Source organism: Azospirillum sp. (genome assembly GCF_050789165.1).
In genome coordinates this window covers 51,409-105,288 of sequence record NZ_JBOZRT010000047.1, presented here as the reverse complement: position 1 = coordinate 105,288, position 53,880 = coordinate 51,409, and the positions used below count along the sequence as shown (strand labels likewise).

Annotated in this window: 58 protein-coding genes (1 of these 58 only partly in view); 26 read left to right on the top strand and 32 right to left on the bottom strand. The window is 71.4% G+C overall.

Translation table 11 applies throughout. The features are described from left to right. Positions 1-1,287: the 3' portion of a methyl-accepting chemotaxis protein gene (locus tag ACRWK7_RS10905; protein WP_431856232.1), read on the top strand. 405 nt of this gene lie to the left of the window's left edge; the window shows 1,287 of its 1,692 coding nt (coding positions 406-1,692); its start codon lies off the left edge, out of view; it ends in the stop codon at positions 1,285-1,287. Positions 1,288-1,304: 17 nt separating this feature from the next. Here the strand turns inward: ACRWK7_RS10905 and kynA are convergent, their stop codons facing one another. The 4 genes from kynA to ACRWK7_RS10885 all read right to left on the bottom strand — a co-directional run bounded on the left by kynA (position 1,305) and on the right by ACRWK7_RS10885 (position 4,599). Next, positions 1,305-2,138, bottom strand: a complete 834-nt coding sequence (kynA, locus tag ACRWK7_RS10900; RefSeq protein WP_431856231.1) for a tryptophan 2,3-dioxygenase — start codon at positions 2,136-2,138, stop codon at positions 1,305-1,307. Positions 2,139-2,149: 11 nt separating this feature from the next. Next, entirely contained in the window at positions 2,150-3,376 is a 1,227-nt protein-coding gene (gene kynU, locus ACRWK7_RS10895; RefSeq protein ID WP_431856230.1) for a kynureninase, read from the bottom strand. After that, positions 3,373-4,026 carry an arylformamidase gene (kynB, locus tag ACRWK7_RS10890; RefSeq protein ID WP_431856229.1) on the bottom strand — a complete coding sequence of 218 codons (654 nt, stop codon included), beginning with the start codon at positions 4,024-4,026 and terminating at the stop codon, positions 3,373-3,375. Before kynB ends, kynU begins: the two co-directional genes overlap by 4 nt. A 132-nt stretch (positions 4,027-4,158) precedes the next feature. After that, complete coding sequence (locus ACRWK7_RS10885; protein ID WP_431856228.1) at positions 4,159-4,599, bottom strand: hypothetical protein; 441 nt, start codon at positions 4,597-4,599, stop codon at positions 4,159-4,161. A gap of 153 nt (positions 4,600-4,752) precedes the next feature. Between ACRWK7_RS10885 and ACRWK7_RS10880 the strand changes: the two genes are divergently transcribed. The 3 genes from ACRWK7_RS10880 to ACRWK7_RS10870 all read left to right on the top strand — a co-directional run bounded on the left by ACRWK7_RS10880 (position 4,753) and on the right by ACRWK7_RS10870 (position 6,854). Then, the gene (locus ACRWK7_RS10880; RefSeq protein WP_431856227.1) at positions 4,753-5,217 is read left to right on the top strand and encodes a bacteriohemerythrin; all 465 of its coding nucleotides are present in this window, start codon (positions 4,753-4,755) and stop codon (positions 5,215-5,217) included. 89 nt (positions 5,218-5,306) lie between these two features. Then, complete coding sequence (locus tag ACRWK7_RS10875) at positions 5,307-6,545, top strand: MFS transporter (RefSeq protein ID WP_431856226.1); 1,239 nt, start codon at positions 5,307-5,309, stop codon at positions 6,543-6,545. A 90-nt stretch (positions 6,546-6,635) separates the two neighbouring features. After that, entirely contained in the window at positions 6,636-6,854 is a 219-nt protein-coding gene (locus ACRWK7_RS10870; protein ID WP_431856225.1) for a hypothetical protein, read from the top strand. Here ACRWK7_RS10870 and ACRWK7_RS10865 read toward each other — a convergent pair. Then, positions 6,851-7,111: a hypothetical protein gene (locus ACRWK7_RS10865; RefSeq protein WP_431856224.1), complete on the bottom strand. Its 261-nt coding sequence runs from the start codon at positions 7,109-7,111 to the stop codon at positions 6,851-6,853. The two genes, ACRWK7_RS10870 and ACRWK7_RS10865, sit on opposite strands and share 4 nt — an antisense overlap. A gap of 68 nt (positions 7,112-7,179) precedes the next feature. On the opposite strand from ACRWK7_RS10865, the gene ACRWK7_RS10860 reads away from it, so the two are divergent. The 5 genes from ACRWK7_RS10860 to ACRWK7_RS10840 all read left to right on the top strand — a co-directional run bounded on the left by ACRWK7_RS10860 (position 7,180) and on the right by ACRWK7_RS10840 (position 12,084). Then, on the top strand, positions 7,180-8,205 hold the full coding sequence (locus ACRWK7_RS10860) for an NUDIX hydrolase (protein WP_431856223.1): 1,026 nt from the start codon (positions 7,180-7,182) through the stop codon (positions 8,203-8,205). A gap of 108 nt (positions 8,206-8,313) precedes the next feature. Then, positions 8,314-9,345 (top strand): quinolinate synthase NadA, encoded by a 1,032-nt coding sequence (gene nadA / locus ACRWK7_RS10855; protein ID WP_431856222.1) that lies wholly within the window; start codon positions 8,314-8,316, stop codon positions 9,343-9,345. 10 nt (positions 9,346-9,355) lie between these two features. Beyond that, positions 9,356-10,966: an L-aspartate oxidase gene (locus ACRWK7_RS10850; protein WP_431856220.1), complete on the top strand. Its 1,611-nt coding sequence runs from the start codon at positions 9,356-9,358 to the stop codon at positions 10,964-10,966. Then, entirely contained in the window at positions 10,951-11,784 is an 834-nt protein-coding gene (gene nadC / locus ACRWK7_RS10845; protein ID WP_431856219.1) for a carboxylating nicotinate-nucleotide diphosphorylase, read from the top strand. The genes ACRWK7_RS10850 and nadC overlap by 16 nt, the downstream gene beginning before the upstream one ends. Positions 11,785-11,796: 12 nt before the next feature. Then, positions 11,797-12,084, top strand: coding sequence for a DUF1488 family protein (locus ACRWK7_RS10840; protein ID WP_431856218.1), 288 nt, complete (start codon positions 11,797-11,799; stop codon positions 12,082-12,084). Between the two features lie 128 nt (positions 12,085-12,212). Here ACRWK7_RS10840 and ACRWK7_RS10835 read toward each other — a convergent pair whose 3' ends face one another. The 4 genes from ACRWK7_RS10835 to ACRWK7_RS10820 are packed head-to-tail and all read right to left on the bottom strand — an operon-like array spanning position 12,213 to position 17,178. Further along, a complete protein-coding gene (locus ACRWK7_RS10835) occupies positions 12,213-12,707 on the bottom strand; it encodes a sarcosine oxidase subunit gamma (RefSeq protein ID WP_431856217.1) in 495 nt (164 codons plus the stop codon). Beyond that, entirely contained in the window at positions 12,700-15,639 is a 2,940-nt protein-coding gene (locus tag ACRWK7_RS10830) for a sarcosine oxidase subunit alpha family protein (RefSeq protein ID WP_431856216.1), read from the bottom strand. Before ACRWK7_RS10830 ends, ACRWK7_RS10835 begins: the two co-directional genes overlap by 8 nt. Beyond that, complete coding sequence (locus ACRWK7_RS10825; RefSeq protein ID WP_431856215.1) at positions 15,636-15,911, bottom strand: sarcosine oxidase subunit delta; 276 nt, start codon at positions 15,909-15,911, stop codon at positions 15,636-15,638. The genes ACRWK7_RS10830 and ACRWK7_RS10825 overlap by 4 nt, the downstream gene beginning before the upstream one ends. Before the next feature lie 13 nt (positions 15,912-15,924). Next, positions 15,925-17,178 carry a sarcosine oxidase subunit beta family protein gene (locus ACRWK7_RS10820; RefSeq protein ID WP_431856273.1) on the bottom strand — a complete coding sequence of 418 codons (1,254 nt, stop codon included), beginning with the start codon at positions 17,176-17,178 and terminating at the stop codon, positions 15,925-15,927. 174 nt (positions 17,179-17,352) lie between these two features. Here ACRWK7_RS10820 and ACRWK7_RS10815 point away from each other — a divergent pair, with 174 nt between their 5' ends. Further along, positions 17,353-18,531, top strand: a complete 1,179-nt coding sequence (locus ACRWK7_RS10815; RefSeq protein WP_431856214.1) for a pyridoxal phosphate-dependent aminotransferase — start codon at positions 17,353-17,355, stop codon at positions 18,529-18,531. 155 nt (positions 18,532-18,686) lie between these two features. Here ACRWK7_RS10815 and ACRWK7_RS10810 read toward each other — a convergent pair whose 3' ends face one another. Then, positions 18,687-20,198 (bottom strand): DegQ family serine endoprotease, encoded by a 1,512-nt coding sequence (locus ACRWK7_RS10810; protein WP_431856213.1) that lies wholly within the window; start codon positions 20,196-20,198, stop codon positions 18,687-18,689. Positions 20,199-20,585: 387 nt separating this feature from the next. On the opposite strand from ACRWK7_RS10810, the gene ACRWK7_RS10805 reads away from it, so the two are divergent. The 3 genes from ACRWK7_RS10805 (at position 20,586) to ACRWK7_RS10795 (ending at position 22,217) form a co-directional block, all read left to right on the top strand. Continuing rightward, the gene (locus ACRWK7_RS10805; RefSeq protein WP_431856212.1) at positions 20,586-21,452 is read left to right on the top strand and encodes a hypothetical protein; all 867 of its coding nucleotides are present in this window, start codon (positions 20,586-20,588) and stop codon (positions 21,450-21,452) included. A gap of 88 nt (positions 21,453-21,540) precedes the next feature. Then, positions 21,541-21,954, top strand: a complete 414-nt coding sequence (locus tag ACRWK7_RS10800; protein ID WP_431856211.1) for a DUF2267 domain-containing protein — start codon at positions 21,541-21,543, stop codon at positions 21,952-21,954. Between the two features lie 38 nt (positions 21,955-21,992). Then, a complete protein-coding gene (locus tag ACRWK7_RS10795; protein WP_431856210.1) occupies positions 21,993-22,217 on the top strand; it encodes a ChaB family protein in 225 nt (74 codons plus the stop codon). A 62-nt stretch (positions 22,218-22,279) separates the two neighbouring features. Here the strand turns inward: ACRWK7_RS10795 and ACRWK7_RS10790 are convergent, their stop codons facing one another. Next, positions 22,280-22,525, bottom strand: a complete 246-nt coding sequence (locus ACRWK7_RS10790; RefSeq protein WP_431856209.1) for a hypothetical protein — start codon at positions 22,523-22,525, stop codon at positions 22,280-22,282. An 86-nt stretch (positions 22,526-22,611) separates the two neighbouring features. Further along, complete coding sequence (locus tag ACRWK7_RS10785) at positions 22,612-23,049, bottom strand: hemerythrin domain-containing protein (RefSeq protein ID WP_431856208.1); 438 nt, start codon at positions 23,047-23,049, stop codon at positions 22,612-22,614. A 226-nt stretch (positions 23,050-23,275) separates the two neighbouring features. Here ACRWK7_RS10785 and ACRWK7_RS10780 point away from each other — a divergent pair, with 226 nt between their 5' ends. Together ACRWK7_RS10780 and ACRWK7_RS10775 are read left to right on the top strand one after the other, a co-directional pair. Beyond that, positions 23,276-24,589 (top strand): pentapeptide repeat-containing protein, encoded by a 1,314-nt coding sequence (locus tag ACRWK7_RS10780; protein WP_431856207.1) that lies wholly within the window; start codon positions 23,276-23,278, stop codon positions 24,587-24,589. A gap of 340 nt (positions 24,590-24,929) precedes the next feature. Beyond that, positions 24,930-25,616 (top strand): DedA family protein, encoded by a 687-nt coding sequence (locus ACRWK7_RS10775; protein ID WP_431856206.1) that lies wholly within the window; start codon positions 24,930-24,932, stop codon positions 25,614-25,616. A 72-nt stretch (positions 25,617-25,688) separates the two neighbouring features. Here ACRWK7_RS10775 and ACRWK7_RS10770 read toward each other — a convergent pair whose 3' ends face one another. Beyond that, on the bottom strand, positions 25,689-26,168 hold the full coding sequence (locus tag ACRWK7_RS10770; protein ID WP_431856205.1) for a MarR family winged helix-turn-helix transcriptional regulator: 480 nt from the start codon (positions 26,166-26,168) through the stop codon (positions 25,689-25,691). Between the two features lie 400 nt (positions 26,169-26,568). Here ACRWK7_RS10770 and aguB point away from each other — a divergent pair, with 400 nt between their 5' ends. Next, the gene (gene aguB / locus ACRWK7_RS10765) at positions 26,569-27,444 is read left to right on the top strand and encodes an N-carbamoylputrescine amidase (protein ID WP_431856204.1); all 876 of its coding nucleotides are present in this window, start codon (positions 26,569-26,571) and stop codon (positions 27,442-27,444) included. 6 nt (positions 27,445-27,450) lie between these two features. Here the strand turns inward: aguB and ACRWK7_RS10760 are convergent, their stop codons facing one another. Then, a complete protein-coding gene (locus tag ACRWK7_RS10760) occupies positions 27,451-28,212 on the bottom strand; it encodes a putative metalloprotease CJM1_0395 family protein (RefSeq protein ID WP_431856203.1) in 762 nt (253 codons plus the stop codon). Positions 28,213-28,417: 205 nt separating this feature from the next. Here ACRWK7_RS10760 and ACRWK7_RS10755 point away from each other — a divergent pair, with 205 nt between their 5' ends. The 3 genes from ACRWK7_RS10755 to ACRWK7_RS10745 all read left to right on the top strand — a co-directional run bounded on the left by ACRWK7_RS10755 (position 28,418) and on the right by ACRWK7_RS10745 (position 32,711). After that, positions 28,418-31,336: an SLBB domain-containing protein gene (locus ACRWK7_RS10755; protein ID WP_431856202.1), complete on the top strand. Its 2,919-nt coding sequence runs from the start codon at positions 28,418-28,420 to the stop codon at positions 31,334-31,336. Next, complete coding sequence (locus ACRWK7_RS10750) at positions 31,333-32,103, top strand: glycosyltransferase family 2 protein (protein WP_431856201.1); 771 nt, start codon at positions 31,333-31,335, stop codon at positions 32,101-32,103. Before ACRWK7_RS10755 ends, ACRWK7_RS10750 begins: the two co-directional genes overlap by 4 nt. Positions 32,104-32,243: 140 nt before the next feature. Beyond that, positions 32,244-32,711 (top strand): helix-turn-helix domain-containing protein, encoded by a 468-nt coding sequence (locus tag ACRWK7_RS10745; RefSeq protein ID WP_431856200.1) that lies wholly within the window; start codon positions 32,244-32,246, stop codon positions 32,709-32,711. Here ACRWK7_RS10745 and ACRWK7_RS10740 read toward each other — a convergent pair. Genes ACRWK7_RS10740 through ACRWK7_RS10720 form a run of 5 tightly spaced genes read right to left on the bottom strand, consistent with a single transcriptional unit; the run spans position 32,618 to position 37,341 of the window. Further along, complete coding sequence (locus tag ACRWK7_RS10740; protein WP_431856272.1) at positions 32,618-33,493, bottom strand: glycosyltransferase family 2 protein; 876 nt, start codon at positions 33,491-33,493, stop codon at positions 32,618-32,620. The two genes, ACRWK7_RS10745 and ACRWK7_RS10740, sit on opposite strands and share 94 nt — an antisense overlap. A 20-nt stretch (positions 33,494-33,513) precedes the next feature. Next, positions 33,514-34,434, bottom strand: coding sequence for a hypothetical protein (locus ACRWK7_RS10735; protein ID WP_431856199.1), 921 nt, complete (start codon positions 34,432-34,434; stop codon positions 33,514-33,516). Next, positions 34,427-35,620: a glycosyltransferase gene (locus tag ACRWK7_RS10730; protein ID WP_431856198.1), complete on the bottom strand. Its 1,194-nt coding sequence runs from the start codon at positions 35,618-35,620 to the stop codon at positions 34,427-34,429. The genes ACRWK7_RS10735 and ACRWK7_RS10730 overlap by 8 nt, the downstream gene beginning before the upstream one ends. Before the next feature lie 47 nt (positions 35,621-35,667). After that, positions 35,668-36,897 carry a hypothetical protein gene (locus ACRWK7_RS10725; RefSeq protein ID WP_431856197.1) on the bottom strand — a complete coding sequence of 410 codons (1,230 nt, stop codon included), beginning with the start codon at positions 36,895-36,897 and terminating at the stop codon, positions 35,668-35,670. A 42-nt stretch (positions 36,898-36,939) separates the two neighbouring features. Next, positions 36,940-37,341, bottom strand: a complete 402-nt coding sequence (locus ACRWK7_RS10720; RefSeq protein WP_431856196.1) for a PAS domain-containing protein — start codon at positions 37,339-37,341, stop codon at positions 36,940-36,942. A gap of 159 nt (positions 37,342-37,500) precedes the next feature. On the opposite strand from ACRWK7_RS10720, the gene ACRWK7_RS10715 reads away from it, so the two are divergent. After that, positions 37,501-38,619, top strand: coding sequence for a succinylglutamate desuccinylase/aspartoacylase family protein (locus tag ACRWK7_RS10715; protein ID WP_431856195.1), 1,119 nt, complete (start codon positions 37,501-37,503; stop codon positions 38,617-38,619). Here the strand turns inward: ACRWK7_RS10715 and ACRWK7_RS10710 are convergent. After that, complete coding sequence (locus ACRWK7_RS10710) at positions 38,616-39,086, bottom strand: hypothetical protein (RefSeq protein ID WP_431856194.1); 471 nt, start codon at positions 39,084-39,086, stop codon at positions 38,616-38,618. The two genes, ACRWK7_RS10715 and ACRWK7_RS10710, sit on opposite strands and share 4 nt — an antisense overlap. 210 nt (positions 39,087-39,296) lie before the next feature. On the opposite strand from ACRWK7_RS10710, the gene ACRWK7_RS10705 reads away from it, so the two are divergent. Then, entirely contained in the window at positions 39,297-39,650 is a 354-nt protein-coding gene (locus ACRWK7_RS10705; RefSeq protein WP_431856193.1) for an ArsR/SmtB family transcription factor, read from the top strand. A gap of 122 nt (positions 39,651-39,772) precedes the next feature. Then, entirely contained in the window at positions 39,773-40,591 is an 819-nt protein-coding gene (hutG, locus tag ACRWK7_RS10700; protein ID WP_431856192.1) for an N-formylglutamate deformylase, read from the top strand. On the opposite strand, the gene ACRWK7_RS10695 is transcribed toward hutG, so the two are convergent. From ACRWK7_RS10695 to ACRWK7_RS10670, 6 genes are all read right to left on the bottom strand, one after another. Then, positions 40,592-41,002, bottom strand: a complete 411-nt coding sequence (locus tag ACRWK7_RS10695; protein WP_431856191.1) for a bacteriohemerythrin — start codon at positions 41,000-41,002, stop codon at positions 40,592-40,594. It lies immediately after the preceding gene. 179 nt (positions 41,003-41,181) lie between these two features. Then, entirely contained in the window at positions 41,182-41,967 is a 786-nt protein-coding gene (fabI, locus tag ACRWK7_RS10690) for an enoyl-ACP reductase FabI (protein ID WP_431856190.1), read from the bottom strand. A gap of 244 nt (positions 41,968-42,211) precedes the next feature. Next, positions 42,212-42,592, bottom strand: coding sequence for a YgaP family membrane protein (locus tag ACRWK7_RS10685; protein WP_431856189.1), 381 nt, complete (start codon positions 42,590-42,592; stop codon positions 42,212-42,214). 75 nt (positions 42,593-42,667) lie between these two features. Beyond that, entirely contained in the window at positions 42,668-43,519 is an 852-nt protein-coding gene (murI, locus tag ACRWK7_RS10680; RefSeq protein ID WP_431856188.1) for a glutamate racemase, read from the bottom strand. A gap of 113 nt (positions 43,520-43,632) precedes the next feature. Further along, a complete protein-coding gene (locus tag ACRWK7_RS10675) occupies positions 43,633-44,889 on the bottom strand; it encodes a glycosyltransferase (protein ID WP_431856187.1) in 1,257 nt (418 codons plus the stop codon). A gap of 71 nt (positions 44,890-44,960) precedes the next feature. Next, the gene (locus ACRWK7_RS10670; RefSeq protein ID WP_431856186.1) at positions 44,961-45,395 is read right to left on the bottom strand and encodes a CBS domain-containing protein; all 435 of its coding nucleotides are present in this window, start codon (positions 45,393-45,395) and stop codon (positions 44,961-44,963) included. A gap of 160 nt (positions 45,396-45,555) precedes the next feature. Between ACRWK7_RS10670 and ACRWK7_RS10665 the strand changes: the two genes are divergently transcribed. Then, positions 45,556-46,032, top strand: a complete 477-nt coding sequence (locus ACRWK7_RS10665) for a hypothetical protein (protein WP_431856185.1) — start codon at positions 45,556-45,558, stop codon at positions 46,030-46,032. Between the two features lie 3 nt (positions 46,033-46,035). Here ACRWK7_RS10665 and ACRWK7_RS10660 read toward each other — a convergent pair whose 3' ends face one another. Further along, positions 46,036-46,725: a LuxR C-terminal-related transcriptional regulator gene (locus tag ACRWK7_RS10660; protein ID WP_431856184.1), complete on the bottom strand. Its 690-nt coding sequence runs from the start codon at positions 46,723-46,725 to the stop codon at positions 46,036-46,038. A 366-nt stretch (positions 46,726-47,091) separates the two neighbouring features. Here ACRWK7_RS10660 and ACRWK7_RS10655 point away from each other — a divergent pair, with 366 nt between their 5' ends. Continuing rightward, on the top strand, positions 47,092-47,751 hold the full coding sequence (locus ACRWK7_RS10655) for a LuxR C-terminal-related transcriptional regulator (protein ID WP_431856183.1): 660 nt from the start codon (positions 47,092-47,094) through the stop codon (positions 47,749-47,751). Between the two features lie 54 nt (positions 47,752-47,805). On the opposite strand, the gene ACRWK7_RS10650 is transcribed toward ACRWK7_RS10655, so the two are convergent. Further along, positions 47,806-48,375: a type 1 glutamine amidotransferase domain-containing protein gene (locus tag ACRWK7_RS10650; RefSeq protein ID WP_431856182.1), complete on the bottom strand. Its 570-nt coding sequence runs from the start codon at positions 48,373-48,375 to the stop codon at positions 47,806-47,808. A gap of 118 nt (positions 48,376-48,493) precedes the next feature. On the opposite strand from ACRWK7_RS10650, the gene ACRWK7_RS10645 reads away from it, so the two are divergent. Beyond that, on the top strand, positions 48,494-49,120 hold the full coding sequence (locus tag ACRWK7_RS10645) for a TIGR00725 family protein (RefSeq protein WP_431856181.1): 627 nt from the start codon (positions 48,494-48,496) through the stop codon (positions 49,118-49,120). Here ACRWK7_RS10645 and nfi read toward each other — a convergent pair. The 4 genes from nfi to dcd form a co-directional block, all read right to left on the bottom strand. Continuing rightward, positions 49,103-49,765 (bottom strand): deoxyribonuclease V, encoded by a 663-nt coding sequence (gene nfi, locus ACRWK7_RS10640; protein WP_431856180.1) that lies wholly within the window; start codon positions 49,763-49,765, stop codon positions 49,103-49,105. The two genes, ACRWK7_RS10645 and nfi, sit on opposite strands and share 18 nt — an antisense overlap. 316 nt (positions 49,766-50,081) lie before the next feature. Continuing rightward, on the bottom strand, positions 50,082-50,546 hold the full coding sequence (locus tag ACRWK7_RS10635) for a DUF2948 family protein (protein WP_431856179.1): 465 nt from the start codon (positions 50,544-50,546) through the stop codon (positions 50,082-50,084). A gap of 17 nt (positions 50,547-50,563) precedes the next feature. Then, on the bottom strand, positions 50,564-51,856 hold the full coding sequence (murA, locus tag ACRWK7_RS10630; RefSeq protein WP_431856178.1) for a UDP-N-acetylglucosamine 1-carboxyvinyltransferase: 1,293 nt from the start codon (positions 51,854-51,856) through the stop codon (positions 50,564-50,566). A gap of 70 nt (positions 51,857-51,926) precedes the next feature. Continuing rightward, on the bottom strand, positions 51,927-52,481 hold the full coding sequence (dcd, locus tag ACRWK7_RS10625; RefSeq protein ID WP_431856177.1) for a dCTP deaminase: 555 nt from the start codon (positions 52,479-52,481) through the stop codon (positions 51,927-51,929). A gap of 186 nt (positions 52,482-52,667) precedes the next feature. Between dcd and ACRWK7_RS10620 the strand changes: the two genes are divergently transcribed. After that, positions 52,668-53,840, top strand: coding sequence for an aminotransferase class V-fold PLP-dependent enzyme (locus ACRWK7_RS10620; protein WP_431856176.1), 1,173 nt, complete (start codon positions 52,668-52,670; stop codon positions 53,838-53,840). Positions 53,841-53,880: the final 40 nt, after the last annotated feature.

The window sequence follows — 53,880 nt, the reverse complement described above, 5'->3', positions numbered from 1 at the left end:
AAGGAGAAGGGCGACCACGCGGAGGCCGCCGCTCTCTACCGGAAGGAGGGCCGTCCGCTGCTGGTCGACACCTTCACCATGGCCGCCAAGCTGTCGGATGAGGTAAACGCCGACGCGCAGAAGATTTCCGACCGGCTGTCCGCCGAGACCGAGAGCGCGGCGGTTCAGTCGCTGGTGATCGCCGCGGCGATGCTGGTGCTGGGCGCCGCCGCATCGGTCGTCATCGCCGTCTTCGGCATTCGCCGCCCCATCGCCACGCTGAACGCCGCCATGGAGCGGCTGGCCCGAGGCGAGGCGACGGTGGAGATCGAAGGCCGCACCCGCGGTGACGAGGTCGGCTCGATGGCGCGGACCGTCGAGGTGTTCAAGGAGAACCTGATCCGCACCCGCCGCATGGAGCAGGAGGCCAAGGAGGCCGAGACCCGCGCCGCGGCGGAGAAGCGCCGCTCCATGCTCGACCTCGCGCAGCGCTTCGAGGACCGCGTCGGCGGCGTGGTGAACTCGGTCGGCAGCGCCGCCACCGAGCTTCAGGCCACCGCCTCGCAGCTCGCCGCCGCGGTGGAGGAGGTCAGCGCCCAGTGCGTGGCCGTCGCCGCGGCCTCCGAACAGGCCAGCGCCAACGTGCAGACCGTGGCCTCCGCGTCGGAGGAGATGTCCACCGCCATCCACCAGCTGTCCGAGCGCGTGACCCGCGCCGCCGGCCGCTCCAAGGCCGCCGCCAGCGGCGCCGAGCAGGCGCAGCGGGAGCTGGACGCGCTGTCCTCCGCCATCGAGCAGGTGGACCAGATCGTCGCCGCGATCAACGCGGTGGCGGCGCAGACCAACCTGCTGGCCTTGAACGCCACCATCGAGGCGGCGCGCGCCGGCGACGCCGGCAAGGGCTTCGCGGTGGTCGCGTCGGAGGTGAAGAACCTCGCCAACCAGACGCACGCGATGACCGAGCAGATCGGCTCGAACCTCGCCGCGGTGAAGGGCGCCTCGGGCAAGACGGTCGAGGCGATGCGCAGCATCATCGGCCAGGTCGGCGACATCGACCACTCGACGGCCGAGATGGCGGTGTCGGTGGAGCAGCAGAGCGCCGCCACCGGCGAGATCAGCCGCAACGCGCAGCAGGCGGCGGTGGGGACCTCCGAGGTGTCGCGCAACGTCGGCGGCATCCAGCAGGCGGAGGGCGAGACCAGCGCCGCCACCAACAACGTCAAGCGCGCTGCCGACAGCCTCGCCGGGCAGTCCGCCATGCTGAAGCAGGAGATGGACGCCTTCCTGGCGGAGATCCGGGCGGCGTAACGCGCACGCCGCAACGCTCAGAGGTGCGTCCGTACGTCCCACAGTTCCGGGAACAGGCGCACCTCCAGCATCTTGCGCAGGTACGACACCCCGGCCGTCCCGCCGGTGCCAGTCTTGTGGCCGATGACGCGCTCCACCGTGGTGACGTGGCGGAAGCGCCACTGGCGGAAGTTGTCCTCCAGGTCGACCAGCTTCTCGGCCAGCTCGTACAGGCTCCAGTGGTGGTCCGGGTCGCGGTAGACCTCCAGCCACGCCTTCAGCACGCTGTCGTTGGCCTGATAGGGCTGCGACCAGTCGCGCTCGACGCACGCGGCGTCCACCGGCAGCCCGGCGCGGACCAGCGCGCGGATCGCCTCGTCGTACAGGCTGGGGGAGTTGAGCGCGCGGTCCAGCAAGCCGGCCAAATCCTCGCGGTGGCGGTGCGGCTGCACCAGGGCGGCGTTCTTGTTGCCCAGCATGAACTCGATGGTGCGGTACTGGTAGGACTGGAAGCCGGACGCCTTGCCCAGGCTGTCGCGGAACGCCGTGTACTCGCTGGGCGTCAGGGTGGACAGCACGTCCCACGCCTGGATCAGCTGGTTCATCACCCGCGCCACCCGCGCCAGCATCTTGAACGCCGGCCCCAGGTCGCCGCCGGCGATGTGCGCCTTGGCCGCGCCCAGCTCGTGCAGGATGAGCTTCATCCACAGCTCGGTGGTCTGGTGCTGGATGATGAACAGCAGCTCGTTGTGGTTGTCCGACAACGGCATCTGCGAGTGCAGCAGCCGGTCCAGGCCGAGATAGTCGCCGTAGCTCATGTCCCGGCTGAAGTCGAGGTGGGCGCCGTGGTGCTGGTTGGTCTGGTCGGGCATGGCGTGTCTCCTCAGGTCACCGCGGCGCGGCGGTGGAACTCGGGCCGGTCCCAGGCCCCGGTGGTCAGGATGTCCTTCAAGATTCGCACGGCGTCCCAAACGTCGGCGTAGCGCAGGTAGAGCGGCGCGAAGCCGAAGCGCATGATGTCCGGCGCGCGGAAGTCGCCGATCACGCCGCGCCCGATCAGCGCCTGCATCACCGCATAGCCCTGGGGATGCGCCACGGAGACCTGGCTGCCGCAGCGCTCCGGGTCCTCCGGCCCGACCGGCGTCAGGCCGAAGCCGGCGCACTCCCGCGCCAGCAGATCGCGGAACAGGCGGGTCAGGCCGAGGCTCTTGCGGCGCAGTTCCGCCATGTCCACCGCCAGCATCTCGTCCACGCCGGCCTCCAGCGCCGCCATGGCGAGCACGGCCGGCGTGCCGCACAGCGCGCGGCGGATGCCCGGCGCCGGCTCGTACGCCGCGCCGAAGGCGAAGGGCGTGGCGTGCCCCATCCAGCCGGTCAGCGGCTGGCGGAAAGCCTCGTGGTGGCGCGCGGCGACGTAGAGGAAGGCCGGCGCGCCCGGCCCGCCGTTCAGGTACTTGTAGCCGCAACCCACCGCAAGGTCGGCGCCGCAGCCGTCGAGGTCCACCGGCAGCGCCCCGGCGCTGTGCGCGAGGTCCCACAGCATCAGCGCCCCGGCGTCGTGCGCGGCGCGGGTGACCGCGGCCATGTCGTGCACGGCACCGGTGCGGTAATCGACGTGGGTCAGCATCACCACCGCGGTGCCCTCGTCGATGGCGGAGGGGATCTCATCACGCCCGACCATGCGCAGGTCGACGTCCGCGAGGTCCGCCAGGCCCTGCACGATGTAGAGGTCGGTCGGGAAGTTGCCGCGCTCCGACAGCACGACGCGCCGCCCCGGCCGCATCCGCGCCGCCGCAGCGAGCGCCTTGAACAGGTTGATCGAGGTGGAATCCGCCACCACGACCTGCCCCGGCGCGGCGCCGACCAGCCGGCCGATCTTGTCGCCGACGCGCTGCGGCAGGTCGATCCAGCCGGCGTCATTCCAGGAGCGGATCAAGCCCCTGCCCCACTCCTCGCGCAGCACGCGCTCGACGTGGCCCGGCGTCTCCCGCGGCAGCGCGCCCAACGAGTTGCCGTCCAGATAGATCACGCCGTCTGGCAGTTCGAACCGCTCCCGCCGTCCGGCCAGCGGGTCGGCGGCGTCGAGGGATGCCACCTCGTCCCGCGTCATCGCGGCAGCTCCCGCAGCACGGCGCGCACCGGCGCGGCGTCCAGGGTGGCGAGCTTCAGCGGCAGAGCGATCAGCTCGTAGTCGCCCGGCCCCACGTCGTCGAGCACCAGCCCTTCCAGGATGGCGAGGCCGTGCGCGCGCACGCGGTTGTGCGCATCCATGGTCTTCAAGGCCTGCGGGTCGAGCGACGGCGTGTCGATGCCGATCAGCCGCACGCCGTGCACCGCCAGCAGGTCCACCGCGTCGGGCTGGACGGCGGTGAAGTCCTCGTCCCAGCGCTCCACCGGGTTGCGCGTGTAGGTCTTGAGGATCACCCGAGGCGGTGCGCCGTCCAGCTTGCCCTCCAGCGCGTCCACCGGCACCCGCGCCTCGCAGCCGCGCACGTCCACCACCCGGCAGCGGCCGAGATAGACGGACAGGTCCAGCTCCCCCGCCGGCCGGCCGTCGGCGGCGTAGTGCAGCGGCGCGTCGGCGTGCGCGCCGGTGTGGGTGGACAGCGTGACGCGCGAGACGTTGACCGGACAGCCAGGGCCGAGCACCCAGGTCCGCACCTCCTCGTACGCGGTGTCGCCGGGCCACACCGGGATGCCGGGCCGCAAGGCCGGGCTGATGTCCCAGATGCGGAGCCCGGTGTCGTCTCTGGTCTGCATGCGCCCATCCTCCTCCCGTCGTTCGACTCTATGTCGGATGCGCAGGGCCGCGCGTCCACCGCGCCCGGCACCTTTCCGGCCTGGGGCTGTTGGCGGTGGGACGTGATCGACTGAAAGGGAGATTTCCATGCGTCACGCGATGTTCGCGGCCGTCTCGGCCCTGGCGCTGATCAGCGCCCCGGCGTTCGCCCAGTCCACGTCCGGCAGCACCGGCTCTGGCGTCGGCTCCAGCGGCGGCGGGACCACCATGACCAGCCCCTCCGGCTCGACCGGCAGCTCCTCGACGCTCGACTGCACCGCCGGCAGCACCGATCCGCGCTGCCGAGGAATGTCGGGCAGCTCGTCGGGCAGCATGGGGTCGTCGGGCAGCGGCATGGGCACGTCGGGCAACAGCACGGGCACGTCGGGCGGCTCGATGACCGGCACGCCGGGCCATTCGACGGGCGGCGCCACGACCCCGACCGGCCCCGGCGGCAGCTCCAGCGGTGCGAGCGGCGGCGCGGGGTCGTCCGGCGGCGCCGGCGGCGGCGGCACCGGCAGCTCGGGCGGAGCCGGCGGCGGCGGTTCGGGCAAGTAACCGGTATCGTTGAGCGAACGAGAGGACGGGCGTGCACCCTGGTGCGCGCCCGTCCGTCTTTCTGCGGGCGCGGCAACGCACCCCAGGCATTTCCCGGGCAAGTGGAGCATAATGCGTCACGGCACGTATCACGCTGGACCGAGGGCGCCATGGCCGAGAGCATCGACCACTACGAACTCCTGATCTGGGACGACGGGCTGTCCGTCGGTGTGCCGGAGATGGACGGCGAGCATCAGGTCCTGGTGGGCCTCTACAACGACGCGGCGCGCGCCTTCGCCGCCGGCTGCGGCCGCGAGGAGAAGCGGAAGCTCCTGAACGAGCTGGACACCTACGCCTTCTACCATTTCGGCATGGAGGAGGCGCTGATGCGCGTCTGCCGCTACCCCAAGGCCCGGGAGCATGGCGGCGAGCACGCCGGCTTCCGCCGAGAGCTGGCCGAACTGAAGGCCGAACTGGACTGCGCCGAGGACGAGGACGCGTTCGAGCAGCACGCGCTGACCTTCATCCGCACCTGGATCAGCCGGCACATCCAGGGCTCCGACCGGGCGCTCGGCGCCTTCCTGGCCGAGGCCTCGGCGCGCTGGAGCGAGCAGCGGACGGGCGCGGCTGGCTGAGCGCGCGCATACTACCCCTGCGCGTGCGCCCCCTCGACGGGCCGCCGTGGCTCTGACATGGTCGGCGCCCTTGCCGCCCGTGCGCCGTCGTGACCGTGTCCTCCACCAAAGCCCCCGCCTTCCGCTCCGCGTTCCGGCACCGGTCGTACGCGCTGTTCTGGTCCGCCCGGCTCGGCTCCTGGCTGGCCGAGCAGATGCAGGCGGTCGCCGTCGGCTGGCAGATGTACGGGCTGACCGGCGACCCGCTCGACCTCGGCCTGGTCGGGCTGTTCCAGTTCCTGCCGACGCTGGTGCTGTCGCTGATCGCCGGGCAGGTGGTGGACAGCTTCGACCGCCGCCGCATCCTGGCCTGCGCCCTGGCGCTGCAGACCGCCGCCGTCGGCGCGCTGTTCGCGCTGACCGCCGCCGGCGCGGCGACGCCGGGGCTGATCTTCGCCGTGGTGTTCGCCATCGGGCTGGCCAAGGCGTTCGCCGGGCCGGCGCTGAGCGCGCTGATCTCCGCCGTGGTGCCGGCCGAGGACCTGCCGAACGCCATCGCCTGGAACTCCACCGCCATGCAGACGGCGACCATCGGTGGGCCGGCCCTGGGCGGGCTGCTCTACCTCGCCGGGCCGGCGGTGGTGTACGGCACGGCGACGGCGCTGCTGTCGGTTGCCATCCTGCTGGTGGCGGCGTTGCGGCCGCGGCCGGTGGCGCTGTCGGCACGCGGCGTGTCCTGGAGTTCGCTGCTCGCCGGGGTGCGCTTCATCGGCAGCCGGCCGGCGATCCTCGGCGCCATCTCGCTGGACATGGTAGCGGTGATGCTGGGCGGGGCGACGGCGTTGCTGCCGGTCTACGCCAAGGACATCCTGTTCGTCGGCCCCTGGGGCCTCGGCCTGCTGCGCAGCGCCCCGGCGCTGGGCGCGCTGCTGACCGCGGTGGCGCTGGCGCGCTGGTCGATGAAGCGGCACGCCGGCTGGCACCTGCTGGGCGCCGTCGCCGCCTTCGGCGCCGGAACGGTGCTGTTCGGCCTGTCCACCGACGCCGCGCTGTCCGGCGTGGCCCTGTTCCTACTGGGCGCGGCGGACGAGGTCAGCGTGTTCATCCGGCAGACGCTCATCCAGCTCGCCACGCCCGACCAGATGCGCGGGCGGGTCGGCGCGGTGTCGGGGCTGTTCATCGGCGCCTCCAACCAGCTGGGCGCGTTCGAATCCGGCGTCACCGCGGCGTGGTTCGGGGCGGTGCCGGCGGTGGTGCTGGGCGGGGTCGGCTCCATCGTGGTGGCGGCGCTGTGGGCGTGGCGCTTCCCCGACCTGCGGCGCATCGACCGGCTGCTCTCCATCCGCTGAGCAACCGCGCGGAGAGTGGCACCACCGGAGAGCCGCCTCTTGCCGTTTGCGCTCCCTCGCCTTCCGCGCTTGTCGATTAATGTCATAGGCATGAACGCCGCGACACTCATCTGCCTTGGCATGGCGTGGCTGGCCGTCGTCTGTGCGGCCGTGGGACTGCCGCGTCTCGCCGTCGCCTTCCTCGTCGGCACCGTTGACCTCGGGCTGGCCGGGCAGGTGCTGCCGCTGCTCGACACCGACCCGCTGACCATCGTCGTCGGGTGCACGACGCTGCTCACCGTGTGCGGCACGGTGGCCAGCGAGGATTAATATTCGCGGTCGGGATGGTCGCGGTGGTCGCCCAGGCCCATGATGCCCACACCCATGGCGACGCTGCCGAAGGTGATGCAGATCGAGCCGATGAACAGATAGAGCCCGATCCCCACCGAGTCCGCCGCCACCAGCAGCGTGCGCAGACTGCCCACGTCGAACCCCAGCATCGCGGCGCAGAACACCAGTCCCGCCGTCACGCCGGCGGCGAGATGCTTGGCGAGGAAAATGAGGGCGCTGCGTTCCTTCGGCGTCATGGGCCAACTCTAGCCCTCGCCGGCTGGCCCGTCTATTCTCCCGACGGTGCAACGGGACGGGGCGGCGCGTGACCGAGGGGAGCCAGTTGGGCGTAACGGCGGTGATCGTGGCGGTGGCCGGATCGACGCCGCGCGTGGTCACCGTACGCAGCGCCTTCGAGGTGCCGCCCGCCTTCCGCCGCGGCGACATGCTGCCGCCGCCGCGCGACGCGCTGCCCGGCGCCGCCTTCAACCCGCAACGCTTCCGCACCCTCCAGGAAGGCCTGCGCGCCGTGGCCGAGGAACTGTCCGGGCTGTCGCTGCGCTACGTCGAGCAGCTCTACACCTTCGGCGACCGCCATCGCGACCCGCACGAGCTGTTCGGCGGCCCGCGCTCGGTCACCGTCGGCTATCTGGCGCTGGTGCGCGACGCGCCGGCCGGCGGCGAAACCGAGGCGGCGGAGTGGCGCGACCTCTACGACTACTTCCCCTGGGAGGACTGGCGCGACGAGCGCCCGGCGCTGCTCGACGCCATCGTCCTGCCGGCGCTGCGCCGCTGGGTCCAGGCCGCCGCCGGCGAGATCGAACGTGACCGCCGGCAGGAGCGCGCCCGGCTCGCCTTCGCGCTGGACGGCGATGACTGGGACTCCGAGCGCGTGCTGGAACGCTACGAGCTGCTCTACGAAGCCGGGCTGGTGGTCGAGGCGTTCCGCGACGGCGAGCTGGAACGGCTCGCCGGCATCGAGCCGAGCGGCATAGACCCGGGGGTGCGGCGCGATATGCCCCGCGCGCTCGGCCGACCGATGGCGCGCGACGGGCGGCGCATCTTGGCGACGGCTCTGGAACGGCTGCGCGGCAAGCTGAAGTACCGCCCCATCGTCTTCGAGCTGCTGCCGCCGACCTTCACTCTCAACCAGCTGCAGCTGGTGGTCGAGGCCCTGTCGGGCACGCGGCTGCACAAGCAGAACTTCCGCCGCCTGATGATCTCCGGCGGCTTCGTCGAGCCGACCGGCGCCTTCGAGAGCCAGACCGGCGGCCGCCCCGCGGAGCTGTTCCGCTTCCGCCGCCAAGCGATCCACGAACGCACCAGCGCCCGGGCGATCCCCGAGGGGTGAGGACGCAAAGCCCTCCCCTAGCGGGGCTGGGGGAGGGATAGGCTTGACTCACCCGTCATTTATACTCATCATGAGAATTATAGTTTCCACTCACCACGAGCATAAGCCATGGACGCGATCACGCCCACCGCCCTGCGCCTGGAGTACACGCCCGAGATCGCGGCGGCGACCGCGCCGGTCTATGAGCGGCTGAAGCGCGTGATCCCCGCCGTCGAGTGGCCGTTCCATGCTCCGCTGGTGCACGCCATCAACCAGCTGAAGCGCGAGCGCGACGCCGTCATCCTGGCGCACAACTACCAGACGCCGGAGATCTTCCACGGCGTGGCCGACATCGTCGGCGACAGCCTCGCCCTGGCCCGGCAGGCGGAGACGACCGACGCCAAGGTGATCGTGCTGGCCGGCGTCCACTTCATGGCCGAGACGGCGAAGCTGATGAATCCGGACAAGATCGTGCTGATCCCGGACACCGCCGCCGGCTGCTCGCTGGCCGAATCCATCACCGCCGCCGACGTGCGGCTGCTTCGCCAGACCTATCCCGGCGTGCCGGTGGTCGCCTACGTCAACACTTCGGCCGAAGTGAAGGCGGAGGTGGACATCTGCTGCACCTCCGGCAACGCGGTGGAGGTCGTGGAATCCCTCGGCGCCCCGCGCGTCATCATGCTGCCCGACGAATACCTGGCCAAGCATGTCGCCTCGCAGACCAGCGTCGAGGTGATCGCCTGGAAGGGGCACTGCGAGGTGCACGAGCGCTTCACCGGTGATCAGATCCGCGAGTTCCGAAGCCGCTTCGACGACCTCGTCGTCATCGCCCATCCAGAGTGTCCGCCGGACGTTCTGGAGGCCGCGGACTTCGTCGGCTCCACCGCGCACATGATCCAGATGGTCGAGAAGCGCCGCCCCCCGCGGGTGCTGATGGTCACCGAGTGCTCGATGAGCGACAACATCGCCGCCAGCCTTTCCGACGTCGAGTTCGTGCGGCCCTGCAACCTGTGCCCGCACATGAAGCGGATCACGCTGTCCAACATCCTGGAGTCCCTGCAGACGCTGGAGCCGCGCGTCGAGATCCCGGCGGACCTCGCCGGCCGCGCCCGCCGCTCGGTCGAGCGCATGCTCGCCGTGCAGCCGAAACCCCGTGCGTGAGGATCCCATCATGCTGACCGTGCGCGATTCCGACGTGCTGGTCATCGGCTCCGGGCTGGCGGGAATGACGGTGGCGCTGACGCTGGCGCCCCACCCCGTCACCCTGCTGACCAAGACCGCCGACCTGCCGGGCGGCTCCAGCCTCCACGCACAGGGCGGCATCGCCGCCGCGCTGGCACCCGGCGACAGCCCGAAGAGCCACGCCACCGACACCGTCGCGGCCGGCGCGGGGCTGGTGGACGCCGCCATGGCGGCGCTGCTGGCCCGCGAGGGCGCCGCGCGCGTCGCCGAGCTGCTGGCCGACGGCCTGCCCTTCGACCGCGACGCCGCCGGACGCCCGCTGTTCGGCCGCGAGGCCGCGCACAGCGCCGCCCGCATCGTCCACGCCGGCGGCGACGCCACCGGCCGCACGCTGGTCACCGCGCTGGCCGAGCGGGTGCGCGCCACGCCCTCCATCGACGTGCAGGCGCAAGCGTTCGTCACCGACCTCGTGGTCCGGCACGGGCGGGTGTGCGGCGCGCTCGCCCACCATCCCGAGGGTTGGGTGCTGCACCGCTGCCCGCGCGTGGTGCTGGCGACCGGCGGCATCGGGCAGGCCTTCGCCCGCACCACCAACCCGGTGGAGGCGACCGGCGACGGCCTCGCGCTCGCCGCCCGCGCCGGGGCGTGGCTGTCGGACGTGGAGTTCGTGCAGTTCCACCCGACCGCGCTCGCCACCGACGGCGACGCCCCCGCGCCGCTGCTGACCGAGGCGCTGCGCGGCGCCGGCGCCCTGCTGCTCGATCGGAACGGCAGGCGCTTCATGCCGGACGAGCACCCGCTGGCCGAGTTGGCCCCACGCGACGTGGTCGCCCGCGCCATCGGCCGCCGCGTCGCGGCGGGGGAGCCGGTGTTCCTCGACCTGCGCCCGGCTCTGGCCGCCAAGCCCGACGGGTTCCCCACCGTGCTGGGCTTCTGCGCGGAGGCCGGCTTCGACCCGTGGACGCAGCCGGTGCCGGTCGCCCCCGCCGCGCACTACCACATGGGCGGGGTGTGGACGGATGCGCACGGGCGCACCAGCGTCCAGGGCCTGTGGGCCTGCGGCGAGGTCGCCTGCACCGGCGTGCACGGCGCCAACCGGCTGGCCAGCAATTCGCTGCTGGAGACGCTGGTGTTCGGCGCCCGCGTGGCGCGCGACGTGGCGGAACGGCCGACGACGCCCTCCCTTCCCTTCGCCCTGCCCGAACCGCCCGCCGTGCCGGGCGACGCCGCGGCGCCGCTCGTGGAGATGATCGTCGGCGCCGCGCGGCGAGCGCTCTACGCCGGCGCCGGACTGGTGCGCCACGCCGACGGCCTGACCGCCGCCACCCTGCGGCTGCAGCGGCTGGCCTCCGACCTCGACGCCCTGCCGCCGCACGCCGGCGTTGGCAGCGGCGCCGTGCGCCGCTGGGGCGAGGCGCGCAACCTGCTGCTGGTCGGGCGCCTCGTGCTGCACGCCGCGCTGCGCCGCGAGGAGAGCCGTGGCGCCCACTGCCGCCTCGACTTCCCGCGCGAGGCCGTTCGGCCCGAACGCTACACCTTCACCCTTGCCGACCTCGACCGGGCGCAGCCCGCCGGAGACACCGCATGCCGAACCCTCTGATCTTCGAGCCGATCGTCCGCAACGCGCTGCTGGAGGACCTCGGCCGCGCCGGCGACCTGACGACGGACGCCATCGTCCCGGCCGACGCGATTGCCACCGCGGTGATCGCCGCCCGCAAGGACGGACGGGTCGCCGGGCTGGAAGCCGCACTGACCGCCTTCCGCATCCTCGACCCGTCCGTGGAGATTGGCGTCGAGGTGCCCGACGGTGGGGACGTGCGGGCCGGCGGCGCCATCGCCACGGTGCGCGGCACGGCGCGCGCGCTGCTGACCGGCGAGCGCACGGCGCTCAACCTGCTCGGCCGGCTGTCGGGCATCGCCACGGCGACGCGGGCGCTGGTCCAGGCCGTGGAGGGCACCAACGCCCGCATCGTCTGCACCCGCAAGACCACGCCGGGCCTGCGCGCCCTGGAGAAGCACGCGGTGCGGCTGGGCGGCGGGGCGAACCACCGCTTCGGGCTCGACGACGCGATCCTCATCAAGGACAACCACATCGCCATCGCGGGCGGCATCCGGCCCGCCGTCGAGCGCGCCCGCGCCGCCGTCGGCCACATGGTCAAGATCGAGGTGGAGGTCGATACGCTGGCGCAACTGGACGAGCTGCTGTCCCTGAAGGCCGACGCCGTGCTGCTCGACAACATGGATCCGGCGACGCTCCGGCGCGCGGTGGACATGGTGGCCGGCCGCATGATCACCGAGGCGTCGGGCAACGTGACGCTGCAGACGGTGCGGCCGATCGCCGAGGCCGGGGTGGACATGATCTCGGTGGGGTGGATCACCCACTCGGCGCCCAACCTGGACGTCGGGCTGGACATGTGACAGGCTGCGGGGATGCCGCTCTTCAGCTTCCCCGACGAGGCGCAGTGGGACGACGCCACCGCGACGCTGACCTTCACCGTGAAGGTCGGCGAGTACGAGGGCACGGTCTTCGTCCCGCGCGCCGTCTTCACCTCGCTGATGGAACGCCGCCCGACGCCCGAGGAGGCCGACGCCTTCTTCCACGCCAACCGCCCGGTCTTCGAGAAGGCGGTGGAGACCCGCATCATGGACCGCGCGCTGGACCCGGACGCCAACATCCACCTGACGGCGCGGGACGTGCGGCGGGCGATTCCGAGATAGCATCCCAGTCCCTCCCCCGCCTCCGGCGGCGGAGGTTAGGTGGGGGCAGCGGCACCGGCGGCAGGCGTTGATTCTCGTGCTCGCCGTTGCCCCCACCCAACCCTCTCCCAGCGGGGCTGGGGGAGGTCTCAGAATGCAGCCGCCAACCAGTCTTCAAAGTGCCGTTGCGCCCCACGCGGGATGGTGAGCTGGAACACCGGCGCGTCACTGGTCTTGACCAGCAGCGCGTGCAGCTGCGCGAAAGCGCACAGCGCCGAGCGGCCCACCGGGAACACCCGCGGGTGCAGGTCCAGGGAGCAGCCCTTGTTCAGCAGCGTCACCGCGTCCGGTCCGCTCAGCCTGAAGGTGACGCGGGTGTCGCTGACGTCCACGGCCATGCCGCGATCGCGCACCGCTTCGCACAGCCGGGCGGTCAGGGCTTCGGTGTCCCCAGGCGCGCACTCCACCAGCCACGAGGTCGGTTGCAGCCAGTACAGGCTGACCGCGCCGAGCACCGCGACGTTCGGCTCCGGCGGTGCCACGCCCAACACGGAAACCACCGCGTCGACGAACGCCCGGTCGCTCGGGCGACCGCGCAGCGCGATCCGGCCGGCGGGAGGCATCAGGTGCACGGTGTCAGCCATGGAGGCGCTCCCCCTTCGGGTCGTAGAAGGCAGGTGGCACCAGCTTGGCGCGGATGCGCGTGCCGCCGGACAGCACATCGACGTTCTCGCCCATCCGCGCGCGCCCGGCGCGCACCATGCCCAGCGCCACGGGGTGGCCGAGCGTCGGGCTGAGCACGCTGGAGGTCACGTGTCCGTCGCTGCCGTTCTCGCCCAGCACCTGGGCGCCGGTCGGCAGCGGGGTATGGGTGTCGGCGCTCATCAGCCCGACCAGTTGCAGCCGGTTCGGATCGACGCCCGCCGGCCGGCTCAGCGAGCGGCGGCCGGCGAAGTCGCTGGCCTTCTTCGCGACACCCTTCGCCATGCCGATGTCGTCCGGCAGCGTGGTGCCGTCCGTATCGACGCCGACGTGGATGAAGCCCTTCTCCAGCCGCAGCACCAGCAGCGATTCCACGCCGAGCGGCGTGATGCCGTACGGCGCGCCCGCCTCCAGGATGCGGCGCAGGAACGCCTCGGCGTGGCGGGCGTGCACGGAGATTTCGTAGCTCAGTTCACCGGTGAAGCTCACCCGCGCGACGCGGGCCGTGAGACCGGCGACTGTGCCCTCGCGGTAGGCCAAATGCGGGAACGCGTCCGCCGTGAGGTCGATGTCGGTGCCAAGCGCGCGCAGCACGTCGCGCGCCCTCGGGCCGGCCAACGTCATCACCGCCCACTGCTCGGTCACCGGCACCACCCAGACGTCGAGGTCCGGCCACTCGCACTGCAGCCACTCCTCGAAGATCAGCGGCACGCGGGCGGCGTTGCCGCTGGTGGTGCCGACCAGGAAGCGGTCCTCGGCGAGGCGGGTGATGACGCCGTCGTCGGTGACCACCCCGTGCTCGCTGGCCATCACCACGTAGCGCGTCTTCCCCACCGGGATGGTCGAGACGGTCTGCACATACATGCGGTCGAGGAAGGTACCGGCATCGCGCCCGCTCACCTCGATCTTGCCGAGCGGCGAGGCGTCGAGCACCGACACCGCCTCGCGCGTCGCCAGCACCTCGCGGCGGATGGCGGCCTCGTCGCTCTCGCCGTCGCGCGGGTAGAACTCGGGGCGCCACCAGGGGCCGAAATCGGCGAAGTGGGCCTTCAGGCCGACGTGCACCGCCTCGGCCGGCAGGCGCAGGCGTGGGCGGTACAGCGCGTTGCGGTTCAGGCCGGCGATGGCGCCGAAGCTGACCGGATCGAACGGCGGGCGGTAGCGGGTGGTGCCGACCTCGGCCGGCGCGCGCCCGGTCTCCCGCCCCATCAAGGCCAGCGCCACCACGTTGGAGGTCTTGCCCTGGTCCACCGCCATGCCGAGCGTGGTGTAGCGCTTCAGATGCTCGACCGAGCGGTAATTCTCGCGGGCAGCCAGCGCGATGTCGGCGGTGGTCACGTCGTTCTGGAAATCCACCCACGCCTTGCCCGGTCCCGGCACCTGCCACAGCGCGGCCGGGCGGCCATGCTCGACGGACTCCGCGTGCGGCGCCTCGCCCACCGCGCCGTCCAGCCCCGCCGCCCGCGCCGCACGGACGCCCGCGACGAAGCCGGAGGCCAGCGCCGCGGCGGTGGTCGGCCCGCCCGCCGGGTGCAGGTGCGCCGGACCGGCGCCGGCCAGGAACGCGACGGCCTCGTCGCTCCAGTCGAGTTTTCCGCCGGACTGCGCCCACAGGTGCACGGTGGGGGTCCAGCCGCCGGACACCGCCAGCAGGTCGCAGGGCAGCCGTTCCGCGTGCCCGTGCCCCGAGGCCGGCACGATGTCCACCGAGCCGATCCAGCCGCGCCCCCGCGTGGCGCCGACCAGCGCCCCGGCGTGGATGCGCAGTCCCTGCCGGCGCGCCCGCTGCACCAGCGGTCCGTCGGCCTGCGGACGGGAGTCGACGATGGCCGCGACCGTGCAGCCGTGCCGCACCAGATCCAGCGCGGTGGCGTAGCCGCCGTCGGTGGCGGTGAACACCACCACGCGGCCGGCCGGCGCCACCGCGAAGCGGTTGGCGTAGGTCCGCACGGCGCCGGACAGCATGACGCCCGGCCGGTCGTTGTCGGCGAAGGCCACCGGCCGCTCGATGGCGCCCTGGGCATAGACAGCCTGGCGGGCGCGGATCTTCCACAGCCGCTGCCGCGGTCCGCGCCGGACGCGCGGCGCCAGATGGTCCTGCAGCCGCTCGGCCGCCGCGAAGAAGCCATGGTCGTAGGCGCCGAACACCGTGGTGCGCGGCAGCAGCGTCACGTCGGGCATGGACGCCAGCTCGGCCAGCGCGGCCGCCACCCAGGACCCTGCGTCCCGCCCGCCGATCTCCGCGTCCTCGCCCAGCAGCGCGCCGCCGAACGCATGGTCCATCTCGGCCAGGATCACCCGCGCGCCGGCGCGCCCGGCGGCCAGCGCGGCGCCCAGCCCCGCCGGGCCGCCGCCGACCACCAGCACGTCGCAGTGCGCGTGGAACGGCTCGTAGGTCTCGGGATCGGGTTCGGCGGGAGCCTCGCCCAGGCCGGCGGCGCGGCGGACGAAGGGCTCCCACGTCTGCCAGCGCGGCCACAGGAACGTCTTGTAATAGAAGCCGCCGGGCAGGAAGCGGCCGAACAGGCGGCCGGCGACGCCGGTCAGGTCGAACTCGGCCGAAGGCCAGGCGTTGACGCTGCGCGCCTCCAGCCCGTCATAGACCTCGACCAGCGTCGCCTTGAGGTTCGGCTCCTCGTAGGCGCCGCGGCCGACGGTGACGATGGCGTTCGGCTCCTCGACGCCGGCCGCCATGATGGCGCGCGGGCGGTGCAGCTTGAAGCTGCGCCCGACCACCGTGGCGCCGCCGGCCAGCAGCGCCGAGGCCAGCGTGTCGCCGCCGAAGCCCGTGTAGGCGCGGCCGTTGAAAGTGAGGTGGCGCTCGTCGGCGCGGTCGATGCGGCCGCCCGCGGCCAGTCGACGGAAGGGGCTCATTCCCGCACCTCGGGCTTCGGCTCGGTCATCCTGTAGACCGCCTTGATCTCGTGGGTGACGGTGTCGCGGGCGAGGTTGAACCATTGCTGGCAGCCCATGCGGTGCAGCCAGCGCTCGAAGTGCAGGCCCTTGGGGTTGTCGCGCTCGAACAGGTAACGCCCCCACTCGCCGTCCGAGGCATCGAGGCCCGGCCGCGCGATGTGGGTCTGGCCGCCGCAGAGGAACTCCGCCTCGTCGCGCGGGCCGCACCAGGGACAGGGGATCTGCATCATCGGGTGCGTTCCTTCAGTGCGCGATGCCGGCCGCCGCGGCCTCGTCGATCATGCGGCCGGTGTGGAAGCGGTCCAGGCCGAAGCCGGTGGTGAGCGGGTGCGGCGCGCCGGTCGCCAGCAGGTGCGCAAAGGTGAAGCCGCCGGCCGGGATCGCCTTGAAGCCGCCGGTGCCCCAACCGCAGTTCAGGTACAGGCCATCCACCGGCGAGGGACCGATGATCGGGCTGGAGTCGTGCACCACGTCGGTGATGCCCGCCCACTGTCGCATCAGCCGCAGGCGGCGCAGGCTCGGGAACATCTCGCAGAAGCCGGCGACCACGTCCTCGGTGGTGCGGAAGCTGCCGCGCTGGGCGTAGCTGGGGAACAGGTCGAGCGCGCCGCCGACCACCATCTCGCCCTTCGGCGACTGGCTGACGTACACGCCGGTGGAGGGCGACAGGACAACGGTGTCGAGCACCGGCTTGATCGGCTCCGACACCATGGCCTGCAGGGCGTAGCTGACGATCGGCAGGCGGAACCCGGCCATCGCCGCCAGCACGCCGGAATGCCCGGCGACCGCCAGCCCGACGCGCCCGGCCCGGATGGTGCCCCGCGAGGTCTCGACCCCGGTGATCCGCCCGGCGCCGTCGCGCAGGAAGCCGGTCACCTCGCAGTTCTGGATGATGTCGACGCCGCGCGCGTCCGCCGCCCGCGCGTAGCCCCAGGCGACCGCGTCGTGCCGGGCCATGCCGGCGCGGCGCTGGATGAAGCCGCCGAGCACCGGGTAGCGCGCGTCCGGTCCCCAGTTCATTGCCGGGATCAGGGCGCGCACCTGATCGCGCGTCAGGATTTCGGCGTCGATGCCGTTGACGATCATCGCGTTGGCCCAGCGCGCCACCGAGTCCAGGTCGTGCCGGCTGTGCGCCAGCGTGACGATGCCGCGCTGGCTGAACATGACGTTGAAGTTCAGGTCCTTCGACAGCCCCTCGTAGAGCTTCAGCGACAGCTCGTAGAACGCCGCGCTCTCCGGGTAGAGGTAGTTGGACCGCACGATCTGCGTGTTGCGCCCCGTGTTGCCGCCGCCGAGCCAGCCCTTCTCCAGCACCGCGACGCGCCCCACCCCGTGCTCCTTGGCGAGGTAGTAGGCGGTGGCGAGTCCATGCCCGCCGCCACCGACAATCACCACGTCGTACTCGGGCTTCGGTTCCGGCGCGCGCCACGCCGGCGTCCAGCCGGTGTGGCCGCCCAGCCCCTCGCGCAGCAGGCGGAACAGCGAATAGCGGTCCATGGACAGGAAGGCGGACACGATGGCGGCTCCCGCGGATGTGCGTGCGAACGGTAGCGCAGCCGCGGCGCCTCCTTCAATACAGAACTGTATGGTGACGTATGCGCTAACGCCGGCTTGCGCCTTTCGGTGGATCGGCGCTAGGACCTTGTGAAAATTGATCTCAGGGAGAGTGCCGTGCGTTTCTCACCGCTCGTCGACCGTGTCGCCGGCAAGGGCGCCGACGCCTGGCGCATCCATTGGGAAGCGACGCGCCAGCGCGCCGAGGGGCGCGAGCTGATCCTGCTGACCGTCGGCGACCCCGACCAGCCGCCGCCGGCCGTGCTGCTCGACGCCACGGCGGAGTCGCTGCGGCGCGGCCGCACCGGCTATTCCCCCATCGTCGGCTATCCCGAGGTGCGCGCCGCGGTGGCGGCGAAGCACGCCGCCCGCACAGGCCGGCCCTGCACCGCCGACAACGTGGTGCTGGTGCCCGGCGCCCAGGCCGGCCTGTACTGCGCGCTGCAATGCCTCGCCGGGCCCGGCGACGAGATCGTGGTGCCGGAGCCGATGTACGCCACCTACGAGGCGGTGGCTGGGGCGACCGGCGCCAAGCTGGTCAATGTGCCGCTGCGGCCGGAAGCCGGCTTCCACATCGACCTCGCGGCGCTGGAGGCGGCGATCACCCCGGCGACCCGCGTGCTGTGGATCAACACCCCGCACAACCCGACCGGCGCCGTGATGACCCGCGCCGAGGTGGAGGCGGTGGCCGCCCTCGCCCGCCGGCACGACCTGTGGGTGCTGTCGGACGAGGTGTACGCCGACCTCGCCTTCACCGGCGCGCACACCAGCCCGTGGGCGCTGCCGGACATGGCGGAGCGCAGCGTGGTGATCTCCAGCCTGTCCAAGTCGCACGCGGCGCCGGGGCTGCGCTTCGGCTGGATCGTCTGCCCGGAGCCGATGGCGAAGCACCTGTTCAACCTGCTGCTCTGCATGCTGTACGGCGGCCCGCCGTTCATCCAGGACGGCGCGCTGGCGGCGCTCACATCGGACCCGCCGGAGGTCGCGGCGCTGCGCGCCGACTACGCCCGCCGCGCCACGCTGATGAGCGGCCTGCTGAAGGACGCCCCGAACTGCCGCATCGCGCCGCCGGAGGGCGGCATGTTCGTGCTGCTCGACGTGCGCGGCACCGGCATGAGTTCCGAAGCCTTCGCCTTCGGCCTGCTGGAGGCGGAGGGCGTGGCGGTTCTGCCCGCCGACGGTTTCGGCCCCAGCGCCGCCGGCCACCTGCGCATCTCGCTGACCCAGCCGGACGCGGTGCTGACGGAAGGCGGCCGGCGGATCGTGCGGTTCGCGCAGACGGTGGCTGGCAAGTGAATCGCTGTGCAGAGAGGACATCCTCGGCGCGGCCAGCATGAACCACGGAGACACAGAGACACAGAGATTTGTTTTTCTCTGTGGCCCTCTGTGTCTCCGTGTCTCTGTGTTTACAGGCGCCCACGACGTGGATTACGGGGTGGGCGCCCGATCGCCTAACCCCGCCCCTCGATCGGCACCGGCACGTAACGCAGGTCGCCGTGCCGGCTGACCAGCATCAGCACGGTCTTGCGCCCCTGCTCGCGCGCCGACTTGATCTTGGACAGCACGTCCTCCGGCTTCTTCACCGGCTCCTGGCCGATCTCGACGATGACGTCGCCGACCTCGATGCCACGGGCGGACGCCGCGCTGTTCTCCGACACCTCGGCAACCACCACGCCCTCGGCGTCGGCGTCCAGTTCGAAGGTCTCGCGCAGGTCCGGCGTCATCGGCGCCAGCGTGAGGCCGAGCGCCTTCTCCGACTTCACCGAGCCGCGCGGCGGCGTCGGCCCGCTGGACCCGGCGGCGGCCATCTGCGTCTCCGGCTCCATCTCGCCGACGGTGACCTTGATGGACTGCTCCTTGCCCTCGCGCATCAGTTTGACGTCCACCGGCTTGCCCGGCTCGGTCGCGGCGACGACACGGGGGAGCTGGCGCATCTTTTCGATGTCGCGGCCGGCGAAGGTGAGGATCACGTCACCCTGCTTGATGCCGGCCTTCTCGGCCGGGCCGCCGGGGGTGACGCTGGTGACCAGGGCGCCCTTCTGCTCGGAGACGCTCAGGCTTTCGGCGAGTTCCTCGCTGACCTGCTGGATCTGCACGCCAAGCCAGCCGCGCCGCACCTCGCCGCGCTCCTTCAACTGCTCGATCAGCGGCCGGGCCAGCGCCGAGGGAATGGCGAAGCCGATGCCGACGCTGCCGCCGGTCGGCGAGTAGATCGCCGTGTTGATGCCGATCACCTCGCCATCGAGGTTGTAGAGCGGCCCGCCGGAGTTGCCCCGGTTGATGGCGGCATCGGTCTGGATGTAGTCGTCGTACGGCCCCTGGTGGATGTCGCGCTGGCGGGCCGACAGGATGCCGGCGGTGACCGAGCCGCCCAGCCCGAACGGGTTGCCGATGGCGACCACCCAGTCGCCGACCTCCATCTTGTCGCTGTCGCCCCAGCGGGTGGCGGGCAGCGGCTGCTTCGGCTCCACCTTCAGCACCGCGAGGTCGGTCAGCGGGTCGGAGCCGACCAGCTTTGCCGCCAGCCGCGTGCCGTCGTGCAGGATGACGGCGATCTCGGACGCGTCGGCCACCACGTGGTGGTTGGTGGCGACGAATCCGGCCGCGTCGATGATGAAGCCGGAGCCGAGCGCGGTTGCCGGCTTCTGCTGTTGCTGCTGCTGGCGGTCGCGGAATTCCTTGAAGAACTCGTTGAACGGAGAACCCGGCGGGAAGCTCGGCATGTCGGGCAGGCGTTGTCCGCCGCCGCCGCCGGGCGCCGGCTGGGTGGTGGAGATGTTCACCACCGTCTGCAGCTGGGTCTTGGCCAGCGGCGCGAAGGTCATGGGGGCCGACCGCACAACCGGCGCATCTGCAGGTTGCGCCGGTTCCTGCGCCGCCACCGGCAGCGCCAGCGCACTGGCCAGGACTGCGGCTGTCGCGAACCGCGTCAGGCGCGCGGCGGGGGCGAGGGAGTCGAGCATGGGGCGTCTCCGTCCGTGGAGCGGCACCGGCGCGCCCACCGCGGGCACCGCCGTCGTTTTGCAAAACAGCGGCGGAGCCTCGGCGTTTCCAAGATGAAGGGCGGTTTGAAAGGCAAACCACTCCTGCGGTACTTTTTAAAAGGCAAACCTATCCTTTCAAACCGCACCGCCGCCCGGCGGGCCTAGGCGGTCCGGCGGATCGGGTGGCCGGCGTAGTGCCGCGAAAAGGCTTTGCCGCGCAAAGTTATGCTGGTATTTTCCGGACCGGTCGCCGATATTGATCCCCATAGACAATCATCGTCCATCAATCTGAACGCCCGAACGAAGCCACCAATTTGGTGTGGCGCCCCGTTTGGTTGTGCGCGAACCTGTACGAGCATCTCAGGAATGACGCAGAATACACTCTGGCAGCCGAGCGACATCAGCACCGAAGCCGGTGCCGAAGGTGGCGAACAGGACTCCCCGAAGCGCCGCGGACGGATTCCGCAGTCGGCGTGGCCGCAGATCCTGGAGCGCTACCGCGCCGGGGCCACGCTGTCGGCGATCGCGCGGGAGTTCGAATGCACGCCGAGCGCCATCTCGTACATCGTGCGCAAGGCCGAGGCGAGCGGCGCGCTCTCCGGTGACGCCCCCACGGCCGACACGCCCGCCGACGCCGCACCGCCGGCGGCCGAGGCTCCGGCCGCCGCCCCGGCGCCCGCTCCCGTCGCTGAGACGCCGGCCCCGGCGCGTGCGCCGCGCCGCGCCGCAGCCGCAGCTGAGGCGCCGCGCCCGGCTGCCCCTGCCCCCGTCGCCGAGGCCGCTCCCGCCGCCGCCAAGCCGGTCGAGGCGCCCCGTCCCGCCGACCCGCCGAAGACCCGCCTGGAGCTGAAGCGCGAGGAACCGCGCCCGGCCCCGACTCCGGCGCCCGCTCCGGCCCCCACCGCGGCTCCGGCCCCCGCGGCCACGTCCGCCTCCGAGGCTCCGGCCGCCGCCCCGGCGCCGCGCCCGGCCGGCGCCCGCCCAGAGCCGACTCCGCCGGTCGATGAGACCGAGGCGCGGCTGCGCGAAACCGCGCGCGGCTGCCTCGCCGCCTACCGCACCTGGCGCCAGCAGCCCGGCCAGGGCAGCATCCAGGCGCTGTCGGACGCCGTGCACGACCTGCGCAAGGTGCTCGCCCGCATCGAGATCGACATGTCGGTGAGCCGCCGCGACGAGCAGGTGGCCCGCCCCATTCCGATCCCCGCCCACCGCGCCGCCCGCCGGCCGCAGTAAGGGCGGTCGCGGCAAGGCTGCTTCGACGTCGGAACCCCTCCCCGGCCTCCGCGGTTCATTCCGTGGATGCGCCGAGGAGGGGTTTTGCATGTCCGGCGAACGGTTCGCCCACACCGTTGCGGAAACCGAGGCGTGGCTGCACGACGTGCAGAGCGCCGGCGGCTTCGATCATGAGCGTCAGGCCTACGCGGCGCTACGCGCCGTGCTGCACGCCATCCGCGACCAGCTGACCGTCGCCGACACCGCCCGATTCGCCGCGCAGCTCCCCACCCTGCTGCGCGGGCTGTACTTCGACGGCTGGCATCCGGACGCCGCACCCGGCCGGGGCTCCCTGGTCGACCGGGTGCGCGAGCACCTGCACGGCCAGCCGGACGTGCCGACCGATCAGGCGCTTCAGGCGGTGCGAACCGTGATGGCGCAACGCCTCGGCCAAAAGGATGTGGCGGGGCTGGGGTGGCCCCCGGCGAAAGATCTACTGCACGTTACAAGCAGGAATGGGTAATATAAGAGCAACGACAAAAAAGGCCTGGAGGAAACCCGATGCCATACCATCGGAACACGGAGCTGCCGGAGTCGGTGAAGGCCCACCTGCCCCTGCACGCGCAGGACATCTACCGGTCAGCCTTCAACAACGCATGGCAGGAGTACGACCGCCCGGAAGCCCGCCGCGCCGGATCGCGCGAGGCGACCGCGCACAAGGTGGCCTGGGCCGCCGTGAAGCGCCGCTATGAAAAGGTCGGCGAAGACTGGCAGCCGAAGCATTAAACCAAAGCAGTGGATTTGGACGCGCCCGCGCGGCGCTTCCGCCGCACGGGCACACCGTACGGTCACTTCACGCCGAGCATTCCCTCGGCCTTCATCAGCATGGCCTCGGAGTCGGCGTGCTTGCCGGCCTTGTGGGCGGCCTCGCCGTCGGCGCGCAGTTTCTTCACCTCGGTCATCTGCTGCGCCGAGATCTGCGGGTTCTTGGCCAGCGCCTCATCGATCTTCTTCATGTGGGTGGGGCAGCTGTTGGCGAAGGCCGGCGCTGCGAACGCGGTCGCCAGGATGGCGGCGAGTGCCAGAACGCGCATCTTTGAGTCCTCCCTTTGCCGGGCACCCGGCCGGGCGCCCTGGAAGAGGGACGTAACGCGGCGCCGGGTTATTCCAAGGCCAGGCCTCAGGCCGCCCGCGGCTGGCGCAGGGCGCGGGCGGTCCGGGTCATCTCCGCCACAGCGTCGGGCGCCGCGCGGTCGCGGATCAGCGGCACCAGCTCGGCGTCCTCGCGCAGGCACTGCTCGTCGAACAGCCGCTTCAGTTCCTCGAAGTCGGTCAACCAGCGTCCGTCCGCGTCGTGGCGCCGGCGGGCGCGCACGGCAAGGTCGTCGGCCATCGCGGCGACGCGGCGGTTGAGGTCCAGCAGGCCATCCAGGCCGGCCGCCGGGTCGAGGCGCGGCAGCACCGCGCGCTCCAGCATCACGCCGTGCACCTCCCACAGCTTGACCAGCGCCTCCATCTCTCCCGCGCGCTCGTCCCAGGCGGGCTGCGCGGCGTTGCCGACGACGGCGAAGACCTCCTTGCCCGCGTCGTGGTCGGATTCGATGGTCTGGGCGATCATGGTCACGCACCCCGTTGCACTGTCTGGCCGTTGCGGTAGCCGGAGGTTGCGACGTCCGGTAAGGGATGAACCCCGGCGCGCCCGATCGGTTCCCGACGGGACGGTCCGTGCGGAGGACGGTGAAACTCCTTAACGATTGCGCCATTATCTTTTAAGAAGCTGTCCAACATCGGAAGCAACCAGCCGCGACGCCTCCGGCACCGCGGCGCACGCAACGGGCCGGGCCATGACGCCTCACGAGTTGGTCGCCGTGCTCGAAAAGCACGAGCGCTGGCTGAAGAACAAGCAGGGCGGCAGCCGCGCCAACCTGACCATGGCCAACCTCGAGGGCGCCAACCTGTCCGGCGTTGACCTGACGTCGGGCAAGCTCTCCGGCGCCAACCTCACGCACAGCGACCTCTCCAACGCCAACCTCAGCCACGCCGACCTGTTCGCCGCCCACCTGACCAAGGCCGACATGTCCGGCACCAACCTGTACCGGGCCGACCTGCGCGGCGCGCACCTGCGCGGCGCCAAGCTGAAGCGCGCCATCCTGAAGGAAGCCGACCTGCGCGGCGGCGCCCTGCTGTACGGCGGCGGCGGCGGAAGCGGCAAGGGCAAGGGCGTGGACTTCGTGCGCTCAGACCTGTCCGGCAGCGACCTCGACGACGCCATGATGTCGAACGCCAACCTGTCCGGCGCCGACCTCACCGACGTCAGCATGAACGGCGCCGACTGCGAGGGCGCGCTGTTGACCGGCGCCACGCTGCTGCGCGCGCAGATGAAGACCTGCAACCTGACGCGCGCCGATATGCGCGGCTGCAACCTGTCGGGGGTCAACCTCAACGGCGCGGTGCTGCGCGACGCCAACCTGACCGGCGCGGTGCTGGCCGGCGCCAATCTGCGCAACGCCGACCTGCAAGGCGCCAAGCTGGAGGGCGCGGACCTCGCCGGCGCCGACACCACCGGCGCCAACATGGCCCGCTCGGCCGAGAACTTCTCGCTGCACATCCAGGAAGCGCTGAGCAACCACTACACCTGGATCAACACCAACGGCGCCATGGGGGGGCGCGCCGACCTGAACGGCGCCGACCTCGCCCACATCGACCTGCACGGGGTGAACCTCAGCGGCGCCAGCCTGAAGGGCGCCCAACTGGCGGGCGCCAAGATGCGCGACAGCCTGCTCATCATGTGCGAGATCTCCGAGGCCGACCTGCGCGACGCCGACTTCACCGGCGCCATCCTGGACGGCGCCAACCTGCGCGGCAGCGACTTCAGCGGCGCCCGCCTCGACGGCGCCGGCATCGGCTGGGTCGACATCAAGGGGCCGGACGGCAAGCCGACAGGGCGCCTGTGGGCGGCCAACCTGATCGGCTGCCAGTTCGTCAACGCCTCGCTGGTGCGCGCCAACCTGCGCGGCGCCAATCTGGCGGGGTGCGATTTCAGCGGCGCCGACCTGACCGGCGCCATCCTGACCGACGCGAACATCCGCGACGCCAGGTTCACCGGCGCCAACCTGACCGGCGCCAGCCTGCCGCCCGCCCCCGACCCCGACGACTGATGCGGGGGGCACAGTCGGGGCCCAAGTCTCCGAAAGTGTCCACCCGAACCCTATGACAAGTGGTATAACCACCTTCGCTCAAAGCGAGCGCGACAGGGCCTTGAGTCTTGTGTCATCATTCCATTGCGCCGGCTGCCTGGGATACCCAGGTATGGCAAAACCGGAACAGATGGAATGAGCCGACACGCAGAACGGTCGGCCGGTCGGGAGGCAAGCGTTCGGGAGAGCGGCCCGTGCAGGCGTCATTGCCGACGTGCCAGGATCCGCGCGCCAGGACCGGCGGAGGGTTTCCGCCGGGGATCTACGGCATAGGCGGCAGCACGAGGACACAAGAGCACCCATGGATCTCGAATATCTGCAAAGCCTGGTCGCCGACTACGGCACCTGGTTCTACGTCGTCACCTTCCTGTGGACGTTCATCGAGGGCGAGACCTTCGTGATCTACGCGGGCGTGCTGGTGGCGCAGGGTCTCCTCGATGGTCCGCTTCTGCTCGCCTGCGCGTGGCTCGGCAGCTTCTGCGGCGACCAGACCTACTTCTACATCGGCCGCCTGTTCGGCCCCCGGCTGCTGCGCCGCTTCCCGAGCTGGCAGCGCCACGTGAACACCGCCGACGACTTCCTGAAGCGCTACGACACCGTGTTCATCCTCAGCTTCCGCTGGATCTACGGCGTGCGCAACTTCGCCAGCTTCGCCATGGGCATGAGCCACCTGCCCTGGTACCGCTTCCTGATGCTGAACTTCATCGCGGCCGGCGTCTGGGCGATCGGCTTCTGCGGCGGCGGCTACCTGCTCGGCACGGCGCTGCGCCCGGTGCTGGACCAGGTGGCGCCGTACTTCACGCTCGCCATGCTCGGCGTCTTCGTCTTCATGTTCAGCATGGTGTTCCTGGCGCACCGCATCCAGAAGCGCCGCATGGCCAAGCGCCTGAAGGCGGAGGCGGACGCCGGCACGCCCCCGGTGTCCACCGCGCCGCTCGGCGCCGGCCAGCGGACCGAGGCGGTGGTCGCCACGGCCAGCAAGATCTAAGGTACGACCGCAAACACGAGAAAGGGCCGCTCCGAAGGAGCGGCCCTTTTCATTTGGAACGGCGTGACGGCGTCAGTCCAGATCGTCGCCCAGCAGGCCGGTGCCGCCCAAGTTGGCGGAGATGCGGCACAGCACCTCCATGGTGCGGCGCAGATCCTCGGCCGGGATGCCGCGCACCGCCTGGTCGTTCACTTCACCGGCGCAGTTCAGCAGCACTTCCTTCAGCGCACGGCCGCGGGCGGTCAGGAAGATGTTGACCTTGCGGCGGTCGTGGACGTTGCGGACCCGCTCGACCAGCCCCTTGTGTTCCATGGTGTTGAGCGCGGTGACGGTGGTCGGCTCCATCATGCCGACGCGCTGGCTCAGTTCGCGCTGGGTCAGCCCGTCCTCCTCCCACAGTGCGCGCAGGAAGAACCACTGCCCCATGCTGACGCCGTGCGACGCGATGCGCGACTGCAGTGCCCGCGAGAACGCCCGGTGGACGTCGCGGACGGCGTGCGACAGGTTCGCGTCGATCTGGTCGGCGACGATTCCGTTGCTGCTCGATGCCAAGGCCAGCGCTGCTCCGTACCTCTTGAAAGGACCGTGCATCCAAACAATCTTTCCGCAGTCGCCGGCGGCACCCCAGCTCATTCGGGGCCCGAACGACAGGTTGAATTTTTACCAATCATAATCGTTTTGCCCAAAAGCGCAAAGCAAAAGCGCAGTATGCCGCGTGTGCATGCAATGATATGCCACGCCCCGATGCACCCGCGCCGCACTCCAACCAGAGCTTGGCCGCCGGCCGGTTCTGTATACGCAAGTATGCGACCGACTATTTCGGCCCGCAAGGGTGCAGAGGATCGTCATATCCAGGTATGCAAGAGCGGTTGTTTCTGACACATTCCGCCCGGTATTTTGCCTGGACGGGTTCGTTGATTGCCTGTTGTGCCGAGAGGGAGTACCGAAAAAGATGAGGACCGTGACCGTGGCGGCCACGCAGATGGCCTGCACCTGGGATCGCGCCGCCAACGTGGAGCGCGCGGAGGCGCTGGTGCGCGAGGCCGCCGGCCGCGGCGCGCAGATCGTGCTGCTGCAGGAGCTGTTCGAGACCCCCTACTTCTGCAAGGACCAGAAGCCGGAGCTGTTCGACCTCGCCGCCCCCGCCGAGGACCACCCGGTGCTGGCGCGGATGAGCGCGCTGGCGGCCGAACTGGGCGTGGTGCTGCCGGTCAGCTTCTTCGAGCGGGCGAACACCGCCTTCTACAACTCGCTGGCCGTCATCGACGCCGACGGGCGGGTGCTCGGCGTGTATCGCAAGTCGCACATCCCGGACGGCCCCGGATACCAGGAAAAATACTATTTCAGCCCCGGCGATACCGGTTTCCAGGTCTACAAGACGCGCTACGCCACCATCGGCACGGCGATCTGCTGGGACCAGTGGTTCCCGGAGGGAGCGCGCATCATGGCGCTGAAGGGAGCGGAACTGCTGTTCTACCCGACCGCCATCGGGTCGGAGCCGCAGGACGCCTCGCTGGACAGCCGCGACCATTGGACGCGGGTGATGCAGGGCCACGCCGGCGCCAACCTGGTGCCGCTGATCGCCTCCAACCGCGTCGGCCGCGAGGACGCGGAGAGCTGCGGCATAACCTTCTACGGCTCGTCCTTCATCGCCGGCCCGACCGGGGAGTTGGTCGCGCAGGCCGACCGGGAGAGCCAGACGGTGCTGACCGCCAGCTTCGACCTGGACGCGGTGGCGCGCCAGCGCGCCGCGTGGGGCGTCTTCCGCGACCGCCGGCCGGAGTTCTACGGGCCGTTGCTGACCCTCGACGGGCAGACGCGGCGGTAACCGGGGCTACGCGAACAGCGCCGCGGCGCTGCGGGGCGCGGCGCTGATCCGGGCGGCGGCGCCGTAGGCGGCCACACCCCGCGCCACCAGCGCCGGGATGGCCGCCGCTTCGGCCCCCGGCGCCGGGAAGGTCGGCAGGCCGGGCGCCGGCTCGTTCCGCGCGCCGGCGGTCGTGGACGGCCGCTCGCCGCCGGGCGCGGTCCCGCTCTGCTCGCCGCTGCCCGGCGTCGCATCGGTCCGATCGGTCGCGGAAGGGTCCGCGGAGGCGTTCAGCTGGCGGTGCGCCTGGACCAGGGCGGCGTCCGCCGAGGCGGCGACCGCCAGGTCCTGCCCCGACGGCTCGGCCGGCGCCAGGGCGGCGGCCTTGATCTGCTGCGCCTGTTGGATGGCGGCTTCGGGCGAGCGGGCGGCGGGCGCGCGGACCGGCACCTCGCCGCCGGTGGCGTAGCTGCGGCCGTCCGGTCCCTTGGTGTAGGAGAAGGTGGCACCGCCGGCCAGGGCGCCGCCGGCCGCCTGATGCGCGGCCTCGTGCTGGCGCACCTTGGTGTCGACGGCCTTGAGCTTGTCGACCTGCTTCTGCTCGTCGTCGCTGAGCGGGGCGCCGGGCGCCTTGGGACCGCCGGTTGCCTGCTGCGGTGACGCCTTGGTGCCGGTGGCGTTGGTATCGGGCGGTGTCCCCGCCGTCTCCTGGGCACCATCCGCCGTTCGGCCAAAGCCCGCCTGGGGCGGCCGGTACAGGGCGCCGTAGCCAATCCGCGGAATGTCCATCCTTGGACCCTCCACACCAACAATGGCTCATTCTACCACCATCGCGCAGCAGCGGCAACGCGGCGGGGGCGGGGTGCAAACGTGTTGCGTTCCGCATAAACACACGCAAATGTATTCATGATCGCGACCCCGCACCGGCGTCGCTCCGCGTGGTCTTTCATGCATGATATCTATTGCGTGCAGGAGGCTCGTCCGGCTGGCGCTGATGGCGGCGCTGATCCCATGGGCACACGTTGCGCTGGCCGCTGAGCCGGCGCGGCCGTCGCCGCACGCCCAGTCGCCGGTCGAGGCTTCCTTCTCCGCCCGCGCCGGGGGCCCGTTGCGGGCCTTCGGCTACGACCAGCTGCCGGACACGCCCGGCGGGATAGCGACGCTGGGCGCCGTGCAGGCCGACTACCGGCTGGGCACCGGCGACACGCTGGCGGTGATGCTGCGCGGCCAGAAGACCGCCAGCAAGCGGGTGGTCATCGACGCCGAGGGGCGCCTGCTGCTGGAGGACCTGCGCCCGGTCACCGCCGCCGGCCGCACGCTGGCCGAACTGCGCGAGGAGGTGCAGGCCGCCATGTCGGCCGCGCACCTGGACGTGGAGGTGTTCGTCTCGCTGGCCGAGGTGCGGCGGATCGGCGTCTTCGTGCTCGGCCCGGTGCGGCGGCCGGGGCGCGTCGAGCTGACCGCCTTCGCCACCGTGCTGGACGCGCTGACCGCGGCCGGCGGCGTCACCGCGGACGGCTCCCTGCGCAGCATCCGCCTGGTCAGCCCCGGCGGCGGCGAGCGCGGCATCGACCTCTACCGCCTGCTGATGCCCGGCGGCGGCGGGGCGGCCGACGAGCGGCTGCGCGATGGCGACCGCATCCTGGTGCCGCCGCTCGGCCCCACCTTGGCGGTGGCCGGCGCGGTCAAGCGGCCGGGAATCTACGAGCTGGCCGCCGACCGCCCCCGCCTGACGCTGGCGGAAATGGGCGATCTCGCTGGTGGCCCGGTGCGGCCCGGCCCGGCGCGGGCGTTGCGCCTCGCCATCGGCGCGGACGGCGCCGAGCGCGGCGAGGAGGTGGCCGACGCGGAGATGCCGCTGTTCGGCGACGGCGACCTGCTGCTGCTCACCCCACGCCAGGAGAACCGCCGCAACACCGTGCGGCTGGAGGGGCACGTGCACCGCCCCGGCCCGCGCGAGCTGGCCAAGGCGCGCTCGCTGCGCGGCCTCGTGCGCGCCGAGGACCTGCGGCCGGAGCCCTACCTGCCCTTCGCCGCGCTCGCCGCCACCGACCCGCGCAGCCGGGCGCGGACGCTGCGCCCCATCGACCTCGCCGCGGTGCTCGACGGCGAGAGCGATCCCCGCCTCGCCGAGGGCGACACGTTGATCGTGCTGGGGGCGGAGGACGTGGACTTCCTGACCTCCGAACCGGTGCTCGCGCTGCTGCGCGGCGGCAAGCCGCCGGCCGGCGCCTGCCGCGGCCTGGAGGTGCTGGCCCGCACGCTGGCGGCCGAGCCGCAGGGCACCCTGGCCCGCGGCCCGCAGGCGCGCGCCGCGGCCACGATGACCGGCAGCACCGCCCCCTGCCCGCCGGTGTTCGACGAGCACCCCGACCTGCTGGCCTTCGCGCTCGGCCACGCCACGCTGGTGCGCAGCGGCGTGCCGCGGCCGGGCTTCTACCCCGCGGCGCGGCCGGCGGTGGCGATGGGCGGCGCCTCCGCCCCGCGCGGCGGCATCCTGGAATCCGACGAGCCGCGCGTCGAACTGATCGGCCACGTCCGCCACCCCGGCGTGCGGCCGCTGCACGCCGCGTCGTCGCTGCGCCGCGCGCTCGCCGACGGCGAGGCGATGCAGCCCGGCGTCTACCCGCTGTTGGGCGTGATCGAACGGCACGACCGCCGCACGCTGGCCCGCCAGCTCATCGCCTTTTCGCCGCAGGAGGTCGCCGCCGGGCGCTTCGACCGGCATCTGGCCGACCACGACCGCATCCACCTGCTGAGCGCCGAGCGGGTGCGCGCCCTGGTCGCGCCGGCCACCGGCGATCCACGCGCTCCCGCCGCCCCGGTCGCCGCGGCCCCGCCGGGCGCCCCCGCGGCGGAGCCGCCTCCTCCCTTGCCCGCCGCCGCTCCGGTGGGCGGCGAGCCCGTCGATCCGGCGATCGCCGCCCTGTTCCTGGAGCGCGTCGTGCAGGTGCGCGGTGCCGTGCTGCGGCCGGGCGCCTACCCGGTGGCGGGGCCGACCGCGATCGAGGCGCTGATCGACGCCGCCGACGGCGCCACGGCCGGCGCCGACCTGTCGGCGGTGGAGGTGACTGCCGCGGCGCAGCGGCGCCTCATCGACCTCATCCGTCCCGGAACCGGGCGGCAGACCGTTGCGGCCGGCGACGCCATCCGCGTCAACGCCGCGCCGGCGGCGCTGGAGAGCCGCGCCGTCACCATCGCCGGCGCGGTTCGCCGCCCCGGATCGTACGACGTCACCCGCAACGAGACGCTGGCCTCGCTGATCGACCGGGCCGGCGGCCTGACCGAGGAAGCCTACCCGGCCGGCACCCTCTTCACCCGAGCCGGCGAACGCCGCCGCCAGAAGGAGGAGTTCGAGCAGGACGCCCGCGCCATCGAGCGCGCGCTGGTCCGCGCCAAGGCCAGGGGCGACACGGTCAATCCCGACGACGCCGCGCACACCCGCCAGCTGGTGGCCGAGCTGCGCGGCACCGAGCCGCTGGGCCGCATCGTCGTCGAGGCCGACCCGGCGGTGCTGAAGCAGCGCCCGGAGCTGAACGTGCTGCTGGAATCCGACGACCGCATCCTGATCCCCAAGCGCCCGCTGAGCGTCGCCGTGGCCGGCGAGGTGCTGCGCCCGGCCGCGCTGCAGTTCCGCACCGGCAAGACGCCGGAGGACTACATCCGCGAGGCCGGCGGCACGACGCGCGAGGCCGACGAGGGGCGCGCCTACCTCATCCTGCCCGACGGCCGGGCGCAGCCGCTGGCGATCTCCGCCTGGAACCACACGGTGACCGCCGTGCCGCCCGGCTCGGTCGTCGTGGTGCCGCGCGATCCCAAGCCGTTCGACTGGCTGGAGCTGAGCAAGAACGTCGGCAGCATCCTGTCCAGCCTGGCGATCACCGCCGCCTCCGTCTCGGTGATCTCGCGATGACCCGGATCTCCGTCGTCACCGTGGTGCGCAACGACCTCGCCGGCCTGCTGGCGACGCGGGACAGCCTGCGGGCGCAGCGCTTCGGCGGATGGGAGTGGATCGTCGTGGACGGCGCCTCCACCGACGGCACCGCCGCGTGGCTAGCCGCGCACGCCGACGAGCCGGCGTGGTGGCGCTCCGCCCCCGACGGCGGGCTCTACGACGCCATGAACGTCGGGCTGGACGCCGCCCGCGGCGAGCACGTGCTGTTCCTCAACGCCGGCGACACGCTGGCCGGGACGGAGGTGCTGGGACGCCTCGCCGCGGCGGACGGCGACCTGCTGTACGGCGACGCGCTGGAACGCGGGGCGGATGGCCGGCTGAGTCTCAAGCCGGCGCGGTCGCACCGCTTCGCCTTCTACGGCATGTTCACCCACCATCAGGCGATGGCCTACCGCCGGACCACGGTGGCCGGGCTGCGCTTCGAGTCGCGCTACTCGGTGGGCGCCGACTACGCCTTCACGTTGCGGGCTCTGGAACGCTCGGAACGGGTGTCGCGGCTCGACTTTCCGGTGTGCGTGTTCGCCCCCGGCGGGGTGTCGCAGCGCCACGCCGCGATCGGGCGCGACGACCAGACGCGGGTGCGCCGGGAACTGCTCGGCACCGGTCGGTTGCTTTGTGCCGCAATCACGGCAACACAATGTTGCGCGGCGGCAATGAAACGGCACCTGCCAACTCTGTATTCGCTAGGCCGTTTCCGCCCCCTGGACATTTCGTTTCGTTTATAGCCTCCACCCCGGGTCCGTGCGGATATATTGTTGATGCCGACAGGAGGTTGCATAAAATTTGGTTTCAGGACTTACCGTCAGGGCCGCCAGCCGACCCCGCCAGCCGACCCGACGCCTGAACCCAGCCCGAGAGCCCCGCCATGACCGCAACCAAGACCAAGCTCGCATCCCCCCACACCCTGTCCCGGCGCGGCGAAGGCCCCAATCCCATCGACGTGCACGTCGGCGCGCGCCTGCGCCTGCGCCGGACGCTGCTCGGCCTCAGCCAGGAGAAGCTGGGCGAGGCGGTGGGCATCACCTTCCAGCAGTTGCAGAAGTACGAGCGCGGCTCCAACCGCATCAGCGCCAGCCGGCTGTTCAACCTGTCGCAGGTGCTGGAGGTGCCGGTCAGCTTCTTCTTCGACGACATGCCGCAGGCCGGAGCCAAGCCCAGCGCCGCCGAGATGCCGCCCAGCGAGACCGAGGAGTTCGACTCCATGGCCCGGCGCGAGACGCTGGAACTGGTGCGCGCCTACTACCGCATCGACGACGCGTCGGTGCGCAAGCGCACCTTCGACCTCGTCAAGGCGCTGGGCGGCGACCGCGAGGCCAGCAGCGAAGCGGCCTGACGCGTTTTGACGCCCACCTGCCAGTAATAGAAGGCGCGGGCCAGCGCGTAATGCAGGCCCGCCGCCCCGTCGAGAAAGCCCAGCTTCAGCGCGTAGCCGTGCAGGAAGACCGCGAGCGGGCGCAGCGGCATCGCGTGCAGCAGCCGCTTCAGCGCCCGCCGCCGCGGGCTGTCCAGCGCGATCAGCGCCGCCATGCGGCCGTCGGCGCGCAACGCCGCCTCCCAGTCGGAATAGCGGTTGTGGCGGTCGAACCACGCCGCCAGTGGCTTGCCGTCGGCGTGCAGCAGGCGCCCGGTCAAACGGCCGACCGGACCGTCCACCAGCGGCTGGTAGTGCCCCTCCACCTCCCACATGGAGGCCACGTCGAGATCCGGCACCTCCGGGAAGCGCGCGCGGCGGCGGTCGAGCAGAGCCAGCTTGGCGTTCCCGGCCCCGAAGCGCAGGACCTTGCCGAGGAACACCGGCCGCCCCTCGACGACATAGCCCGCACACGTCGGGCCGGAGGCCATCAGCGCGGCCAGTTCATCGACCAGCGCCGGAGTCAGCCGCTCGTCGGCGTCCACGTACAGCACCCAGTCGTGCGCGAAGGGCAGACTATCCAGGCACCATTGCTTCTTCTTCGGATAGCGCCCGTTCCAGCGGAACGGCACGACGGTGGCGCCCCACGCCTCGGCGATGGCGACCGTCCCGTCGGTGCTGCCGGAGTCCACCACGAACACCTGCGCGAAACGCTTCAGCGCGGCGAGGCAGTGCGGCAGGTTCTCGGCCTCGTCGAGCGTCATAGTGATCACGGAAATCGGTATCATCCGCGCCGTACCGCCCGATAGGTCGCCAGGAACGCGCCCAACGCAAGCCCGCCGGCCAGCGCCCCCGGCAAAACCACCAGCGGGTCGGGCCAGTCCGGCTGGCGTGCCGCCGCGGGCGGCTGGATCGGGTCGGCGGCGAAGGGCAGGTCCACCTCGATCAGCAGGGAGACGCGCTCCTGCTCGGCCAGCAGATCGACCAGGGGGCGGCGGTGATCGGCCTGGGTGACGGTGGCGAGCTTGGCGCGGACGTGCGCCACCTGGGCGGCGCTGCGCCGGCTCGCCTCGGCCCGCAGGTGCGCGTCCGCCGCCGCCGCGAGGCGGCCGAGCAGTTCGAGCGCGAAGGCGCGGTCGGGGTGGCGCAGCGACAGCCGCCGCATCGGGCTGGTGCCCACCGGCGCCACCACCAGCATGCGGCGCAGCCGGGCGGCGACCGCCTCGGCGTCCGGCTCCAGCCAGTCCTCACGGCCGGCGAGACCAAGCGCCAGCCGCTTCAGCGCCGCTCCGGCGCCGGAGGGCGCCGCCCAGCCGGTACCGTCCCAGCGCTCGGGGAACAGGCGCGGCGCCAGCGCCGGATCGGCCATCAGCCGCGCCGCCACCGGCACCGAACCGAGCAGTTCCAGGAAGCGGCTGAAATCCGACAGCGTCTCCTCCCCGGTGCCCGGCTCGGCGAGGCCGAAGGCGCCGTCGGCGCCATGCACCGGCATGCGCGGCCCCATGGCGGCAACGCCGGTGCGCGCCGTCGGGCCGACGACCATGCTCGCGGTATGCTGCGCCGGCACCAGCCGCAGGCCCAGCACCGCCAACAAGAGCGCCGCCAGCCCGCAGGCCAGGGCGAACCGCCAGCCGGAGCGCAGCGTACCCGCCAGCACGCCCAGGCCGCCCGTCTCGCCGACGAAGGGCCGCGACACCTCAACCATGCCTGGGCCCCCAGGCGGGCGCCGACGCGCACGGCGCCGGGCGCGCCGCCGCCGCCAGCGCCAGGAAGCGCGCCGCCGCCGCATCGGCGTCCCACGCCTGCGCCGCGGTCAGCGCCCGCGCGCTTTCCACCGCGCAACGCGCCGGGTCGGCGGCGTAGGCGCGGATCGCCCCGGCGACGCCCCTGGCCTCGCCGGGGTCGAGCACGTCACCACAGCCCTGCTCCGTCAGCAGACGCGCCGCCTCGCTGTCCGCTGGTCCCAGGAACAGGCAGGGCCGCCCCGCTGCGAGCGCGCCGTATATCTTGCACGGCACCAGCAATCCCCCGGCCCGCGGGTCCATGGCGGCGACGTGGAGATCGGCGGCGGCCAGCGTGTCGGACAGGCGCCCGGCCGGCTGGAACGGCAGAACCTGCACGTTGTCCAGGCGCTTGGCTGCCTCGGCCACCGCCGGATGCCCCCGACCGTCGCCGACCAGCAGGAACGCCACCTCCGGAAGCTCCGCGGCGGCGGCGAGCAGCGCCCCCAACGGGTGGGCCAGCCCGAAATTGCCGGCGTAGGCGACGGTGAAGCGCTCTCCCAGCCCCAGTCGCGCGCGCAAGGCGGACGCCGCGCGCGGCAGCGGCCGGATGGCGGTATCGGCCCAGTTCGGCACCACCGCCGGCTCCGCCACGCCCAGCGCGCGCAGACGCCCGGCCATGCAGCGGCCGATGGCGATGACCCGCGCATGGCGCCGCAGCGCCGCAGCCATGGCGCCCTCAAGCACCCACCGCATCGCACGCGGCAGGCGGACGCCAAGCACCGGCAGCAGCGCGGGAAACAGGTCATGGCACCAGTGCACCGCCGCCCCGTGCCGCACCGCCAGCAGCGGCCCGGCCAAGGCCAACAGCGGCGGGTCGGTCATGGTGACCACCACGTCGTGCCGCGGCAGCGCCAGGGCGCGCACTGTCAGCCGGGCCAGCGCCGCCAGATAGCCGCGCACACCCGGACGGTCCTCCCCCCGCCCGCCGGCACGCACCACGGCGACGCCACGCGGCGCTTCCGCCGGGCCGGCGCCATCGGTCAGCACGGTGACGCGCCAGCCAGCGCACGCGGCCCGTCCGGCCAGATCGGCGAGGCAGCGCCCGCTGGCTCCGCGGTCGGGCGGGAAGACGCGGTTGATGAAGAGGATCGAGGGCGGCTCGGGCAACGCGCAGGACCTTCGAAGCGATTGCATTCGAAAGTATGCACCACACGCTAAGCGTCAGCAAATCCGTTCCGACTTGGCGCTTCGCGGGTTTTTTCCGAGGCAACAACCATCAAGGTGAGCAGAAGCCCGCAATCGAGATACTTGAAGCTGGTGTGCGCGCCGAGCGCCATCGCAAGCGGTGCCAGCACCGACACCGCCAGCGGCGGGTCGGACCGCAGCAACCGCCACGCCGACGGCGCCAGCGCCGCGAGGTAGGCGGCGAGCGCCATCAGGCCCAGCGCCCCGGTCTTGAACAGCGTGTAGCTCGCCAGCGTGTGCGTGTACGCCACGCGCCAGCCGCCGACCGCCGGGTTGGCGATCAGCGCGCCCCAGCCGTCGCCGAACAGGAACGCCTCGGCCGAGCGGCCGACCTGCTCCAGCACCGCCGCGGCCTCCTCGATACGGGCGTTGGTGCCGGCCAGCCGGTTCTTCTCCGCCACCTGCGCCAGCGCCCCCGCCAGCGTGTCGCCGAGCAGCAGCAGCGCCACGCCGGACAGCGCCGCCATGACCAGCACCATCCGCGGCGCCCGGCGCCACCACCAGGGCACGGTGACCAGGAACCCGATCAAAGCCAGCCCCAGCGCCATGCGGTGCACCGCCCCGGCCAAGGCGCCCAGGCACAGCGCCGCCGGCACCAGCAGCACCCCGGCGCCGAGCCGGCGCGCCCAGCCGCCGCGCGCCGCCAGTCCGAGCGCCGCCATCGGCAGAGCCACCGCGGCGAACAGCACCGAGGGTGCGTTCAGGAAGTAGCGCAACCCGTCCGCCATCGCGCGCACGCCGACCGCGCCGAAGCCCCACTCCGCCTGCCGCCACCAGCGCAGGGCGAACAGCACGCCGGCCAGGGCCAGCCCTGCCGCCAGCAACCGCTCCGCCCGCCCGTCGCCCCGACGCAGCAGCGGCACCAGCAGCACCGGCAGGAACAGGTAGCCGAGCGGCACCACGTCGCGCAGCACCGCCGCCGGCTCCCACCCCAACGTCAGCCCGCGCACCAGCGGCGCCCACAGCAGCCACGCGAAGGACAACACCCCGACCGCTTCCCATCCCGGCAGTGCCGGTGCACGCAGCGCGTGGCCACTCACCACCGCGCAGGGCCTGCGCCAGCCCAGCGCGGCAAGCAGCAGCGCGCCGATGCCGGCCTCCACCACGCGCACCTCCGCCGGCGCCGGCGCGCTGAGCATCCCATAGAGCGCCAGCGCCCCGAACAGCGCCGCGCCGCGTCCTGTCGCCGTGAGGTCCATGCCGGCAGCATGCCACGCCCCCGCAACCGGGGCGAGAGCAACTCAGACTCTGCACCGTTCCGGAATTTCTTCGGACACGATGAACCAGCGGCAGATCCGGCCGGACGCGTCGCGGTCGCAGATCGCCTTGGCGTGGAACCAGCGGTACGCGCCGTCGTGGCGCCGGTATCGGTAGTCGGCCTCGTACCGCCCGCCGGACGCCACGGCCCGCGCCCAGGTCGCCGCCGCGCGCGCCTGGTCGTCGGGGTGCAGCACGTCCAGCCAGCCGTGCCCCTTCAGCGCCTCGCCGCTCAGCCCGGTGTAGGCCCGGACAGCGGCGTCGGCGTAGACGTTGCGGCCCTCCGCGTCGGCGATGACGATCAGCGGAGCGGCCGGCGGCGCTGCTCCCGGCCCTGGTCCGAGGTCGGAGCGTCCGTCCGTGATTTCGTAGGTGTCCAGCGGCATGGCCTTTTGCCCTCACCACGCATCCGAGGAGACGTCTAAGGGTCCAAACATTGGCAGCGAAGCGATTTTAATTCAAATACAATATAGTTATAACACCACACTCGACGGACGGCCCAAGCCGCGCTATCTGCTGACGCGAGGCTGCACCGGAGATGCCCCATGGTCGAGGAAATCCCCCTCCCCTGCGCGCGGCTGGGCACGCGACGGGTATTGGCGGTGCACCGCTTCGGCACGCCGGGCGCCCGACCCAAGGCGTACCTGCAGGCGGCGCTGCACGCCGACGAGACGCCGGGCATGCTGGTGGCGCACCACCTGATCCGCCTGTTGCGCAAGGCCACGGTGACCGGCGAGGTGGTCGTCGTGCCGGTGGCCAACCCGGTGGGCCTCGCCCAGGTCGTGGAGGGCACGCATGTGGGCCGCTACGCCCTCGACGGCGGCGGCAACTTCAACCGGCAGTTCCCCGACCTGACCGACGCGGCGGCCGAGCGGCTGACCGGCGCGCTCGGCGGCGACCCGGTGGAGAACGTCCGGCTGGTGCGCGCCGCCTTGCACGCGGCGCACGCCGGGTTGACGCCGGTGACCGAGGTGGCGGCGCTGCGCCACGCGCTGCTCGGGCTGGCGCTCGACGCCGACCTCGTGCTCGACCTGCACTGCGACCAGGAGGCGGTGCCGCACCTCTACACCGGCGAAGCCCTGTGGCCGGCGCTGTCCGACGTGGCCGGGGAGTTGGGCTGCGAAGCGGTGCTGCTGGAGCGGGACTCCGGCGGCACGCCGTTCGACGAGGCGTGCTCCGGCCCGTGGCGGCATCTGGCCGGACGCTTCGGCTCCGAAACTCCGGTTCCGCCCGGCTGCGCCGCCGCCACCGTGGAGCTGCGCGGCAAGGCAGACGTGTCGGACACGCTGGCGGAGGCGGACGCGCGCGCCTTGCTGCGCGTCCTGGTTCGCCGCGGCGTGGTGGCCGGCGAAGCTGCGCCGCCGCCCCCGGCGTGCGAGGCGACGCCGCTGGCCGGTCTGGAGCGGCTGACCGCCCCGCGCCCCGGCGTCATCGCCTTCCACCGCGTGGTGGGCGAACGGGTGGCGCCGGGCGATCTGGTGGCGGAGATCGTCGACCCCACCGCCGCCGACCTGGCACAAGCGCGCACCCCGCTGCGCGCCGGCGTGGCGGGGCTTGTGATGGCCCGCAGCAACCGCCGCTTCGCCGGCATGGGCGAACTGGTGGCCTCGATCGCCGGCCGCGAGCCGCTGCAGCGGACCGGCCGCGGCCTGCTGTTCGATTAGGCGTATCGGACGGTCGCCTGCTCCAGCCGGTAGAACAGCCCTTCGTGGGGGTTGAGGCGCAGCGTGCCCGACACGATGACGGCGTTGCGCGTTTCCGGCGCCGGGACCCTGGCGTGGACGTGCAGCATGGAGGCCGGTCCGGGGCGCTCGCACGCCGGGCAGCCGACCGGGTTGGCGGCGAGGATGAAGCGGCGCTGCGGCCCGCCCTCGGTCAGCGACACCATGAAGCCGCGCAGGGTGACCGTCCTCCCGTCCAGCGCCGCGACGGCGTCCGGGAACTGCGGGATCGCGGCGGCGCCGGCCAGACGGACGCCAGCGAGGTCGCGCCACAGCGCGGTGAATTCATCGAGGGCGAGATGGAAGCGGCCCGCGGGATGCGTCGGCTCCGCCGCGCCGCCGGCCCACACGGCCATCCCGGCGATCGGCGCCAACGCCAAAGGCAACAAGACCTGGCGACGCGTCGTCATGGTTTCCTCCCGGTGCGGTAGATCCGCAGCGGCCGTTTGCGGCCTTCTTCTGATTTGCGGCGAATTGTTCCCAACTCCCGCCCGGCCGTCAACTCCCCTCCGCCCACCCCCACCAACGGGAGCGCCAAGGCAAAGGTGGGGTGACGCCGACGCGCCGGACCGGCATGATGGCCATATCTCCAGCCCTTGCGACTTTCCGGAGCCCGTTTCATGCCGAACGCGAAACCCGCGCTGGCGCGCGTCAGCGAGGACCAGACCGCCGAACTGGCGGACATGTTCCGCCTGATGAGTGACCCCAGCCGGCTGCGCATCATCCTGGCCTGCCTGGAGACGCCGACCTCGGTCGGCGACATGGCCACGGCGCTGGGCCTGTCGCCCTCGCTGGTCAGCCACCACCTGCGCCTGTTGCGCGCCGGCCGCCTGATCCAGGCGGAGCGGCGCGGCAACCGCGTCTATTACCTGATCACCGACGAGCACATCCGCCGGGTGCTGTCCGATATGGTCGATCACGTCGCCGAAAGCGACGATCTGGACGCGGACGAACCGAACGACTCCCCATCGTAGAACTTCCTTAGCAAATGTAATAAAATCGTAATTCGATTTGACGACGGCGGTGTCCGCCGCCATAGTCGTTGTGCGTCGCAGCATGACTGCCGCGCGCCGACACGGCTCCCCAGGGTGTTTCGATGGAAACCTTCCGCTTCCAGCCGGGTGAAACTCCGATCCTGCTGAGCATCCCGCACGTCGGCACGGCCATCCCGCCGGACGCCGCCGCCGGCATGACCGAGGCGGCCCTGGCCACGCCGGACACCGACTGGCACCTGGACCGCCTGTACCATTTCGCCCCGGCGCTCGGCATCGGCTTCCTGAAGGCGACGTGCTCGCGCTATGTGATCGACCTCAACCGCGACCCGGCCGGGGCGGCGCTGTACGCCGGCGCCGACAACACCGAGCTGTGCCCGCTGAGCACCTTCGACCATCAGCCGCTCTACCGCCCCGGCCACGAGCCCGACGTTGCCGAGGTGCAGCGCCGCATCGACACCTACTGGCGCCCCTACCACGAGACGCTGCAGCGCGAGTTGCAGGCGCTGCGCGACCGCTTCGGCGTCGCCGTGCTGTTCGACGCGCACTCGATCCGGTCCGAGGTGCCGCGCTTCTTCCAGGGCACGCTGACCGATTTCAACCTCGGCACCGCCGACGGCGCCACCGCCGCGCCGAAGCTGGTCGGCCGGCTGATGAACGTGCTGGCGGCGACCGGCACGTACAGCTCGGTGCTGAACGGCCGCTTCAAGGGCGGCTACATCACCCGCGCGTACGGCAAGCCGGACGAGGGAATCCACGCCGTCCAGCTCGAGCTCAGCCAGCGCACGTACATGGACGAGGCGCCGCCTTTCCGCTACCGCGACGATCTGGCCGGGGATGTACGCCCGCTGATCGAGCGCCTGCTGGGCGCCATCGCGGAGTGGGCCCGCGAGCGGACGCGGGCGGCGCGGGTGGCGGTGTAGTCAGACCCACACGCCCCGCACGTACGGCGCGATCTGCGTGTCTTCCATGATGATGTGGTTCACCAGCCAGTCGGCGGTGAAGGCGTAGATCCGCTCGCCGTTGGCGCGGGTCGGTTCCTTGGCGAAGACGTTGGAGAGATCGCCGATCGCCTTCACGGCGTCGGCGTGGCGGCGCTTGTGCTCCTCCATCTTCGGGAAGTGCACCTTCTCCATGATCTTCTCTTCGCGCTGGAAATGCTGGTGCGTGTATTCCAGCAGCTTCATCAGCGTCTTGGCGACGCGCGCCGGCATATAGACCCGCGCGTTCAGCGCGGCGTCCAGCTCATTCAGGTACTCGATCAGGTGCCTGTGATCATCGTCGATGGACGGTTGCCCAACACTGAGCTGGCGCCGCCACGCTATCGCACCCATACCGCCTCCGGACTTGGCGCCCACCCCTTTTCACGGGCATCCACTGGCCGGATTATGCGTGCGGTGCAGCGCGGCACAGAAGGAATCATGCGGGCGCACGGCAATTTGACGCACCCAATCCCACACGCAAAAGGGGCGGAAGCTGACGCTTCCGCCCCTTTCCGGGTGCAACCCCGCGGTCAACCGACGATGGAGTAGCCGCAGTCCACGTAGGTCGTGGCGCCGGTGATGCCCTTGGCGCCGTCGGTGGCGAGAAAGGCCGTGGTGTAGCCGACCTCGTCGATGGTGACCAGGCGCTGCTCGGGCGCACGGTCGGCGGCCTTGGCCATCAGCTCGTCAAAGTGGGCGATGCCCGACGCGGCGCGCGTCTTGATCGGGCCGGGGGAAATGGCGTGCACGCGGATGCCCTTCGGGCCCAGCTCGGACGCCAGATAGCGAACGCTGGCTTCCAGAGCGGCCTTCACCGGCCCCATGACGCCGTAGTTCTCGATCACGCGCTGCGAGCCGAAGTACGACATGGTGAACAGCGTGCCGCCGTCCTTCATCAGCGGCTCGGCGTAGCGGGCCATGCGGATGAACGAGTGGCAGGACACGTCCATCGCCGCCGAGAAGCCGTCGCGCGAGCAGTCGACGACGCGGCCGTGCAGATCCTCGCGCGGGGCGAAGGCGATGGAGTGCAGCGCGAAGTCGAGCTTGCCCCACTTCTGCTCGATCTTCTCGAACATGGCCTTCAGCTGGCCTTCGCCGGTGACGTCCACCGGCTCGAAGATCTCGGCCTCGACCTCGCGGGCCAGCGGCTCGACGTGCGGCTTGGCCTTGTCGTTCAGGTAGCTGATCGCCAGGTCGGCACCCAGCGCCCTGAACGCCTTGGCGCAGCCCCAGGCGATCGACTGGTCGTTGGCGATGCCGAGGATCAGGCCCTTCTTGCCGGCCAGGCTGGCGGCCGCAGGAATCATGGTGGTCATCAGAAGTGTCCCATCTGGAAAGTCGGGGATTGCCGTCAGGCCGCTGACTGGATGGTCGTTCCGCGCATCGCATCCTTACATGAAAAAGTACTCATGCAAGCATACCGCCGGCCCGTCCTTCCTCCCCACCCGCAGCGTTACGTTTGTGCGGCGCAGCATACAGCAGATAGTCAAGACGTGCAACGCACGAATACTGCAACAAAATTGACAAGTTTTGGGTAATTCGCGAAACGACGCAGTGCGTTCAGGTCGTGCCGGGGGAGAAGGACGGCGGATCGCTGGCCGGGAAGGATTCCTCGGACGCCTCGTCCACCCGCTCGTCGGCGTCGCCGTAGATGTCGCCAGGATTACGGGAGTACGGGTGGGTGCCCTCCTCGACGTCCTGGGCGGGAATGGCGGGATCGGGGCGGCGCCAGCCCTCCATCAGGCCGTACGCCGGGCAATAGCCGGTCAGGCCGCGCGCCACCAGCGCGCCGCCGGCCAGCGCCATGACCGCGCCGCCGATGGTCGGCCGGCGGATGCCGAGCACCGCAAGGATGCCGCCGCCGACCAGCGAGGCCAGACGCTCAGCGTGGCCGACGTTGATCATCCGGTCGAAGTCGTCGAAATGGACGTGCTGCGCCATGGAGGTCTCCCGCTGGGACGGATCTCGTGCCCCTTGAACGGCGCGCTCAAGGCGGAGGTTCCCGCCCGGCGGGGATCAGCCGCGCAGCGTCTCGAACGGCGTCGGCGACCCAAAGAAGCGCCCGGCCAGCGCGCTCACCCGCGCCGCGTCGCCGGTGGTGAAGAAGCGCAGCCCGTCCGCGGCCCCGCCGGTCGGCGCGTATTCCGGATGGCGCTCCAGATAGTGCTCCAGCGAGCGGGCAACCAACGCCGGCTGCGACAGCACCTCGACGCCGGGCGGCAGCGCCTCGGCGAACAGGTGCGCCACCAGCGGGTAGTGCGTGCAGCCCAGCACCACGGAATCCAGCGGCCGGCCGTCCAGCTGCTCCATCAGGCCGGCGACGTACCGGCGCACCGCCGGGCGGATGGCGGCGTCGGGCGCGCCCTCCTCGATCAGCGGTACGAGGTCCGGGCAGGCCTGCTGGACGACGGTGACGTCCGGCGCCCGCTTGCCGATCTCCCGCGGAAAGGATCCGGAGCGGACCGTCCCCGCGGTGGCGAAGACGCCCACGGTGCGCGGCTCTGGCAGCCGGTCGGCGAGCGGCGCCTCGGCCATCCAGGGCACGCGGGTGATCGCCTCGACCATCGGCACCAGCACGCCCAGCACGTTGCGCTCCGGGTACGCCCCACGCAGCCAGGTCTGCTGCATCCGGCGCAGGGCCACCGCCGCCGCCGTGTTGCAGGCCACGACGACCAGCCCGCAGCCCTGCGCGAACAGGTGCTCCACGCCGGCGACGGTCAGGCGGTAGATATCCTCGTCGCTGCGCGGGCCGTAGGGGGCGTTGCCGTTGTCGCCGAGATAGACGAAGGGCCGGGCCGGCGCGGCCTCGACCAGCGCCCGCAGCACCGTCAGCCCGCCATGCCCGGAATCGAAGACGCCGATCGCCACTGGAAAAGCCCTCACAGGGAAATGAATAGCCGCAGTTTCCGGATCGTCGCCGGAAACGGGTGTGAGATCGTTGGGCGCGGGAGTATGCCACGCCCGGCGGCGGAGCCAAGACCTCAGCGCACCGCCGCTTCCAGGATCCGCACCGCGGTCGCGACGCCGTCCTCCGCCTGGATCCGGGCGCCCAGGTCGACGGCGCGCGCCCGCATGTCCGGATCGTCCATCAGCGCCAGCGCCGCCGCCAGCCGGGACGGCGTCAGCTCCGCGCGCGACAGCGGCGCCGGGCCGACGCCCAGCGCGTGCACGCGCGCCCCCCAGAAGGGCTGGTCGCCGAGGAACGGCACCACGAAGCCCGGCACTCCGGCGCGCAGCGCCGCCGCCGTGGTGCCGGCGCCGCCGTGATGGACCACCGCCGCCATGCGCGGGAACAGCCAGTCGTGCGGCGCCGCCTCCAGCCCGTACACGGTGGGCGGCAGCGCCGTCGCGTCCAGGCCGCCCCACCCCGCCGACAGCACGGCGCGCCGGTCGCCCAGCGCCTCCAGCACCAGCGCGGTCGTGGCCGCCGGGTCGTAGCCGCCCATGCTGCCGAAGCCGACGTACACCGGCGGCGGCCCGTCGTCGAGGAAGCGCCGCAGGCTGACCGGCGGCTCCCAGCCCGCGCCCTCGTCGAGGAACCAGAACCCGGTGACCTGGCAGAACGCCGGCCAGTCCGCCGGCTTGGGCAGCACCTGCGGCGAATGGGCGTAGAGCAGCGGCGGCTCCTCGCGCATCATCCGCGGCCCCGGCCCGGCCAGCGGCATCGGCGGTAGGCCGAGCACGCTGCGCCGCGCCCGGTTGATGGATGGCCGGAAGCCCTGCCAGATCACCTGCATGAGGGCGAGGTGCAGCGCAACGTTCACCACCCCCGGCAGCCGGATGGCCGGCGGCTTCATCAGGGGCGGCGGAAAGGCCCGCGTCGGCCCCATCGGCTGCAATCCGACCCCAGCCCACGGGATTCCGAGCGACTCGGCGATGCCGATGCCGGTGTAGAAACACAGGCCGGCGGTCACCAGCAGATCGCAACCGCGCGACGCTTCCAAGTATTCGCGGGTCCACGCCTCGCCATAGTCCTGCGCCATGCGCACCAGCGCGCGGGTCAACTGCACCGGGTTGACGCCGCGGCGGAACAGCGTGCTGGCGGCATCCCCCTGGGTCACGGCGCGCACGTCGCCGGACAGCGGACGATGCTCCAGCCCGTGGCGCTCGATCAGCGGCCGGAACTCTCGGTCGGCCGGAAAGACGACGCTGTGCCCAGCCCGCACGAGGCCGGCGCCGAGCGCGACGAGGGGACGGACGTCGCCCTGCGAACCGTAGGTGATGATGGAGACCCGCATGGCGCGGGATCATAGCGGGAAAGACGCAAAAGGGGACCACCCGCGGTGGTCCCCTCCCGCGACGGAAGGCCTCAGGCCAGGATCTCGGCGATGGCCTCCATGTCGTGCACCTCGTGCTCGAACCGGGCGAGTTCCGGCCCGACGGCGTCGCGGATCGACACCATGCCGATCGGCCGGCCGCGCTCGACCACCGGCAGGTGGCGGTAGCCGCCGTCGTGCATGTAATGCAGCGCGTCCACGATGCTGCGGTCGGGACCGATGGTGGTCGGGTCGCGGGTCATGACCTCGTCAACCTGGGTGCGGTCGGGGTCGAGCCGACCGGCGAGGACGCGGAACAGCGCGTCGCGCTCCGTGAAGATGCCGACCAGCCGTTCGCCATCGACCACCGGCAGAGCGCCGATGCGGTATTCCCTCATCATGTGCGCCGCGGTGCGGACGGACGCGGTGCGCGGCACGGTGACGACGCGCTGGTTGCGGACGATCTCCCGGATAGGCCGGTTCGGCATTGGCATTTCCTCCCCCGTTGTGCGACAGTCTGTCGCAGAAAGAATGATGCGCGGGAGCGTGCATCGCAGCAATACACCAAACGGCTGCGATGACCTCCACGAACGAAAGGGATAGCCGTCGGTTTCACGTCATACGAAGGGGCGGAGGCACGGAGGGCGCATGCGGGATATCGCCACGGGGCTCGGGTACGCGCTGACCATCGCGGTCGCGGCGATCCTCTTCTTCGTCGGGTACACGCAACTGCTGGGGCTGCGCTCCGACGCGCTGGCGATGGTCGCGGCGGGGATGTGCGGGGCGATCTCCGCCACGATGGCGTGGCCGAGCCCGCCCGGCGATGAGGTGCTGAACCGCCCGCGCGCCGACCTGGTGATCGGCAGCCGCACCGCGCTTCTGTTCTACGTGCTGTTCACCATCGCCACGGTGGTCGAGCGCTTTCCCGAGTATTTCGGGGAGGTGGACGGCGTCCACCAGACGATGACGACCCTGCTGCTCAGCCTGCCGGGGCTGGTGGTGGTGTCGCTGGGGGTGATGATCTACGCCAGCATGGGGGCGGCGTTCTTCCTGTCGGTGCTCATCGCCCGCTTCTGGGTGCGGCAGGCGCGCCGGGCGCACGCCGCACACCCGCCGGCGGCGTAGCGGCTACACCTCTTCCGGGAAGCAGCCGGCGCGGGCGGCCACCACCGCCACCTGGGTGCGGTTGCGCACCCCCAGCTTCTGCATGATGGCGCGCACGTGCACCTTCACGGTGCCTTCCAGCACGCCCAGCTCGCGGGCGATCTCCTTGTTGGAATGGCCGGCGAGCAGCAGTTGGAAGACGTCGCGCTGGCGGTCGGTCAGCCGGTCGAGGATCTGCCCGGTCGGCCGCGCCGTGTCGGCCGCCACGTTGCCGCTCAGCACCGCGCGGGGCAGCGGCAGGAACGTCTCCCCGGTCAGGGCCAGCGAGATGGCGTGCTCCAGCACCGCGGTGGAACTGGTCTTGAGAATGTATCCCTTGGCCCCCATGCGCACGCTGTCGACGATGTCGGCCACCTCGTCGGAGCCGGAGATCACCAGCAACGGCACGCCGGCCAGCGCATCGACCATGCGGCGCAACCCGTCGCGCCCCTGCCGGTCGGCAAGGCTGAGGTCGAACAGCACCAGCGTCAGGTCGGGGACGCGGGCCGCCACCTCCAGCGCCTCGGTCAGGGAGCCGGCTTCGATGATCTGAGCGTCGGGGTGGATCTCGCCCACCGACAGGGCGAAGCCGTGCCGCACCAGGGGGTGATCGTCCACGACGAGGAACTTGCGCGGCTTGGCGCGCACCGCCCGCTCACCGCCAATCGAACGCACCTGTACTTCCATCGTCTTGCTACCTTCCTCCAGCCGCGGCTCGTAAATGATCCGGCGTCACGCACGGTTCCGGCAGCCTATTCGCCACCAGTGCGCCGCGGCACCTCCGTTTTCATCGAAAGATACCACTTTCGATTTTTCCAGGCTGTCTGTCCTGTCGGCCGCGCTGTCCTTGCGCTTTCAACACGCGCAATTCCGATGTCGCTTGCCGCGACAACGCTCACTCGTATAAAACACTTCCATATTCAGGGTAAAGCCCGCATTTACGCATCAATACATCTCGCATTTTTCCTATCGGCGGGCATTGTGCGATGCAGGATTTAGAAAACGAAACGGGCGCGAATGCGGCTTCATGGAGGAGGCTTTATGGACACCTGGAATGTGATGCTCATCGACCACGACCGGCTGTTCTCGGCCGCGCTTGGCACGCTCATCAGTAGCGGTCCATTCCGCATCTGCCACTATGCGGTGGACGCCGGTGACGCCGCGACGGCGGTCGAGCGGGGCAACGAGCCCGACCTCATCGTCATGGCGCTGCAGGACGGGTCGGCCGAGGAACTTTCCGGGATCAAGCGGCTGCGCGCCGCCACCGGCGCGCGCATCGCCGTGCTGGCGGACGAGATGCTCGACCGCTCGCTCTCCCTGGCGCTGCGGGCCGGCGCCGACGCCTATCTCAACAAGTCGATGAGCAGCGAATCCCTGCTGCGCGCGCTGCAGTTGGTGATGCTGGGCGAGGTGGTGTACCCGACGCACGTCGCCAGCCTGCTGATCGCCACCGCCAACGAGCGCCCTGCCCCCACCCGCGCCGCGCCGAGCAACAACGAGCTGTCGAAGCGCGAGGTGCAGATCCTGCGCTGCCTGCTGGCCGGCCAGTCGAACAAGGCGATCGCCCGCAACCTGCACATCACCGAGAGCACGGTGAAGATGCACTTCAAGAACGTGATGCGGAAGATCAACGCCCAGAACCGCACGCAGGCGGCGGTGTGGGCGATCCAGAACGGGCTGTCGCCCCTGGTGAACGCCTGAGCCCGACCCGGCCGCCCCCTTCCCCCGTCCGGCGCGGGGGAAGGGGACAGTGGCTCACGCGGCCGCGTGGCGGTGGCCGTGGCGGCCTTCGGCGAACTCCTCGATCATCTTCGGGCAGAACTTCGGCAGGTCCTGCGGGTTGCGCGAGGTGACCAGGCCGCGGTCGGTGACCACCGTCTCGTCCACCCAGGTCGCCCCGGCGTTGGTCAGGTCGGTCTTCAGCGACGGCCAGGAGGTCATCCGCCGGCCGCGCACGGCGCCGGCGTCGATCAGCGTCCACGGGCCGTGGCAGATGGCGGCGATGGGCTTGTCCGCCTGCACGAACGCGCGGATGAAGGCGATGGCCTTCGGCTCCAGGCGCAGCGCGTCAGGGTTCATCACGCCGCCGGGCAGCATGAGCGCGTCGTAGCGGCCGGCGTCGGCGGAGTCGAGCGTCGCGTCCACCGGCACGGTGTCGCCCTTGTCGTGATGCTTCCAGCCCTGGATGCTGCCGGACTTCGGCGACACGACGTGCACGGTGGCGCCGGCGTCCTTCAGGGCCTTCACCGGCTCGGTCAGTTCCGACTGCTCGAAGCCGTCGGTGGCGAGCACGGCCACGGTCTTTCCGTTCAGGCTCTTGGCCATGATGCGGTCCTCCGTCTCGGTTGGGGATACCGCCCCAACCGAGGCGTCGGGACGGGGTTCCACCGCGAGCACACGCTTTGGCGGCCACCCAGACCAGCGTCTGTGGCATAGTGCCGGCATGTGGACCCTCGCCCCCGACCGCCGCACCCTGTGGGACACCGCCGGACGCCGCTTCGACCCGGCCCGCCGCGTCTGGACCTCCGACCGCCAGCCACCGGACGGCCTGCCGCTCGGCGACGCCGAGGCGGTGCGCTGGCTCCAGCGCGAGAGCGGCTCGCCCTGCCGCCCACCGGTCGGCGTGATCGGCCCGCGCGAGCCCACTCCCGCCCAGGAAGCGATGGCCGAAGCCGTCGGCGCCGGGCTCGCCGACCTCGGGCTGGTGGTGCTGTGCGGCGGCCGCTCCGGCGTCATGGAGGCAACCTGCCGCGGCGTGGCGAGCCGGGGTGGCCTGTCCGTCGGCCTGCTGCCCGGCGAGGACTGGGAAAGCGCCAACCCCCACGTCACCGTGCCCATCGCCACCGGCATCGGCGTCGCCCGCAACGCGCTGATCGCCCGCGCCGCGCTGTGCCTGATCGCCATCGGCGGCGGCGTCGGCACGCTGTCCGAGATTGCCTTCGGCCTGCAGTTCGGCAAGCCCGTCTTCGCCCTGGCCGGCGCCCCCAAGGTGGACGGCACGGTGGAACTGGACGGCTGGGATGCCCTCTTGCCGCTGGTGGCGCGGGTGGTGCTAGCCGTGCATCCGTGAGATCGCGTCGGCCAGCCGGATCGGCTCCGGCAGGCGCCATTTCGGGGTGACGCGCAGCACCAGATCGACGCAGGTCTGCAGGCTCACCCGGTGCCCGACGGAGACGAACAGCGGGTTGGTGCCGTCGCGCGTGCGCAGGGCGACGCCGACGATTTCCCGGCGGTGCCACATCGGCGAGGACGAGCCGCGCTCCCGCCCGGGTTCCTCGTAACGGCCGACCAGCCGCGACTTGGCGACGCCGACGGTCGGCAGCCCGGTCACCACGCCGAGATGGCAAGCCAACCCGAAGCGCCTGGGATGCGCCATACCCTGGCCGTCCACCACCACGAGGTCCGGCGGCTCCGGCAGCAGCGCCAGCGCCTCGGCCATCGCCGGCACCTCGCGGAACGACAGCAGCCCCGGCACGTACGGGAACACGGTGCGGCGCGCCAGCAGCACGCTGCGCGTCAACTCCAGCGTGTCCGGATCGATCTCGGCGACAGCGGCCCAGGTGATGCCGTCCTGCTCGCCGTAGTGCGCGTCCACCGCCGCCAGCCGGCGCAGCGGCGGGACATCGTCGTGCGCGACCACCAGGCCGCGCAGCCGTTCCTGCACGGCGCGCGCCTCCGCCTCGGTGGTCGGCCAGGGCTCGCTCAGCGTGTCCATGCCCCGACAACAGGCGCGCGTGCCGATCCGTCGCCGCATGCACGCGTCGGTGGATTTACCCATGCACTTGTGTGCAAAAATGATGACGGCGGCCGGAATCCCCCGGCCGCCGCATCAAAGGAGGCAAAAGGCATGAGAAAGATGCCCTTTCTCCTGGTCTTCGCGTGGCGGGACCGGGTGATCACGATCATCCGACGCCGCCGCAGGAAGGCCTAGGGACGAGCCGGTGGGTGCTGCAACACCCGCCGGCCACCTCCGACAATATAGCATCGGCACGCAGGGCTGGCAAATCCCCGGCCGTTCTACTCCTCGCCCCCTACTCCTCGATGGGATGGCAGGGCTTGCAGGAGGTCGGCCAGGGCTCGCCGAGATCCTCGACGAGGCAGCGCCACGACGCGCCGTCCAGGCGGATGCAGCCCCCGCCCGCGAAGTGCAGGGCCACGCCGCCGCCCTCCACCGTCTCCAACGACAGCAGTTCGAGGAACTGCTTGCGGTCCTTCAGGTCGAGGCCGCGCATCTTCACGGCCGTCACACCCTCGAAGCGGATGCCGCAGTTGACGCGCTCGAACGGGTACAGTTCGTCGTCCTCGGCGGTGGGGCCGGGGGCGTCGCGCGGGCGGTCGCTGGTCTCCCAGCGAAAGCGGCTCACCACCGCCACGAAGCGCTTCTCGTCCGGCAGGTAGCACATGTCGCCGATCGGCACGATGGCGTCCTGCAGGCAGGCGGAGACGACCTTCAGGTCCTCCTGGTCCTCGGCGCGCACCCGCAACGGCGTGGTCATGGTTCCTCCCCTACCCGTCAGTCCTCGCCCCCGCCGCCGATGCGCTCGATGTCGGCACCGCAGGCGGCCAGCTTCTCTTCGACCCGTTCGTAGCCGCGGTCCAGGTGGTAGACGCGGTTGACCGTCGTCTCCCCTTCCGCCGCCAGACCGGCCAGCACCAGCGACACCGAGGCGCGCAGGTCGGTGGCCATGACCGGCGCGCCGGTCAGCCGCTCGACCCCGCGCACCAGCGCCGATGAGCCGTGCACGGTGATACGCGCGCCCATGCGCATCAGTTCCGGCGCGTGCATGAAGCGGTTCTCGAAGATCGTCTCGGTGATCATCGCGGCCCCCCGCGCCGTGCACATCAGCGCCATCATCTGCGCCTGCAGGTCGGTGGGGAAACCGGGGAACGGCTCGGTCATCGTGTCGACGCCGTGCAGCTCGCCGTTGGCGCGGGCGACGCGCACGCCGTTCTCGATCTCGGTGAACGTCACGCCGGCCGGCTGCAAAGTGTTGGCCAGCGACTGGATCAGCTCCAGCCGGGTGTTCATGATGTCCAGCTCGCCGCCGGTGATCGCCGCGGCCATGGCGTAGGTGCCGGTCTCGATGCGGTCGGGCACCACCGCGTGGGTGGCGCCGTGCAGCCGCTCGACGCCGCGGATGCGCAGCGTGTCGGTGCCGATGCCCTGGATGTCGGCGCCCATGGCGACGAGGCAGTGGGCGAGGTCGCTCACCTCCGGCTCGCGCGCGGCGTTGACCAGGACGGTCTCGCCCTTCGCCAGCGTGGCGGCCATCAGCAGGTTCTCGGTGGCGCCGACGGAGACCTTGGGGAAGACGAACTCCGCGCCCTTCAGGCCGTTCGGCGCCTTGGCGACGATGTAGCCGCGGTCCAGCTCGATCTCCGCACCCATGGCCTGCAGGCCCTTGATGTGCAGGTCCACCGGGCGCGCGCCGATGGCGCAGCCGCCGGGGAGCGACACCCGCGCCTCGCGGCAGCGCGCGACCAGCGGCCCCAGCACCAGCACCGAGGCGCGCATCTTGCGCACCAGGTCGTACGGCGCCGTGGTGTTGGTGAGGTTGCGCGCCGTCAGCTCGATCACCCGGCCGGCGCAGTTGCCGCCGGCGCCCGCGAGGTGGATCGCCACGCCGTGCTGCAGCAGCAGGTTGCACAGCGTGTTGATGTCCGCCAGGATCGGCAGGTTCTTGAGAACCAGCGTCTCGTCGGTGAGCAGACTGGCGGTCATCAGCGGCAGCGCCGCGTTCTTGGCGCCGCCGACTTCGATGGCGCCACGCAGGGGGTTACCGCCGCGGATACGGATCCTATCCATGGGACCTATGAGTGCTGGATGCTGTAGGGATGGTGCTGGTCGGGCCGCTTTGCAAGAGGTCCCGCCGCGCCTAGAGGCGCGGCAGGGTGACGCCCTTCTGGCCCATGTACTTGCCGGACTTGTCGGCGTAGGAGGTCTCGCAGACGCTGTCCCCCTTGAGGAACAGGAACTGGCACAGGCCCTCGTTGGCGTAGACCTTGGCGGGCAGCGGCGTGGTGTTGGAGATCTCCAGCGTCACGTGGCCTTCCCACTCCGGCTCCAGCGGGGTGACGTTGACGATCAGGCCGCAGCGCGCGTAGGTGCTCTTGCCCAGGCAGATCACCAGAACGTCGCGCGGCACCCGGAAATACTCCACCGTGCGCGCCAGCGCGAAGCTGTTCGGCGGGATGATGCAGACGTCGGTCTTGCGGTCGACGAAGCTGTTCTCGGAGAACAGCTTGGGATCGACGATGGCGTTGTCGACGTTGGTGAAGATCTTGAACTCGTCGGCGACGCGGGCGTCGTAGCCGTAGGAGCTGAGCCCGTAGGAAATGACGCCGGCGCGCTCCTGGCGGTCGACGAAGGGCTCGATCATCCCCTTGGTCGAGGCCATCTCGCGAATCCAGCTGTCCGGCATGATGCCCATGGGCCCACTCTCCTCGTACGAAATCGAATTAGGGGGTTGTAGCGGACGCGGGCTGGGGGCTCAAGCGCGCGCAGCGGTCAATCACGCATGCGCCGACCGCGCGCCTGCGCTTTCCGCTGTACCCGTCCCCTCCACGCGATGCAAGCTGCCGCCGCAGGACAAAGAAGAGACGGAAGAGGCACGCGGATGCAGACCGCCGCAACGACGATCGACCCGGCTGACGAAACGGCCTGGGCCGGCATCCGCTCGCAGTTCGAGGTCGCCGATGGGTTCGTGAACCTGGAGAACGGCTATTTCGGCACCCAGGCCAAGCCGGTGCTGGCCGCCTTCGAGGGCTACAACCGTCTGGTGAACGCGGAAACCTCGCACTTCTACCGCCGCCTCTACCCGGAGCGGCACGCCGATGTCCTGCGGCGGCTGGCCGAGTTCACCGGCACGAGCGACGGCGAGCTGCTGATCACCCGGAACACCACCGAGGCGATGAACATCCTGATCCAAGGCTATCCGTTCACCGCCGGCGACCGGATCGTCCTGGGCAGCCACGATTACGACAGCGTCGTCGCCACCTTCGAGATGGTGGCGGCCCGCAAGGGGCTGGGCATCGATCGCGTGCGGCTGCCGCTGCACCCGGACAGCGACGAGGAGATCGTCGGCCTCTACGAACGGGCCATCACGCCGCGCACCCGCGTGCTCCTGCTGACGCACATGATCCACACCACCGGACAGATCCTTCCGGTCGCCAGGATCGCGGCGATGGCGCGCGGGCATGGGGTGGACGTGATGGTGGACGCGGCGCATTCCTTCGCGCACATCGACTGGCGTTTTCCCGACCTCGGCGCGGACTTCGTGGCGGTGAACCTGCACAAGTGGCTGGGTGCACCGCTCGGCGTCGGGCTGCTGCACATCCGCAGGGAGCGGATCGCCGAGATCGCCCCCTTGTACGGCGACGTGACCTTCCCGGCGGACGACATCCGGCGCCTGGGCCATTTCGGGACGACTCCGGCGGGACCGGTTCTGGCCATCGCCGACGCCCTGGCCTTCCATCACGGCGTGGGAAGCGCCAACAAGGAAGCCCGCCTGCGGCTCCTGACACGCCGCTGGATGGAGGCCGCCGCCGGGCTCGACCGCATTGAGCTTTTGACACCGCAGGCACCGGAGCGGTCCTGCGCCATCGCCGCCTTCCGGGTCACGGACATGCCGGCGAAGGCGGTGGTCGAGCACCTGTTCGAGCGGCACCGGATCTTCACGGTCGAGCGCGTCATCGACGGCGGCACCGGCGTGCGGGTGACGCCGCACCTCTACACGTCGCTGAGCGACATCGACCGCCTGATCGGGGCGTTGGGAGACTTGGCGGCCTGAGGTTCGCGCTGAACGGACCGGGACCGTCCACAAAGGATGC

Bases quoted from the DNA above. Each gene is read 5' to 3' on its own strand.
- nadA (WP_431856222.1), top strand. From the start codon at position 8,314: ATGGACGCGATCACGCCCACCGCCCTGCGCCTGGAGTACACGCCCGAG.
- ACRWK7_RS10735 (WP_431856199.1), bottom strand. From the start codon at position 34,434: ATGGTTGAGGTGTCGCGGCCCTTCGTCGGCGAGACGGGCGGCCTGGGC.
- ACRWK7_RS10865 (WP_431856224.1), bottom strand. From the start codon at position 7,111: ATGACGCCGAAGGAACGCAGCGCCCTCATTTTCCTCGCCAAGCATCTC.
- dcd (WP_431856177.1), bottom strand. From the start codon at position 52,481: ATGGGCATCATGCCGGACAGCTGGATTCGCGAGATGGCCTCGACCAAG.
- ACRWK7_RS10705 (WP_431856193.1), top strand. From the start codon at position 39,297: ATGCCGAACGCGAAACCCGCGCTGGCGCGCGTCAGCGAGGACCAGACC.
- ACRWK7_RS10755 (WP_431856202.1), top strand. From the start codon at position 28,418: ATGGCGGCGCTGATCCCATGGGCACACGTTGCGCTGGCCGCTGAGCCG.
- kynA (WP_431856231.1), bottom strand. From the start codon at position 2,138: ATGCCCGACCAGACCAACCAGCACCACGGCGCCCACCTCGACTTCAGC.
- ACRWK7_RS10780 (WP_431856207.1), top strand. From the start codon at position 23,276: ATGACGCCTCACGAGTTGGTCGCCGTGCTCGAAAAGCACGAGCGCTGG.
- ACRWK7_RS10725 (WP_431856197.1), bottom strand. From the start codon at position 36,897: ATGGACCTCACGGCGACAGGACGCGGCGCGGCGCTGTTCGGGGCGCTG.
- ACRWK7_RS10795 (WP_431856210.1), top strand. From the start codon at position 21,993: ATGCCATACCATCGGAACACGGAGCTGCCGGAGTCGGTGAAGGCCCAC.
- ACRWK7_RS10650 (WP_431856182.1), bottom strand. From the start codon at position 48,375: ATGGCCAAGAGCCTGAACGGAAAGACCGTGGCCGTGCTCGCCACCGAC.
- ACRWK7_RS10850 (WP_431856220.1), top strand. From the start codon at position 9,356: ATGCTGACCGTGCGCGATTCCGACGTGCTGGTCATCGGCTCCGGGCTG.
- ACRWK7_RS10655 (WP_431856183.1), top strand. From the start codon at position 47,092: ATGGACACCTGGAATGTGATGCTCATCGACCACGACCGGCTGTTCTCG.
- ACRWK7_RS10790 (WP_431856209.1), bottom strand. From the start codon at position 22,525: ATGCGCGTTCTGGCACTCGCCGCCATCCTGGCGACCGCGTTCGCAGCG.
- ACRWK7_RS10675 (WP_431856187.1), bottom strand. From the start codon at position 44,889: ATGCGGGTCTCCATCATCACCTACGGTTCGCAGGGCGACGTCCGTCCC.
- ACRWK7_RS10720 (WP_431856196.1), bottom strand. From the start codon at position 37,341: ATGCCGCTGGACACCTACGAAATCACGGACGGACGCTCCGACCTCGGA.
- ACRWK7_RS10785 (WP_431856208.1), bottom strand. From the start codon at position 23,049: ATGATCGCCCAGACCATCGAATCCGACCACGACGCGGGCAAGGAGGTC.
- ACRWK7_RS10870 (WP_431856225.1), top strand. From the start codon at position 6,636: ATGAACGCCGCGACACTCATCTGCCTTGGCATGGCGTGGCTGGCCGTC.
- ACRWK7_RS10825 (WP_431856215.1), bottom strand. From the start codon at position 15,911: ATGATGCAGATCCCCTGTCCCTGGTGCGGCCCGCGCGACGAGGCGGAG.
- nadC (WP_431856219.1), top strand. From the start codon at position 10,951: ATGCCGAACCCTCTGATCTTCGAGCCGATCGTCCGCAACGCGCTGCTG.
- murA (WP_431856178.1), bottom strand. From the start codon at position 51,856: ATGGATAGGATCCGTATCCGCGGCGGTAACCCCCTGCGTGGCGCCATC.
- aguB (WP_431856204.1), top strand. From the start codon at position 26,569: ATGAGGACCGTGACCGTGGCGGCCACGCAGATGGCCTGCACCTGGGAT.
- nfi (WP_431856180.1), bottom strand. From the start codon at position 49,765: ATGGACACGCTGAGCGAGCCCTGGCCGACCACCGAGGCGGAGGCGCGC.
- ACRWK7_RS10820 (WP_431856273.1), bottom strand. From the start codon at position 17,178: ATGGACCGCTATTCGCTGTTCCGCCTGCTGCGCGAGGGGCTGGGCGGC.
- ACRWK7_RS10645 (WP_431856181.1), top strand. From the start codon at position 48,494: ATGTGGACCCTCGCCCCCGACCGCCGCACCCTGTGGGACACCGCCGGA.
- ACRWK7_RS10710 (WP_431856194.1), bottom strand. From the start codon at position 39,086: ATGACGACGCGTCGCCAGGTCTTGTTGCCTTTGGCGTTGGCGCCGATC.
- ACRWK7_RS10805 (WP_431856212.1), top strand. From the start codon at position 20,586: ATGACGCAGAATACACTCTGGCAGCCGAGCGACATCAGCACCGAAGCC.
- ACRWK7_RS10840 (WP_431856218.1), top strand. From the start codon at position 11,797: ATGCCGCTCTTCAGCTTCCCCGACGAGGCGCAGTGGGACGACGCCACC.
- ACRWK7_RS10810 (WP_431856213.1), bottom strand. From the start codon at position 20,198: ATGCTCGACTCCCTCGCCCCCGCCGCGCGCCTGACGCGGTTCGCGACA.
- ACRWK7_RS10880 (WP_431856227.1), top strand. From the start codon at position 4,753: ATGGCCGAGAGCATCGACCACTACGAACTCCTGATCTGGGACGACGGG.
- ACRWK7_RS10635 (WP_431856179.1), bottom strand. From the start codon at position 50,546: ATGACCACGCCGTTGCGGGTGCGCGCCGAGGACCAGGAGGACCTGAAG.
- ACRWK7_RS10695 (WP_431856191.1), bottom strand. From the start codon at position 41,002: ATGGGTGCGATAGCGTGGCGGCGCCAGCTCAGTGTTGGGCAACCGTCC.
- ACRWK7_RS10800 (WP_431856211.1), top strand. From the start codon at position 21,541: ATGTCCGGCGAACGGTTCGCCCACACCGTTGCGGAAACCGAGGCGTGG.
- hutG (WP_431856192.1), top strand. From the start codon at position 39,773: ATGGAAACCTTCCGCTTCCAGCCGGGTGAAACTCCGATCCTGCTGAGC.
- kynB (WP_431856229.1), bottom strand. From the start codon at position 4,026: ATGCAGACCAGAGACGACACCGGGCTCCGCATCTGGGACATCAGCCCG.
- ACRWK7_RS10760 (WP_431856203.1), bottom strand. From the start codon at position 28,212: ATGGACATTCCGCGGATTGGCTACGGCGCCCTGTACCGGCCGCCCCAG.
- ACRWK7_RS10665 (WP_431856185.1), top strand. From the start codon at position 45,556: ATGCGGGATATCGCCACGGGGCTCGGGTACGCGCTGACCATCGCGGTC.
- ACRWK7_RS10830 (WP_431856216.1), bottom strand. From the start codon at position 15,639: ATGAGCCCCTTCCGTCGACTGGCCGCGGGCGGCCGCATCGACCGCGCC.
- fabI (WP_431856190.1), bottom strand. From the start codon at position 41,967: ATGACCACCATGATTCCTGCGGCCGCCAGCCTGGCCGGCAAGAAGGGC.
- kynU (WP_431856230.1), bottom strand. From the start codon at position 3,376: ATGACGCGGGACGAGGTGGCATCCCTCGACGCCGCCGACCCGCTGGCC.
- ACRWK7_RS10620 (WP_431856176.1), top strand. From the start codon at position 52,668: ATGCAGACCGCCGCAACGACGATCGACCCGGCTGACGAAACGGCCTGG.
- ACRWK7_RS10745 (WP_431856200.1), top strand. From the start codon at position 32,244: ATGACCGCAACCAAGACCAAGCTCGCATCCCCCCACACCCTGTCCCGG.
- ACRWK7_RS10685 (WP_431856189.1), bottom strand. From the start codon at position 42,592: ATGGCGCAGCACGTCCATTTCGACGACTTCGACCGGATGATCAACGTC.
- ACRWK7_RS10740 (WP_431856272.1), bottom strand. From the start codon at position 33,493: ATGACGCTCGACGAGGCCGAGAACCTGCCGCACTGCCTCGCCGCGCTG.
- ACRWK7_RS10670 (WP_431856186.1), bottom strand. From the start codon at position 45,395: ATGCCGAACCGGCCTATCCGGGAGATCGTCCGCAACCAGCGCGTCGTC.
- ACRWK7_RS10835 (WP_431856217.1), bottom strand. From the start codon at position 12,707: ATGGCTGACACCGTGCACCTGATGCCTCCCGCCGGCCGGATCGCGCTG.
- ACRWK7_RS10775 (WP_431856206.1), top strand. From the start codon at position 24,930: ATGGATCTCGAATATCTGCAAAGCCTGGTCGCCGACTACGGCACCTGG.
- ACRWK7_RS10750 (WP_431856201.1), top strand. From the start codon at position 31,333: ATGACCCGGATCTCCGTCGTCACCGTGGTGCGCAACGACCTCGCCGGC.
- ACRWK7_RS10715 (WP_431856195.1), top strand. From the start codon at position 37,501: ATGGTCGAGGAAATCCCCCTCCCCTGCGCGCGGCTGGGCACGCGACGG.